Here is a 57,671-nt window from a genome sequence, read left to right on the forward strand (position 1 = left end):
GAGACAAATATTTTACTTGGTCTTACCTCTAAGCTTTGTAAAAATGACCATAAAACGCCTTGTGCAATTGGTGGCGTTTTAGGAAGAGAGAACAATTCGTGTTCAATAACCAAATTGCTTGCTCGTTCAACAAGCATGCCAGCAATAGGATAAACAGTGCGGTTCGTCTCTTCCATTTCTACGCCAAAAGGCATGTAAAATAAATCATATTCTAATTGTAATGCGCTTTTAGGCTTTTTCTTATATTTTGCTTTTTCAAACATCGAAATTTCCGTGTAGCACTCATACGTTGGCTTTGGTATATTTATTTGCAAAATATAGATTTCTTGTAACTCACCATCCATTTGCACTTTAAACGTTGGATATTGATGTGCAGCTAGCTGTGGATATTCCCAGCCATCCTTCCGAGCTTCTGTAATATTAATCATCCTACTTACGACATCAATTAATAGCTCTACCTCTAGACAATTTGGTCTTTCAGGATGCGTTCCCTCCAAATAGCTACGGAATTGAATCCAGTTCTTCTTCCCTCTATACGACAGCCCACAATCTTTAATGAGCAGATAATCTGCTGTATCTAACTCTTCTCTATCAACAAAATTTACAGTTAAAGCATTTAAATCATAGGAGAAATCACTCGGTATATTTTTCTCATAAAGTATCTTCGCTAAGCTATCATAGCCAAGTTCCATGTCAAAAATCATTAACCCAAATTCTTCACCACCAGCTCCCATAACAGAAACAAGTACTTTGTAATCTACATCTTCAAAGTGAATGGCAACGACTTCATCATCCCTAAAATATTGCCATGGCTTTAATTTTTTTAAGTCATTAGAAAGCTCCAATAAAGTAAGATAATCTGGCTCTAGGTCTTCGAGTAAACTATTTGCCTCTTCGTTCTCCCGCATCAGTTCATTAATTTCCTTCAAATTAATCTTGTCCATTTTACCTGTATGTATATTGCCTACTCCAGCAATACATAAAGGAGTTTCAGAGTTCATCGATAAATTCTCATTGTTCTCTAATCGAATAGTAAATGATTCACTAGCATCAATAACTTGTGCAATGGCTTCATCACCAGATTTTCGAAGCCATTCATCCACCAACTCTTCATCTGTATCTAACTCCGTATCATTTTTAGGTAAAAAACAAATCTTCTCTTTAGAAACTCGTCCATCTTTTTTAACAACTTCAAAATCAAAATAGTCTGCCCCATCCAAATCAAAACTAAGTAATATCATTTCATCTAGCACGGAAAAACTACTGTTCTTCGGTAACAATAACTTTCGATAAATTGCCGGTTTTTTCTTACTTTCAATATGCAACTGTATCATTGTTTACCCTCCTTCTTCTATTTTTTTATAGCGATGCTGAAAAAGCTATTGCTAATCTGCTTTCACATACAAGAGCAATAATCACTTGCTCTATCTCTTCATTAATCATTTCTACTTTATAGCTATTCTCAAAATGAACTACTCTCTATTAACTCTACTAACAACCTGTCCGTTCTGCAATACTTCAAGATCTATTCCTCAGCGATTGTCACACACCTCAATACTTGCCGTGTTAGAAAGCAAAAGATAGTTTTCCGACTTTTATCAATTTTTGTTCAGTTTATAACAAAAGTTGATTTTAAAAATTTTATTGCTAGTGGTATGTTAGTAACATACCCTCGATATGGACAGGAATGGTTAGGAGCACGAGACTATTATAGAAAAATTTAATTTTAAAAAGGGTATCGATTATTTGTTACCCTTTTTAAACGTTTAAAAGAAGGTGAAAACTCTGGGTTATATATTAATAAGTATATGTATTTTATTACTTATCGTTTCATCTGCTGAATCACTAATGTATTTATTTAAAATAAAAAACACAAAATTAAAAAGCATTTTATCTTACATATTAATGTCAGTAATAGCGTTTATCACCAGTCAATATATACCTAGTGATTATAAGGATTTGATAAAAACAATAGCTGCAGCATATTTAATTTTAGCATTCGTATCTTTATTTAAAAAAAATACCGATATTGATTAAACAATTTAAACTAGTTTAAAAGGAAGCGCTACAAGTTCTGATTTATACACGACTTATTTTCTTACTGGTAAAAGTCAATTTAAAATAGTTGTTTGATATCCTTTTTTAATCTTTTAAAAGAAGGTGAAAACTTTGGGTTATGCATTAATACACATATTTATTAATTTACTTATTCTTTTTCTTATTTTGTTACTTTCTATTTTATTTGCTGAATCATTAATATATTTATTTAAGATAAAAAATACAAAATTAAAAAGCATTTCAACTCATATAATAGCGGCACTATTAGCGTTTATCACCAGTAAATTTATACCTAATGATTATAAGGACTGGACAAAAATACTAGCTGCAGCATATTTAATTTTAGCATTCGTATCTTTATTTAAAAAAAATACCGATATTGATTAAACAATTTAAACTAGTTTAAATTAAATATATTTAAGTTTTTTAGTTTTTATTTAGAGTGGAGATATTAAATATGCATATAGGTGATGTTGTTAAAATGAATGAAGTAGATTTTTTCGGTTGGAAAATTCGTTTCAAAGACGGGTTAAGAGCTATAAAAGATAACGATGCAAAAGAGATCATTATTATTGAAGGTATTCTAGAACTAAATGCAATAATTCGTGTCGATGAACAAGGTGAACTTCAAATTAAACCTACATGGGATACTGTTGTTTTAATTAATCCAAATGATAATATTATTACTATTCGCCATGCTAATAAAGTTTTTTCCAATGAAGATTAATTTACAGTTTTATGGTGCCCCCATAGGGTGGTCAAGGATTTGCATATAAAAGAAAGGTTACTTATACAGTACCATTTTAGATAACGATTATATTTAAAGGAGGTATTAGCGATGAGCGTGAATTACTTTGATATTTTTTTTACAATAGGTTTTTTTGCTTTTTGGACAATTATCATCGTTTTGATTGTGAAATTCTTTAAAAATAAGAAGTCTAAGCTTACTAATCATTAAGTTGCAGCACGTTTTCGGTGATAGAAAACGTGCGAACGAGGAAACACGCTCTAAATAAATGGTTGCCTCAGTCCGATCAAACTCCACTTTAATAAAAGTGGAGTTTGTCATATTTAATAGCATCTTAAAGGCTTTTAAATGAAAAGAATTCAAGGAAACTGATAGCCCAATTATATACCAATTTAGTTAGTTTAGGAGCTGAATTTATGAGTGAAAGAAAAAAAGGTTACTTAGAAATGCTTATTGGAATAATAATTTAATTAACAGTAATCTTCATTCTAGATATTGCTACACAGAGCGTATTTATCATTTTAGGAGTAATTGTCCTTTTTAATATATTTGTATTTGAATTACTTCTATTAATAAAAAAATTGTAGGCTATTAATAACCTATTCAAATCCTGATTTTAGGTTCTACATGTGGTACAAAACCAACACTCATATTTAAAGGAGGTTTAGCAAGTACATCTTCTGAAAAATCCCCTATTGGTATCAATAACCAAGTCACATGGAGCTAAAATATTTAAAAAGGACAACCTGAATATATTCTAATAGATCAAGATGGTCATAATGGAGGAGTATGGAAAGGCGCCAGCTCTATAAAAAATTTAGGTTCAAAGAAAACACGTTCAGGAACCTATGATGCCGAATTAAATAGAATAGGAGATTGATACATTTTGGTAAAGTTAAAAGACTTTAAAATTGAATTTGACTGTACTCAAGTGACACCTTTTTTCCAAGTCCATGAAGACAATCGGATACGATTTGATATTGAGAAGCTAAGTAGAGTTAACCTACAATTAATTATTAATCAATTATTTAATAGAAAAAAAGATATTAATGCTATCTTTGTTTCTGAATATATTTTCAATAAAAAACGTAAGTCAGCTAAAACAAAGATTGGCCAAATTATTCACTTGAAAAATTGGAAAGAGGATGTATTACTAGAAGGCGATACAAATGATGGAGTAATTTATGCTTCTATAAAAAACTTAGATCCTTTAGATGTATATAATTACTGTTTTAGTGTTAAAAAAGGATTAACTGGAGCATATATTTCATTCTATTCCAATGAATATTTATTATATATAAGTAGTGATGTTATTGATATTATTTCAAATGATTCCACTAATATTAATAAGCTAAAAGATAACTATAAAAACCTTTATGATACGTATTATGAGATCTCTAATAAATAATTAAATCATTTGTTAATTTACTAATTAAGTAAAGTAGTATTGTATTAAGGGGCTTCCCTTGAAAAAAGGAAGTCCTTTTGTTATGTAGCTAAAGGAGTAGCATTCTTGTATTAATATAGCCTGCTCCAGCAATACATAAAGGAGTTTCAGAGTTCATCGGTAGTTCCTCAAAACCTCTAATCGAAACGTAAATGATTCACTTTTATCAATTTTTGTTCAATTATTTACAAAAGTTGATTTTGAATCTTTTATAGCTAATGTTATTGTACTACTAAGAGGATTGATTTTCGAATCTTCGGTTAATTTCAGCGCTGATTATTGTATGTATTTATATAACCTTGCCGAATCTATGGGGGCAATTTTTTAATTGCCTCAATAAAAACTTTTTATATTAGCTAAAAAAAGTTAATATCCATATTAAGGGGGTATCTATAGGTTTTGGAGAAATCTAATTTTCTTAAGAAAATAGTTGTAGTAATACTTACTATTATGGTAATCAGTCTTCTTTATGATTTTATTTGGCATAAAGAAAGTTTCGATAAACCTATTTGGAAACAAGTAATACTCGCTTTTTGTTTTTTGATGATAAGTATTCATAATTTTATTTTTAAAAAATATGCTTTAGGTTCGATTTATGCTGGCGTGGTAATAGCCTTTACTGTTAGTATTTTTTGGATTATAACTGTTTAATAAAGAACCAATCTTTCTACTTAAAAAGAAAATAAGATACATTCTTAGAAAAGAGTAATTGATTACAAAAAGCTCAATAATATATGGTCCCCCAATATAAGCCTCTTTTTGATTCTTTAAAAGATAAATGACTGGATAATTTAAATTAGCCAGCTAAGATTTGAATAAATCAAAAAAATATTTTGTACAACTTTTTTGCTGCATAACCCTCCCTATAAATAGTTATTTCAATACTAAATTGGACGTGAAGCTAAATGAATTCTTTTGTGATGAGAACCGATGCATCTACAAGTTTGAATTTTTTAATTTATATTCAAAATATATTCCTTAATCAAAATAGAAAAACTAATAAATTTAAATATCCAAATTTCACGGTGCCGCCTTTTTTATTTAAACCTAATTTTGAAAATTGCTTTAGAACATTATGGAATGATGTCTGCCAAGCTATTGACAAAGATGTTTCAAACGACTTTTTACTAGGGGATTTTTATTATCATGAACTCTTTAACGCTAATGAAGAAAACTTACAAAAATTTAACGAAATACGACAATCATTTCAAATATGGTGGGGTAGTTTAGCAGGTCAATTTTCAATTGAGAGCTCGATTGACGAACCAAGAGATTTGCTTTATCGAGATTTGAAAATTTTATTTGATAAATATAACTTCTCACCAAAACAACTTATATCAGTTTATGTAATTTATGACGATTACGTATTCGAAACCGGACCAGCTACTCCATATTTTATAGTTGCTTCAATTAGTACTTTCTATATTCATTATAAAAATTTATTAGGGGAAATCGAAATAATGTTATTTTGATTAGACTTTGCAACAGTAATATTTATTACATTTATTGATTTAATATTAAAACCGTATGATATCAATTTCCTTTCGAAGCTGTTTATATGGTCCTGGGATTATACCAATGACTGCCTAAATTTCAGAAACAAAAATCATTAACAACTAATATAAGAAGATACTGCAACATGAATCCGTTATTTAAAGTATCACTATTTGTTTTCAAACGAACAAAAGCAGTCTTGAAGCTACACGAAAACGAAGTCATCTAGGTGTAATTCAGCATTCCATTCAGATATAAACCGCCTCGTCATAAAGTTATTTAGAAATGATGAAAGTTTGCAAGGAGTATGGAATTGAAAGAAGAAGTTTGATATTTAATGTAACTATATGAGGCTGGGACAAAAGTGTTTCAGCCAACAAAAATACCGAACTATCCCAATAAAACGCTTATGAAGTGTTTCGGAATAGTTCGGTTTTTCTATTTATCGTGTTTTGTTAATTTAGAGATTATTCGCTTTATAAAGGAACCATTTAGTTATGTCCCAGCCATATTCTTAAAGATAATCAAAAATAACAAAGCAAAAATCTCTTTTCTTTAAAATCAAGATATTAAGATCCGGATGAAACTTTTAATTATTTAAAATTTGACTCTTAATATATTCTTCTGTAGTACTGAATAAATTCGTAAACTCTCCATTTACAAATTCAAAAACATTATCATTTTCATCCACTACAATTAATATGCCTTCAACACCTAAATTTTGAATAACAACATACTTATCTAAATCTCCATTAGCTAAAATACGTTCTTCTTTTGTAGTTTCGATGACATTTAAATAACCACTAACACCTAAACCAAAGATTTCATCTGTGCCTGCTGAAATGACACCATATTGTTTAACAATCTTCCTATAAGAGTTAGGAAAAACCATATCTAATTCTTTTTCAGCTTGTACAATGATATCATCATCTATTGCACCTACAGTTGTAATGTCTTCATTCTTTAAGATATTTAATACATCCATTATCCATTACCTCTTTCTTCTAAAACTTGTTTTGCTCGCTCTTTCCAATGTGCTTCACGTTCTTTTTTGAATTCTTGACGATCTATTTCGGATTCAACTGTTTTATCATGTAGTATACCATCATTTCCTGGACCTCTATGCTCTTGTACAGTTAATTCCGCTAAAGGAGAATCTGATTTTTGACCAATATGATGTAATTCTATCGGTTTACCATCAACTAATGGCGGCATACCTTTTTGCATTCTTTCTAAATTTGTTCTTCCTAGACTATCTACTGCATCATAATCAACATCTGTACGTTGAAGCACTTCACGACCGTTTACTTCACCTTTTTCTAAATGAGCACCCTCATATATAGCTCTTTCTTCTTCCGATACTTCTTTCAATGCATCTTCTAAAGTTTCATATGCTTTCACTTCTTCTGGTACTTCTCTAACTTGACCTTCTTGTAATTCATTAAAAGAGGAGTTTTCCATCGGTACTTTTTCTACATCTAGTACCCATTGATCCTTATCTATCGATTCGAACGATAGTTTTTCGGGAGTTTTAACAATTTCTATCATTTAATTTTTCCTCCTCGAACGGCCTCAATCCAAGTATCATAAAGTTCCCGTTTATGTGCTATTACACATTCAGTATGTAGTAAACATTGAATTGTCGCCATTTTATATTCATGAGATAATCCGGGTGCCTGTTTTTCGATAAATTCATATAAATAACGGTTTAGCTCTTTAATACAACTACTCTCGTTTGTGAATTTTCGTAAATTTGTTTTTCCATCTAATAGTTCATACACCACTTTAGATAGTTCATCAAACATATCTTTTGCAAATAATTCTTTTCGGTAACTTTCTTTTTTTATTGCTGTTTGAATCGTATGCTTTACCTTCGTCGATAGCGTGATTTGTTCAACAATTTGAAGAAGATGTTCTTCCTCATCAATTACCGCTTCACGTACACGTTGTTGCAATAAGAAATTAATTATTTTCTTTTTCTTCTCAGTAGTACTTACAATATATTCAAGACCTACTTCTTCATATAATTTTGGATCTCGTTTAAAATGATTGATTTTACATAGCACAGGTTCAACCCAATCATTTTGGAACACTACAGCTACCCCTTGTGGTAATTTAATAATTTCATCAACTTGTTCATCCTTCATACCTGCAGATTTTCCAATTAAACGACGATCCATTTCATCAGGTAAGCGCATAATAATTTTTGTATTTGTATTTCGAACTGCCGACATATCTAACATATTTGGTGACTGATCTGCGATGATAAATCCTTCCCCAAATGTTCGCATTTCAGCAATCGCATTTGAAAGCATCTCAACAGATTTACCTAATACATTTGAACTTTCACTTTGTTGTTCTGTGCTTGTACGTTTCAAAATATTATGTGCTTCTTCTAAGACTGTAACATGCTGTAATGTTTCATTCATCCCTATTGCATTTGCCATTCGGTGTTCGCTTAAACGCATCACTAGAATACCCATAATTAATGCTTTTGTTTCTGATGAGCCAACACGACTCAAATCTACAATAACATTTTGATTGAATAAAACTTGATTATCCAATTCTTGCGAACAGAAAATCTGACCGTTGATACCGTTTGTCAATGATTTTACACGAGTTACTAACGAACCTGTATAATTCCCTTTAGTTTCAGCGTCATAAGCAGATAGTTGTATCACTTCTTCTAGGCTATTTAAAAGGTCTTTGAAGGTAGGATAACCCTTTCCACTTTCATTTGCTGAGTATTCCAAATCCCATCCACATTGTTCATATGCATGAATAATGGCTTCCTTTAAAATAGCTGGCATTGCCGCATACATTGGCCAACACACATTAAAAATTTCAACAAGACGATCAATATGTTCTAAAACGTGAATATCTTCAGGAAATATAAATGGATTGATTTTTAATATTTTTGATTTTTTAGGATTTGTCCCCAAAACTGTCACATCTGAATCATGACCAAAAACATGCTTATATTCACCTTTTGCAGGTTCAATGACCATAAATTTCACACCATGATTCTTTAATTGAGACAGAATCTCATATACCGTATTTGACTTACCTGAGCCTGTAGAACCAGTTACAAGCGTATGCATTGTAAGGCTTTGTAAATCGATTTTGACACGTGATTCCGAAGCTTGCCCCATATTATAAATGGCACCTAAGTTAATATTACGCCCCTCTGTTTCACGATAAGTGACCACTTCTGGTGCAAATTCTACATGTTCAATAACTGGGAATCCATTTATTGATTTACGAGGTAAACTCATATGAATTGCTAATTCTTTCCCACTTACTAAAGAAGTTGGCGTAATTGGCCATTGCACTCCCTTATTGTTATATGTAAACATTGGGTGCATGAAGTTTCTTACATAGTTTTGAATTTCCTGAGTTTCATATTTATTTCCTGACCAGCTAGAAATATGAGATATTTCTACTCCTGTATTTTCTCCCTGCATTAGAGATTTATATGTAGCAGCAGCTATATCTGCAGCATAAGATTTTTCCTTTAAACTTCTTCGCCTCATCGCCTGAATTTAGCTTTTCTTCAACTTGGACGATTTGTTGACGAATTTGCTCATGTTTTTCCGTATTTTCAGCAATAACATTTTTTGTTTCTTCGAATGCTCTTGAACTTTCCAATTTCTTTTGGAACGTATCCACTACATTTTTGATTTTTGCTGTACGAGCATACTTTTCTACATATAATTTAATTGTTTCTTCGATAGCAGGGATACCTGTATGAATCAGTGCTGTTTCTAAATTTTCTTTATCTCCATCGCTAACTTGTTTTAAACGATCAACAATTTTCTTTTTAGTACTAGATGTTAAAGTTGCGTAGTTTTCTAAATGCAATTCATGATTACGATTTAGTTTACGAGCAGTCATTAATATTTCATCTTCTAAATCTTCATCAATTGTATCTGAATTTCCCATCAATTCTCGTATATCCAATGCAGGAAGTGCAGCGGCTGGGAATAAATTTGGATTATGAATATCACGGTCTGCTAGATATTTACGAACTTTCTCTAAAGACTGTTCTACATCATCGTCTCCTTTACGGAAATTATCAATTTTATTGACGACGAATAAATAACGATCTTTTGATTGTTTCCCTCCTACTTTCATGCTATTTGCTACAGCATCGAGCAGTGTGGAATCATCGTTAACACCTAATTGTGTAGCGTTTAAAATATATAAAACTAAGGCTTTAGAAGAGTCATTTAAATTCTTATATGTCGTTTTTAAGTGATTTTCGTCTCGTGAATTGTTAGGTCCCGGTGTATCAATCAATACTAATGACATTTCTTCAGTAGATGTAAATGGTATATCACCTTCTATCACGATTGTAGATACCATTTCATTTGCATTTAATTTTGCCATATCTTCAAGCTGTACATCACTTACGCTTGTAATCTTATTACCATCTTCATCATAAGCAACCGCAAAGAATTCTGGATCATCAGTATCTTTTATTCGCGCAATAGTTGCTGTACATGCTTCTTGACTCGACGGCATAATTTTACGTTGTAATAATGCGTTAATTAAAGTTGATTTTCCAGCACTCATTGTCGCAACAACTGTAATTTCAAACTCACTATTTAAAGCTTTTTTAAAAGCATCTTGTAAATCTTTTGTTTTTAATTCTTCAATCGGCCCATGGATAATTTCATCAAATACTTCTTCAATCGCTAATTCCATATGCGCAACTTCTTTTACCGGAATATGTGTTAGATTTATAGTCATTCCTTTTTCTTTTGCTTGTTCAGCAGACTCTTGTAAATCTTCAAAATCCATTGAAGTTCCTTGGAATGTTAAATCAAAGTAGTCTTCGTTACACTCTTCTTGTAACAAGATTGGTAGCTCTTCTACCCATTCTTGCAAACGTTTTTCGCCGACATTTAATTCACTATTATTTGCTACGTGTTCTCCATCAATACAAATTATCGTTTCTAGTTTATACGGATTATATTTAATAAAAATCTCAGCCATATTAAACTTCCTTTCCTACAAGTTCTGCTTCTAAATTTGCAATGCCACATTTTCTTAACAGTTCTTCTTTTTCAGTTAATCGAAGTTGCGAATTATAACCAAAAGTAGATAAATCAAATTCCTTACGATTAAACTTTCGTTTAAACATGATTAATTCATCTTCCTCATCCTCATCTAAAACTTGTCCTAATAATTCCAACTTAAATAAATAAGCTGCATAAGCTGAAAGAGGATAAACTTTAGGATTTCTAAACTTCAAATCTTTTAATTGTTCAATCGCTTTCTGACAACTTGTTTCAATGGAATCTTGCTCTTTTCTAAATTGGTCTACTTTATTAATAACAAAAATAATTTTTGAATGATCTACATGATTTCTTATGAATTCTAAGTGTTCTAAGTCATCATGACTTCCTAAATGATTTCCATTCATAACATAAATTAGAACATCAAAATCATTTATTTTAATCATTTCATGCGTAATGTATTTATGTTCAGGATCTGTAGAAGAATTGATTCCCGGTGTATCATTTAATTCCCAAAGATATTTGTCTCGTAAATGATACATCCTACTATAAATTCTGAGATTTGGATCAGTTACAGTATGTAGAACATCAGGAATATCCTTTTTCACTTTAAATCGGTTGTTTTGAAAATCGCAGATGACATCCTCTGCTTTTGGACCCTCAATAATTTCATATGTTCTAGCAGTACAAGAATCATTTTTTGTCGCCATTATTTTCTTTCCAATAAGTGCATTGATTAATGTCGATTTCCCCGCACTCATGGTAGCTGTAACAAGGATTCTCTTTTTCTTATTAATTTTCCCCTCTGTTGATGTTACAGTAAAACCCATAACACCCAACAGTTGATTTATTTCATTTATTAATTTTTCAGGTTGTTTAGGATTAATGACAAATTTTTCAACCAATCTTGGCAGTTCATTCTCATATTCTTTATATTGATGGATATAAAATTTATTCTTTTTCAATCCCGTATATTTTTGATTAATAAACTTCAATTCATCGATTGGTTCAATAAAAATACTACCTGCATATTCTTGGATTAACACTCTAGATCGATTAAAATCTGTTGAATATTTTTTAGAAAAATAATGCAAAATAGATAACCAATTTTCCTTAAAACCGATACTTTCTTCCCTCATAATAATCACCCATTAAATTAGAATCTTTTCCCATTGTAAACCTTCTTTTATACTTTTTGAACTATGTATTATACATTTTATATTGTAGCAACTATATTGGACGCCATTTGTCCATCAAAAAAACATTTGCTAAAAATAAGCAAATGCTTAAAGAAAGTTTATGCTTTATGTTACAGATAAGATTGTGTTCTTTCACAAGAGATAGGTTTTCAATACTAAATATAAGGAAATCATATGATCACAGATAACTCAATAACAGACAAAGCAGTTTGCTTATAAGTTTTGTGCAGCGATAGATGAAAAGGGTTTGTAATAGGTTCCATGGTGATTTCAGGAAATGTGTACGATAGCCATGTATTGCTGCCACTTGTTTAAAAGGTAAAAAAGCGTTAAAAACCAATAGCGATTGCTGCTGAATATGGGCAGATTTGCGTGAAACAAAGGTTTTCAGTGTGAAAATAGTTTAATACTATTACAAATCAAAAATAGTTATTAAGCACTTTACACTAAATTAATATATACTTAATTAGGTATTTATGTGATTTTCAGTGCGATTGTATAGGAAAAAATAAGTGTGAATGAGGTTACATTTTATGAAAAAGAGTTTATTTGCCTTAATTATGGCAGCAGGACTAATATTAGCATCTTGTGGGAACAACACGGCGCAAAATGAAGATTCAACTGAATTACGTGTGGAAGATAGATTTAAAGTTGGGATTATGTTGCCAGACGTTGGACTCGGCGATCAGTCATTTGGAGATTTAGCAGTTGCAGGTCTAGTCAAGGCACGCGATGAGCTTGGGATTGTGTTTGATTACCGTGAGCTTGGCAGTGAGCCGAACTATGAAAAAGGAATTAAGGAGTTAGTGGAAGAGGGTAATGATTTAGTAATTGCAGTAGGTTACTCACTACAAGAGGATCTGGAAAAGGTTGCAAAGGCCAATCCAGAACAACAATTCGTTCTAGTTGATTCAGAATCAGACGTTGAAAATATTCACTCTATTACGTTTAAAGAAAATGAAGGAAGCTATTTGGCAGGTGCATTAGCAGCAATGACGTCAAAAACAGGAAAAGTAGCTTTTCTAGGCGGAATGGTGGACCCAGTAATCCAAAAGTTTGAGAAAGGTTTTGCTGAAGGAGCAAAGGCAATCAATCCCAAAATTGAAGTGATTGTGACCTATGCAGATACATTTTCAGATGATAAGGTTGGAAAGGCCATTGCTGCTGACATGATTACTCAAGGAGCAGATGTCCTTTACGCAGCTGCGGGATATACAGGCGTTGGCTTATTGCGACAAGCGCAAGAAAGTGGCGTTTTAGCAATCGGGGTTGATACAGATCAATATACATATGCAGAAAAAGCAGTCGTATCTTCTATGTTAAAAAATATTGATGTAGCCGTTTATGAATTTATAGAAAATTATACGAAAGAGAAACCAACCGGGCAGCAGCATATCGCTTTAGGTATGAAAGAAAAAGCGATGAAACTTGCACCTGTGCGCGTGATTGATCATGCAACCAAAATTGAAGATGAACTAAACAAACTATCGCAGAAACAATTTGGCCAATAAGAGGAGTTAAGAAAATGTCATTAACTAAAAAAATATTATTCAACTCGTTTACGCTCATTGCAGTTTCGATTGCTCTTATAGCCATTGTCATAATGGCGATGATACACATCCAATCATCGAACCAAGATATTTTACCAAAAATTATCAATATCCAAGTGATTGAATCCGAGTTGAAAAATACGCAAAATGAGCTAAGTAACTATGCAACAGCCATTGGTGTCGCACAACCACAGAGTGTGACAGATAAACAACTAGAATCATTGAAAAAATTAGAAAGTACGGTTAACGATAAATTAGCAATTATCGAACCTTTGCTACATAATAAAGAAAGTGTAGACATCTTCACTAAAATGCAAGGAAAATTTACAGACTTTTTTACTGCAGCCAATCAAGCAGTAACCAATAAAAACGTAACAGCTGTTCGTACACAAGGATTACGTATTGTAGGCATTTTAAATGATGTGCATTTACTAGGTTTGTATGCCAATGAACATTACCAAGATATACAAAAAGATGTAGCACAACAAATTAAATTTGTTATTACAACTTCATTAGTTGGCATTATTCTGCTCATTTTATTTGGAAGTGTCTTTACAGTGTTAATTATTAGAAATATTACGAAACCACTTCGTAATCTGGCCCATAATGCCAATGAAATTGCGTCTGGAAATCTTATGGTGGAGCCTATTCAATATAAAACAAATGATGAAATTGGCGTGTTAAATCGTTCATTTGATACGATGACGAACCAATTAAAACAGTTGCTAGATGCCATTCGTGACGTGAGTGGACACATAGATACATTTACAAATGATTTAGATCGTGAAAATAAACTATTCGCTGAAATCAGTGAACACGTCGCAGGTGCCACAGAAAAAATTTCAAGTGATTCCCTATCCGTTTCAAATTCACTCCATCATACTGTGCAGCTTGTCGAGACAATGGATACCGATTTCAATCAAAACGTACAGCGCTCAACGGTTTCTGTTGATCATGGTAAGCTGGCTGTCGGTGCGATTGATAAAGGAAAAGAAGTCATTTCCGCTCAACAAGAAATGATCGAAGAAAATATTAAAACGGTAAATGTCATTCACGATGTGGCAAATACCTTTATGGAACATACGGCACGAATCGAAGAAATGGCTGGGGTTGTTGCTGATATTTCAGCGCAGACGAATTTACTGGCGCTCAATGCCTCTATTGAAGCAGCTCGCGCTGGTGATCATGGCAAAGGCTTTGCAGTAGTAGCTGAAGAAGTACGTAATTTATCCGAAGCTACAAGCAAATCAACAGAGAAAATTTTCGGAATTGTTGGTGCCATCCAAACAGGCGTGCAAAATATGTCTGCTTCAGTACGCCAAGGTGTTGAAATAGCAGAAAAACAAAAATCCTCAATGTATGAAACAACGTCAGCATTCGAAAGCATTGAAACAGAAGTTCGAAGCATCATGAGTGAGCTTCAAGAAGTAGCCCAAGGTATGAAGCATTCGAAAGGATTAGGTGAACAAGTCCTTGAACATGTAGAAACTGTAAATCACATGCTAGAAGACAATGTGGCAGGTACAGAGGAAATAACCGCTTCAACAAATGAACAAACGCATGCTATTCAAATAGTTGTCGAGAAAATTACCGCATTACGTCAGCTCTCAGATGACTTAAATAACAGAGTGAAACAATTTAAAATTATCTAATGGAGATGACCTCAGCTATTGTCTGAGGTCATTTAAATTTAGATGGATTCTCAAAACTTTTGTTGTTTTGGTGTTAAGTTTGATTTTAATAAATGATACACACGTTGATTTTATATATAAAAATAGCATGTAACGTGATAAGTGGTTTTATTTTAACTCCTTTTTCATACACCCAATAATAAAAACAATATATTTTAATGTTATAAATAGAATATGGAGAAAGTAAGGACGTTCTCTTGTTGATAAATGCAAAGAAAAACGTTCATTCTTAAAATCACACATTTAACTGTGCTAAAGCCATGGAAAATGTTGGTCTGAAAAATCTTGACGTAGATCCAGAATTTAAAATATTAATAGCGAAAATTAGCGAAGTACTATTAATTAATATGATATAATACAAAAGACTTAAAATTAATCTAATTTTTAGGATGTGTTTAGGATGAACTACTATGAAAAGTTAATGAAATTACTAGAGGCTCGTGACAATGGTATACCGGTAACTCATGTACCAAATACATCAAATTTACCGATGGATTATGACATGACATTAGACTTATACAAAATTTTCCCAAATACGATTGAAAATGCAGATGACCGTGCAAAGGCGGAAATCGATGAAATGATGATGCACCATTTTCCAGGTGAATATGATGTGACGACACTATTAACAGTACAAGAAAAGTTTGCAGCAATCGTGAAAGCAATTAATCGCGGTCTGTATCTATATGATTGGGACGAACGAATGGTCGATAATGCATTTGTTGAAACGCATCGCCAAGTACCTGCACTATTAGATGATCTTGATATTTTTGATAAAATTCGTTTAGAACGTTTATATGATAATATTGAAAAAGAAGAACAACGACTAGTAGCAAAGCAAGCCCGACTACAAGAAATTGAACAATTAAAACAAGTAGATTATGATCGTCGGGAGGAAGTATATGTCGATGTCCCAGTTCTGATTTTAGATTGGGATTCGAAGGTGGATTTTGGCGCACTCAATTTATTTGAATTAGAGGACTATGTAAAACAAATTCATCGCGAAATTATATCAGAATATCGTCCTGCGATTAAAGACTATCTGAAACGTGTAGAAACACTACGTAAAGATGTATGGGGTCGCACGCATTACGACCGCAAAACAAAAGTATTTAGCTAATACCACTATGAAATACAGTCTAATGCCATCAGTATTTTTATTTGAAGAATAGGCAAAAACCGAATAAGCTACTACATAAATCAAATGCACAAGTGTCTTTTAGCCGACATTTGTGCATTTTAACTATTCGATTAACTTCGACTTTTTATGTTAATTCTTCTTTATTTAGATTTTCACATTCGATTAAAGGGCACATGGCAACCTAAAATGTATGCCTTTTTAACGTCCCTATTACCTAAAGAAAAAGGTGATGTACTAATCATTGCCGGCGATTTGTCGCACTATAACGTACAGTCCTTTTTATTACTAGAGTTTTTCAGCGATATTTACAAGCAAGTGTTTTTTGCGCTAGGCAATCACGATTACTACTTGGTTTCGGGTAGGCAGCAGCAAAAGCATTGAGCGAGAAATCGAATTGACACAAATGATTTCAGTTCTCCCAAATGTAAAGCTGCTTTCGCTTTTTGAAGCGTTTGTATATGAAGAGGTTACCTTTGCAGGGTCAACAAGCTGGTATGGACTTGAAACTACAAAGGAACAACGTGTTTTTCAAGAAAGGTCCAATGGTTCCGTGCCTATAAAAGGCATCGATATTTCCTTAACTCTTAAAAAAGAAATGGAAGCCTACCAGCAGTTACAACAGGCGGATGTACTGATTACACATGTGCCACCTATTATAATAGATTATCATTTCCTACATGGCTCTACGTCGTGCTATTTAAATGAATTGCCCAATATCTCCGCACAAATTTGCATTTTTGGTCATTGTCATACGCAAGAGTTATTGAAACAGGAGATACCACTTACTGTGCAAATGCATTAGGCTATCCAGATCAAAAACTACCGCAAGCAATCCAGTCGATTAGCCTTTCTTAACACAAGATTTAAAGAAAGTGATGGAAAATAATTATTGAAGAGGTGTATAAATGGAGAAGTGGTTTGAAAAGAAATTGCAAAGTACATATACAATAGAAGATTGGTTCGCTTCAAAAGCGATTATTCAACAATTTCCGCATGTAACTAATGATTTGTTAAAAGGAGTATATTTAAGAAAAGAAACAAAGACTACAAATGGAGAACTGTTAATATCAAAACTTGAGCCAATTACAATAAACTTAGCAGAAGCATTTTTAAAGCTATTCGAAGAAGTAGAGTCTGATGAACAACAATATATAAAATTTGAAAGAGCTATAAGTTCAAAAAGTATAAATACCATTTTTGCTGATATATATTATGTTCTTCAACAAAATGGCAAAGTAGAAATAGATAATAAAAAACTCCTTAACGGTATGAAAGCAATTATCCAACTAGGTGGGGGTGGCACAGATTTACCAATTGAGTTAAAGAAAGAAAATATTACGCAAGTAGAAAAAAACAGGATTTTAAACACACTTTATAATATAGGGGCGCTTGCTGGTGATGTGCAGCAATGTAAAATCTTGAATGACTCTTTAAATAGACTCTTTACTAATTGTGTGACGAATTTAAGTAGCTCACAATATACTCTATCGGAACCACTTACTATAGAACGCCAGCAAGTTTTAAAGAGAGGCTATGTACTTGCTTTTTTATATTTCCATGAAGTGAAAAATCATGATTTTGAATTTTTTTTGAGTTATGAAGATAAGATTGCTTTACGCTATTTATTCGAAACAGAAAATGATTATACGATAATGTTACATAATATTCCTGAAGATTATAGACTGTCAATCCCTTTAATAGCAGAATTTATCGAAAAGAATGCTGTGCCAATAATAATTATTTGTCAAAAATGCTGGGAGAAGTGGCTTCTATTCAAGTTATAGACGTCATGTAGCAGTGTCAATGGCGTTAGAGTTTATTTTGCTTGTAATATTTGAGAAAGACCCAAATATTAATTATTTTTATCAAAAGTTACACACAAACCTTACAGTACAAAATTCTAGATTGAGATTGGGCATTCAGTGTTAGACACGCAAACGATTATGACAATATATTACAATTTATAGAGATACATCGAATGAGTTGGAAAAAGAAAAAACGTTTCGTGGCTTTTCTTATGAACATTGTTTATACATCATTATATATTGGTGATGTACTATTCACACATGCTGGTTTCGAATCAAGTTTCGTAGATCTATCCGAAACGACGGACTACGATTTTTTATGGATACGAGACCACTATTTACACCCAAATAAAACACCCTTCGTTAACGTATTCCGTCATACACCTACAAAGCTAATTCATCAAAGTGATGATATTTGGCTAAGTGCCGATGAAAAATACATTGCAATCGATGGTGGCTGCGTGTTCGGTGGCCAGTTAAACGCCCTTTTACTACGTGACACTGGTGCAATACCGAACTCGTTTTACCCAAGCTGCTTAATGAAATAACCGTGTCTAACTTTTAGGGGTCACTTCAATACAAGGGTTTTGACGTTCATTGAAATCCAATGAAATCGTATTATGGAGCGGCGGGTGTTCAGTATATAAAAATAACAAACCTTATTATATCAACGTTTGAAGGGCCTTTTTGACCACTAAAAATAGCTCTCACAAAGGTTTTAATAAGGTTTACTAAATTTTCCTACGGAGACGATAAATTAAATGTAAGAAATCATGAGTTTTAACATCAATTCTGTACACAGTTATTAATCAATAGTGTATATATAAATTATCATATCAACAGTAGGCAAATGTTTAACCTTCTTTTTTCTCAAAACATGATATCTTGATGGGTTTAAATACTTCTCAAATATCTATGTATTCATGATAATTATTGATTAGATTCACGATACAAAAAATTCTTTACAGCTTTCCATTGAGCATTGAATTGAACGAAGAGTTGACCGTTAGAATCCATTTTCAAGTAATGATCTTCATTATCATAGTCTAGCGCTAATAAATATAAATCACTTTTCGTTTCCTTCGTTACCATTATCTGATCAAAGTTTTTATATCTTTTTTTGATTTTATTAATTCGATCTTCAATTTGTTCTTTAGAGTATGCCATTATATTTCTCCTATTTTATATATTTATTTTAGTACTTTAAGAATAACTTTCTTGAGATTAAGATTGTACCCGCATTATAAGGATGGTTGGCGGTATACAACAGTAAATGTACCATAACTGGCTATAGATGGATAACTTTCTTCTACTCTCCCCCTTAGTATAAAAATTTTTAATTCTTATTGCACAGGCAAAACAAGCTAATTATTAATGTGCTATATTATAGAAATTTACTATAGTAATTTGTTAATATAATGGGTCTACACATTTCTACACCATCTAAGTAAACAAATAAAGTTACTAATCCTTAAGAATAACAAACATCTAAGGCACCCCTATTTAATAAGTCATATAGATATTCATATTAAGCCAAGAAAATATTATTTATCATGCTTTTTTATCCGTAATTTTACCATAAGGAAAATTACTTTATGATATAATTTATACAAATTTGGTTAAAGGTGATAACAACATGAATCAAAAATCAAATAATCTAAATGATATCTTTGCTTATCAGTTTCGTTCCTTCTTGAATTCTATAGAAGGGAAAAGAATTAGTAGTGTTCAAAATCGAGAAAGAATAGGTTTAATACTTTTTCTACTTGATGAATTATCCCAAAACTCTGAAGGGTGGGAGAAAAACAAAAATACCAATGAAGAAACCGTTGCAGAATCATTACTTATTGCAGTTGAATTATCTGAGATGTTTTTATCAGTAAATTCTAAGAAAATAAAAAGTGAAAAACTTCAAAACAAGGTTAGTGGGATAACTGGACAATTAAAAAATATTTCAAGAACTGCAGTTGATTTAGAATTAGCACGTTTAAATGAGATTAACCAAGCAAAAAGAAAAATGTATTCTGAAAGTGATGATACATACAGACAGATGAACCATCCTGAACTTCGTTATGATGTTACTCAGCAAGGAACTGGAAGGAATGCTAATAGGGATTCCAAGAATTATACAAGCTCAGGGATATTCAAATATTCCAATAATATATAAAGTAATCAATTAAAAAGACAGTCTGTGCGAGACACACTCAACATGTGACGAGTGTTGAAGATAGGTAAAAAAACAAATGAGATGTAGTGGTGATTTTATTTTGAATTTTATTTTTGCCGGTGACGAGCTTGCCAAGCAAAAGTCATGAACTTTACAGGAAAGAGCACAGCAAGAATCTGAAGCATAATTGGCAGATGCAGATATGCACTGCCTTTTTTTAAAATGCATTAGATTGGTTTATGATTGAAGTGACCAATCACAGAAAAAAACATCCTAAAAAATGAGGAGCTCATCCCCTTTTTCTTCTAATAAAAAAATGCATTTCTCATAGAGAACACACCATTCTTTCTACTTTTATCCAAACAAAAAACCTCCTATTATTTGAATTAGAAGGTTTGTAAACAGTATTTGTAAAAAGCTTATTCACTATTGTCACTAACGTTAAAGTTCAACCTTTGTAAACTCCATTCCCTTCACCTTCAACTGATTAAATAAATTCGCTAATGCAGTCTCGCCGACATTGTGGTACTTGCCTAATAGCACTAACTCTTTCGGGAAATCCTTAACATGTAAGAAACCTTGCTCTTGTAACGAGTTAAGCAAGATTGTTTGGCCACGAAAGTTGTCCTTCGTTAACGCAACATTTCCTAATGCTTCTGTTAAAATAACAAATTCTGTTTTGTAAAATAACAAGACTTCCCCGCGATATTGCTCCATTAATATTTTGCGTTTTTGTTCTTCTTCAATGAATAATCGTAATTCTTCAAAGAAGCATTCATTTTTAGCTTCTTTAAAGCGCTTCACATACTGGTACATACCGTCTAATTGATATGGCAGTTCACTCATAATACGTGCTTGCTGTTCGCCATTCAAACGGATTAAAAACGTTGTCGATTTTGGGAAACGCTGTGGCAATAAAAATGCATCACGTATAAAATCCGGTATCTCAACAAATTGATCTTTATAGTAAATTCTGCTACTAACCTTTTGCTCGGTTACAACATTTTGTGGCATTGGCTGTTTTTGCACAAACGTCTGCATTAATGCTTCAATATATTCGATTAAATATTCACTTTCAGCCGCGCTTTTCTCAGGAACCGACTCAATGTACTCTGGCACCTCGCTTTCCTGGTGAGAGATGCTTATATTGCCGTTCTAGGCGATACAGTTGATCACAGTAATCCACGCCATTTTTCCCATTTTTTGCTATCGGCTTTCAGCCAATAACGTCGTATATGCGCCCAACAATTAGCGAATGAAATATTGGATAGCTTACCGTATGCTTATAAAATGCTATTTTTATCGCAATTTTTGTCGAAATAATGTCGAAGATTGTAAAAAAATAAATACAGTATTATAAATATCACTACTCATGATGATCTTATCTGTGTATAGTTGCATAAGATAAAATGAATAATATTCTACGATAGATGAAGGGGATTACTTTTAAATGGGAAAGAAAATTGCATGGGTTACAGATACAGCAGCATTGTTAGATGAAAAGTTCATACAGGACAATCAAATTCACGTATTACCACTTAATATAGTGTTCGCAGAAGGGGCTTTACGCGAAACTGTTGATATGACACATGATCAGTTTTACGAAAAGCTACGAAATGCTAAAAAAAATCCAAAGACATCACAACCTGCTATTGGTGAAGTTGTAGACTTATATAAATCATTAAAAGAACAAGGGTATACATCTGCAATTGCAATTCATACCTCTCAACATCTTTCGGGCACTTATCAAAGCGCTTTCACAGCAGCTGATCAAGCTGAATTTGAAGTATATCCAGTGGATTCAAAAATCGGATCATTTCCGATGATGAAAATGATTGAACTCGGTCAGCAGTTAGAGCGTGAAGGTTTTGAACCTGGCTATATTGTTGAAAGAATCAATGAGATGGCAGATAACAGTGAGCTTTCATTTATTCCGGCTAACTTATCACAATTACATAAAAGTGGTCGAGTTTCAGGGACTCAAGCATTTTTAAGTAACTTGTTGAATATTAAAGTTGTCATATCATTTGAAGATGGGAAGCCCGTTATGAAAGAAAAAGTACGCGCTACGACTAGAGCTAAAACATATGTACAAAATGTTTTAAATACAGATCTAGAAAAAAGTATTATCCCTGAAGTTGCAATTATTCACTGTAATGATGAAGAAGGTGCAACCGCTTGGAAAAAAGCTTTAGAGAACGAATATCCGCTCATAAACTTCTCCGTATTACCACTAAGTGCTTGTGTAGCGGTTCATGCAGGTGAAGGAACGCTTGGTTTAAGTTGGGTACGTCTACCAGAGCTTGCATCACTTAAGCAAAAGAAAGCTGAATTAGTTACTATATAAACATAATTGTAATCTAAATTATTGTAGGTACATGAAGTTGCGAAATTCCTATAAACCAACTATTATACAGTCAGAGAGCATTTTAGCTCAAGTAAACTGGCGGATGTAACGTTATTTTTTGAATGATAGCAGTGTTTTCATTCAGGTATGGGGGACTGGCTGTTTAATTTTGTTTGAATACGGATATTGTTATTATAGGTAATGTAGTCTTCGACGATTTGAATCATATGCGCATTTGTTGTGCGGTAGATTCCGTCGAGATAGAACGTTTCAATTGGGGAATTATCAGTGGGCATGCCTTTGCGGGACATGCTTATGGTAATTCCTTTTTCTTTGACTGATTTTTGATACGCATATGATGTGTACACAGAACCTTGATCGCTATGCAAGATACAGCCTTTCGGTAAATCAGGTAATTGATATAAAGTATCCAAAACGAATGACGTATCTTGTGTAGAATCAATTGTTTGCGCTACAATTTCTCCGATATAGACATCTAGAATACTTGAAAGATACATTCCTCCATTAACGACCCCAGCTTGCCATCCTCCGTATTCATGTCCTTAAACTTGCGACTATCAAACAGAGTTTCATTCTCCAGCACCACAATGTCTGCACCAACAGCACGCGTAATATCCTTCCACTCACGAATAATTTCATCATAATTACGCCCTAACTGATCCAACGCATCAATATAAATAAAATCCCCATTACGAATCACACTTTCTCATTGCCTGATATTGCGGACAATTAAAATCCTTCCCACTCGCATGGTCCACAAAAATATCTCACTCATCAATCCCCAGATCCTGCACCTTCGTCAGTTGCCGTTCAATATTTTAGTCCATCTCCGAAACGCACACGTAACAAAAAATGCTTTTGATCCCATACACACTTGCCATCATCCTGTTCAGGCCCAGGAAGGTTTCGGAAAGTGATGGAAACATGGAAGTTTTTCTATTTTTCTACTGTATTCTCTAACTTATATAGACAGCAATAAATATTTAGATTTCAAAGAGGAGACAAATATTGTAGAGAAAAGATATTACAGGCACCTTCTATTGTTCTAAAATTATTCGCCTACTATAAATAAATGACAGGAGGAAAGTATAATGAACAAACTATCATTAACCCAACAGAAAGAATTTCTTATTTTAAAGGTAATTATTGAAAACGCTTATAATGAGCGTCGTATTGTTCAAATCATCACATCATTGATAAAATCGCTGAAAATTTAAACCTATGGGAAAAAATAGGTAATAAAATTGCTAAAAACAAATTAGCTTGTGTCGATGGCCAGTTATCTAGCTTATACTTAAATGGCTACATTAAACGAGTAGGACGAAATAAATACAAATTACTACAAAAAGGGCTGGGACAAAACCCATCTCTAAACTAAAAAGCCGGTGAAATTTTTTTTATAAAAAAATAAGGACCACTTCTAATACACCCCAAAAGTATATTCGCTGTCTATTGATTATACTGTTTTCTTTTGTTGATTTTCATTATTCTAGGCATAACCATTTAAAAGCGGGCGTAAAACAATCAAACCCACAATCCAAAAACCATTCATTGTTGAATTTCAAAAATAAAAATACCACCAAATGCTATTAAACAATAAATTTGCAATATTACGTAATTTTTTTTATGGCATATTGAAGAACACAATCTTTGAGAAACAGCCTTTAAGTAAAATCTTGCACTGTTAGTGGAACAAAGACTTTTTAACAACTTTATGACTCGTAGTTTAAACAATTTTATTATTTCTGTACACCGACATCGAAATTACCCAAATTACAGAATATACTATATAATGATTTTCGGTGTAACTATCTTATAGCAATTACATACAACATGATAAGACATGGTGATTAAAATGAAGCAGGGTACAAAAACTCCAAATACGAAGAATCGAGGTACTATAAAGATACTATTAGCGTTGTGTCTGATAATATTTCTTATAGCATTACTTCTTTACACGATTCAGTGTATATTTTCTTCTTTCTGGAACATTATTCTAATTGTTATTATCCTAATAACCCTATGGTGGTTAAAAAAGAGAAAAGAAAATCAGCAGTCAGTTTGGAGAGGTATTTTAATTCTTATCCTTGCTGTACTTTTACTATGTTGGTCTTTAATCCCTTGTATAGTTGGGAAATTTACGGATTCTGGTGAGAAAAATATAACTGAAACGAAAACAGAATTAGTTGAAAAAGAAAACGAAGAAGAAACTAGAAAAGCAGAAGAAGCTAGAAAAGCAGAAGAAGCTAGAAAAGCAGAAGAAGCTAGAAAAGCAGAAGAAGCTAGAAAAGCAGAAGAAACTAGAAAAGCAGAAGAAACTAGAAAAGCACAACAAGCGTGTAGTAATATTAAAGGCAATATTTCTAGTTCGGGTGAGAAGATTTACCATGTACCTACTGGGGATTTCTATGATGTGACTGATGCAGAAGAAACATTCTGTACAGAAGCCGAGGCACGGGCGGCAGGATATAGACAATCGAAGCGGTAATACGACATCTAAAAACAGAGTTGTAGATTAACTCTGTTTTTTATATTTTTATATTTTACAAACCTAATTTTATAAAAAGTTACTTGCATATAAATCAAACCGAGTAAAAATAAAAAAGCAGAAAATACACATGGATTAACGCCCCTAAATCCCCCTCATAAAAAATTAAATTCCAAATAAATATAATTTTTCTAATTGAATCAATTTCATAAATCATATGTTCTAAGAGCTTAGACTGCTCCTTTGAAGAAAACTTACGTTTTTAAAAATTATGCTGCTTGAGTTTGTACTTGTAATAAAGCATTTAGACGATACACTGCCAACTTGCAGGCATTATAAATAAACGTCACCAGGTTGAAATGAAGTTTGGCTTTTCTTCCTGTTCTATGACGAATGTTGTTTAACTGAAAATATTGTTTTAAATAAGCATTCACACGTTCTACAGCGGTACGTTCCTTATAAAGTTGTTTCCAAAGTTCAGAGCCACGTGCTGGATAAGTGAATTTTCGTAAATCCGTGTCACATTTGATTTTGAAACCCTTCTGACAGAGGGAATCATCACGTAACGGACAGGTTGCACATTCCTTTGGTCTTGTGAATTTTAGTGTACGGTTCTTTTCATCGAAGCTGTCGTAACGGTAGCTATGTTCACGTACACATGTCGGTCTGAAATTCTCATCAAATCCAAGATATTCGCCTTCATTGCGGACATTATAGGGAATGACTGCACGCATTTGATACTTATGTAGTTGACGGTAAATTGGTTCATAATCATACCCTGCATCGAATATAGCGGTCGTGAAATGTTCAGGAAATTGGTTTTCTACTTTCTTTAAAAGAGGAATCGCGGCATGATATAGCGCAGATTTCGATGCCACTATAGAAAATGAAAAGAGGCTGGGACATAACTAGCCTCATTTTCTACTGATATCTTTGATACATATCAAAAAAGCTGAGGATTGGTTTCCCAGCTTTTTAAAACCACTACCTGTATTTCACTATTTTTAGAGTTTATCTAATTTAAAAATATCGGCTTTTTCTTCTGATTTAATATTAAATAAATTATATATCTCCTCTAATTGAATTTTACTCAATTCATATATGGATAATTTTTTCTTAAAATCATATATATTAGAATTCTTATCCTCATAAATAATTCTTAATAATTGAATACTTTTTGCTAATTCCACATTAGGAATAATTTTAGATAATGATACCAAAGTATCAAATTTAATATTCTCTTTATCAATCCTAACATTTATTTTTTCAATATTATTTTCTAAGGATTTCTGTTTAGTAGACTTAACATATATTGTTTGCCCCACACCTGTTTTAAGTTTATATGTTTCGACCTGGAATTTGTTAACTCTCATTCTATTTTGGTATTTATCTACTAACTCTAGACTTTGAAAAACATGAAACGAGAATTTCGAACCGATTTCTCTATTACTTAAATTTTCTAGCAATTTTTTTCTTTTAGCTTCTTTCCAAGAATCTGTAACTCTGATATCAATTTCAAGATCCATCAATGAAATATTTACCAGATGTTTTATATAATCATAATCTTGTACACGTAACCATTCATCTGGAATCCATTCTGTTCCATGTAATGTGCCAAATAATCCTCCTGCCACTGAGGCCAGTGTATCAGTATCAGCATTTTTTAAGTAGGCTAATTCCAATAATCCTGTTTTAGGATTAGTTGCATATTTTGAGAAAATATACAATGCAATTAGGACCGTTACATTTCCTGAACCGTTAATTTTTTTATCAAAGCATCCTAAATTTGTTAAAGTCTTTTCAGTATCATCTAATAATCCAGACTTCAAATTATTTCTTAAAGTGACTAACCCTTCTTTAAATTCTTCCACAGTAGAGTCCCATATTTTTTGGTATGGCAATCCAAGAACTAATTCAGCATTTCGATACCAGTCTTCCATTTTTTCTAATTCGGGAATAATAGACCATTCAAAATGTGATTCTAATAAATAATCAATTAATTCCGCATATCTTAATGTCTCTTCTTTTTCTATTAAATATAATAGTGCTTGAGCATAGGCTAAAGAGCTAACCAAAGCTCTTGGATGTCCATGTGTAGCTATACCATTTCTAAAGATATCATGCATAAGCTTCTTCTTATCTTTATAGGAATTGAAGATATGAGGTAAAATCCTCATAACTACACCATTACCTCCTGCGTTAAAGTAAGAAATCAATTCTTTTTCCTTTGAACTTTTCCAAGGGGGGACACCATTTGCCCAGCTTTTACAAGCCCGCTTAGTTGCGCCTCCGCCCCCTCTTTCATATAACAACCAAAAAGGTAATTCTACTTTTGCAAAATTTACATACCACTTTTCTTTTTTTAACAAGCTACGTGCCGTCGCTAACATCAATTGGGTATCGTCACTATACTCTCCCGCATGAATTACTTCTTCATGTAAATGAAATCTAGTTCCAGTAATCTTTTTCCAAGTTTGAAATTCAATTTGACGTTTCGAATTAGTAGATATATTTTTCGAGTTCTGTTCTTGTGGCCATCCAAGAACATCTCCTATAGTAGCAGTCAAAAAGCCACCTAAATATTTATCATTTAATATCTTCTTCTCTTTTATAGTCAAATTAGTTCCCCCTCAAATAAATTCTCTACGGGCCTCCGTCCATTTTTTACCATACTACTCCAACTATTCGAGAATAAATCGGGTGCTATATATATGGGAATCTGAGGGACATCTAATAGTCCAAATCTAATCAATTCTCTGTTAGCTTGTTCCTGATTAGGTACAGCAATTCCAGTAATATAACTTCTAGGAATATTCTTATAGATGAGAACTTCAGCTTGACCATCTGTAGTACAATTGGAAAGCATTGAATTAGTTCTTCTTATTGGATATTGCCCTTGAACTGTATCTTTGAACATTGCACTAAATCCCTCATAGCCATTTCTTAAATTACGTCCATAGTTGGAAGCTGCGTTTCTATGACAAAAAAATGTAGAGCTATTCAACATTAATTCAGGATTAATAAAAAGAACTACCCATTCTTTAAATAAGGAATCCTTATCTTTTATTTTATCCAAATACCAAGAATTGGTATATTGAACTGAACAACAAACATAGTCTTCTTTCCCATCATAACGCATTTTGTCATTTTTATTCAAAACTTCATCTAAATCTTTAAAAAATTCATTAGATAAGATCCCATCTTCTGAACTCAAAATATGCATCAATTTACTAGATTTCGTAAAATGGCACAATCTTTCAATATTTCTTTCTTGAATTTCTTTTAATATTAATTCACTCACTATATTTGTTCCTCCTGATAAACATTATCAATATTTGGTGGTAACAATTCAGTTAGTTCATGAGTATAAGTAATAAATAGACCACGTTTAGCCCTAGTTACACCTACATATAATAGTTTCACTTCATCTCTACATGCTATTTCATAACTATTTGTCAGCTTTAATTTTTCTTCATGAGGATAATTATACGATTCACAAAAAGCTAAATACACTAAATCAAATTCTAAACCTTTAGCTGAATGAATTGTACCAACATAAATACATGGATCTTCAACCCAGTGGTTCATTTCTCCACTTAATTCAATACAGAATAACCCCTTGTTTCTCAATTCCGTAATTACTAACTGAACTTGCTCTCTGTTTCTTACTAAAATACCTACAGTTTCATTTTTACTGAAATTATTTACAGAATTAGAAATAAAGTCCAATTCATCAGTATTTAAACATTTAATTAAAACAGGCTTAGGTCCTTCTGCTTTAGGAAACTTTGGCGTGACCATATCAGGGATATCTGAGTAATAAGTTGATTCAGAAATTTTAAGAGCCAATTCAGCTATTTCCTTAGTATTTCTATAATTTTGCTCAAACATCCATTTTCTGTAATTACGAAAACCAGCATCCCTCCATGAGAAGCTTCCGCTATATATCTGCTGCGCTACATCCCCAAAATAAGAAACACTTCCATAGTTAGGTACTGCATTAATTAAAGATTTTATCATAATTGGTGATAAATCTTGTCCTTCATCAATAATTACATGTGTATATCTTCTTGGTGTTGAATCTACTATTAATTCTTCTAAAACAAATTGTGCAATATCTTCAAAATCGTATTTATACCCTATTGATTGACGAAACCACAAATACTGTTGAAAAATATCAAAAATTAATTGTTTCTCAACATTTTCAGTAACATTTTTACTATAACTTTCCAAATATTCTTGTAAATTATAAAGACCTAATTTTTGTATTGAGTTTATTTCTTCTAAATAAAAACTTTCCTCTTCCCTAAAGAGATTACCATGATAACCTGAGCTGGCCTTAACGGCCTCGATAGCTTTAAAAACTATTTCTTCTTTAGTCCAGTTGCGAGGAGAATATGCTGGGACAATACAATTTCTACCCATTTTCCCTTTAGAATTTAAGTAACCCCTTGCAAATTTATGATAGTTTACTACATCAATATTATCAAAGTAACCTTTTCCAATAGTTTGAAGATAAGTAACTAATGCTTTGTTAAAAGTAACAAATAAAACTCTCCCATTTTTTAAACCCGCTAGAAATCTCGCTCTGTATATAGCCATTGTTGTTTTTCCACTTCCTGCTGTACCTAAAATAATGAAGTGTCCTTGATCTGGTAAAGCTAAAACTTCTTTTTGTAATCCAATAGGATTAGGCATAACCATATATATAACATCTCCTTTACTATTAATATACCAATAAATAGCAAAGAAAGTAATGCACAAAAGTAATTAATATCCTTTAAAAAAGGATATTTGTTCTATATTTGTAGAGTTTTTAAGTAATATTTGTTTTAATAAATTCTCATCTTTAATTACATCTCTCAATTCATTTCTCTTTAGTAAACTGACAAATAAAGCTAGAGATTTCGCTTGGCAATTAATGGACTTTTTATGATTAAATTCTATATCAGTAAACGCAGTATAGTTTTCTATACTTTTGTGAACTTCCTTATATAAATATAAAGTATTTATATATAACCAGTCATAAAAAAAGGTTTTGGGATATTTCTCAAATTCTCTCTTAAAATATTTAAACCCTAGAATTTCTCCACTATTTCGTATCCTTTGATCTTGCTTAGCTTCTTTTGAGGATTTAAAATATATATCTTGATAAGGGCCTCCAAGCTGAAAAACTTTACTCCCCTGAAAAGCTGACTCCACAGTAATACCTAGATTATTTTTTAAAAGTATTGTTAAGTTAAATGCGCTTAACTTACTCCCCAAAGGAATAGGTGATTTAGTCGAAACCTCTAATATATTCGCATTATTTTCTAATGGTTTATAATTTTCATGTAAAGACCTAATTGAATCATGTATTTGATCAATGTTATCCCGACCATGCCAATCAAAATCCACTAATATTTCCTTATAATAAATATCTCCTTCTAAACAAATCTGATAGACAGGTCTAATAGCCATTGCTATCCCCCCTTTTCATTTCAATATATTTAATCTAATTATATCCAGTTCCAAAAAATTCTATACAACGCAAAAAACGAACAAATGTTTCTTTCATTATATCATTATAAATACAAAAAAAAAAATTTAAAAATTAATATTTTTCGTATACTTATTTTCAAAATAACACTTAAAATATTCCTTTTTCATGACCTAATTCCTATTGCTAATTTGATAAAATCCCAATCATGTCTTTCGATTAAAATAAAATGATTATCAGCTTCATTAATAGCTTTGTTTACTATTATTGTTAAGTAGGTACACCTTCATATTCTAAATTTATCCCCTCGTGAAGAACACGATTGCCTTTTGTCTTAACTAATATCCTTAGTTCTTTAAATAATTCAGATGTAATATCTTCATGTGCTAAATTCCGTGTTGCTACTTCATCCTCTAAACTCTCTACAATTTTGTATACATCCATCGTGTGTTGACCTTTAAATAGTACTTTCATCGTTTATCTATCCCCCTAGTACGGAATGAGCTGCTTCGATTAACGGGAAGCTACAATGGCCAAAGGGGAATTGTCAAATCAGGAAAAATTTATAATCTATTAAAGAAATCTGGTAAAAGGATGAGATTAATTTATTAGAGGGCTTAGGAAAAGTTCAAAAATCCACCCTCCAATTGTTTAAAAGTCACGATAAAAAATGTGCCTTTTTAAGTAAAAAGGCACATTCAACAACATTTCAAGTGCGAGTACTATTACTACTCTGTACAACATTTTTATTGCTAAAAAGATAGCCAATAATCGCGCCTAACAGACCTGTAATTAGCCAACCTGCATCTGATGTGAATAATGGAATAAAGGCAAATGTAGAGTTAATTTGCTCTACCATAATATTAGCATCCTTTACTGCATCTAATATTGCTATAAGTACAGTACCAATCATTGTACCTACATATACACTTTGTGCACCTCCAAACCATTTTTCTGTAAAAATAAGGATGATTAAAGTAATAGCAATTGGATATAAAAGCATTAATACTGGTGAAGGCATCGATAAGATTTTTTTTAAACCAAAGTTTGTAAATACAACACCTAGTAATGAAAAAACTATTAACCACTTTTTATATGAAATACTTGGCATAATGCGGCCAAAATATTCAGCAGTTGCAGCTAAACAAGCGACGTTTGTTGTAATTCCTGTTAAAAAAATCACGATTCCAATTAAATAAATTCCGATTTGACCAAATAAAGTTTTCGCTGATAAAGCAATGAGCTCTCCGCCATTTGATACATAACCAACCGAATCCACACTCGATACACCCATCCAAGCCATAGATACCTGCAAAGCAACTAAACCAACAACCGTAATAATCCCTGCTTGAAAAAATACGCTGGAAACGTCTTTTTGTGTCTTCAAATTCAACGATTCAATTGATTTAATAAAAATTCCACCAAACACGAAAGCTGCAAGTACATCCATTGTGTAATAGCCCTGTGTAAAGCCCTTTAAAAAAGCAGCCATCGTTGTTTCATAGCCAGCCGACTCTACAGGTGCTTGTACAGAACCCATTGGTGTAATAATTGATTTTGTAACAATAATAATTATAAGCACTGTAAAGATAGGTGTAGCAATTTTCCCTAAACGGTTCAACTAGCTTAGATGTTTCCCAAGATAAATAGATTGTCATCGCGATAAAGGCAACTGAAAAAAGGAGTAAAAATAATGTATGGTTCGCATCACTTGGGAACAATTGTTTTAATGCAATTTCATATACAACCGATGTTGTACGTGGAATCACATAGAACGGTCCTAATGCAAGGAATAGTATAATGGAAAAAACAACTGCAAACTTTGGCGAAACACGATTCGTTAAACTTTCTACTGTCCCGCCACCTTTATTTAATACAACGATTGGAAAAGAGCTAAGCCTACCCCTGTAATTAAAAAGCCCGCCATTGCAATTGGTGTATGGTTTCCTGCCTGCTGTCCTACAATCGGTGCAAAGATAACATTTCCTGCACCTAAAAACATGGCAAACAACATGAATCCAATGACTAGAATTTGAACTAAGGATATCTTATTATTCATATAACCGCCCCTTTTCCTGTTATATTATTTAACTTCGGGATATGCCTCATAACCTCCCACATTCGTTTTCCCTAAAATTCTGCCTGTAAACTGTCAACCAATAATACTTTCTTGAATAATTACATCTCCTTCATTCAAGGAGAGCGGTCAATTTTTAACTACTCATATAGTTCCCTCTCCCAAAAATCTAAAAATAGTAATTTTACACAAAAATATATTCAAACCACCAAACATACATTTCTGAATTTTCCGATAAAAATACGCATCACAACATAAAGCATAATCACTCGTTTGAAAAGTTTTTTTCGTCAAAAATATTTTTACTTATTTATAAATCTAATCTTATTTAGTTTTTCTCCTTTATAGCTATAAACTTTCGCTCCGCTTCTTCATAAACCTCCCTTATCTTTCTTCTTTCCTCAATAATCCGTTCACGTTCAACTAACAATTCATTACGTTGCTCATTGAAATAAATATCTGCACATTCTTTTGAACAAAAGCGACGACCAATAGCGTTTGGATCTTTCCGTGTAATTGATGCAATAAAGTATTCATCTGCTACATTACTTTCTACTTTTTCGCCGCAATGACAATTAAAGCTCCATGCCCTTTTCGTATCTTTACGGAAATACTTTTTCTCATATCCAGCTTCCAACTCTTCTAGCTTCAACTCTATATCTGTTAAATCCGTCATTAAACTATAATCTAAACCCATCATTAAACTATAATTTAAATCCATTTCAACACACTCCTTTTAAATTAATTAATATCATTTTAATACCAAAAGATAATATAAATCAATTAAAATAAACTTATAAGTTATTTTTATTATATTTTAATAGTATTTAATGTTTGTTTTACCTCACATAGGCTTAAAGTGGGGTGATATAAATGGATTTAACAAAACGCGTAGGAATGAACATCAGATCAATTAGGAAGGCACAAAAATTAACAATCGACGAACTAGCAGAGAAGTGTGATTTTCAAGCCCCGTATTTATCAGATGTTGAACGTGGAGAGAGAAATATTACGTTACAAACTTTAACTAAAATATTAGATGCCCTAAAGGTCGGTCCAGGTAGCTTACTTATACCTGAAATTAGCGGAAATGAAGACCCAGAAAATAATAAAGATGAGCTTTTAAAACTCTTAATGAACACGCTTGAAGGTAAAAATGAAGACGATATTCGAATGATATTGAATATATCAATTGAAATATTCGCACGCTTGCAAAAAAATTAAAAAGGAAGCTTGTGTATTTTTTTCACAAGCTTCCTTTTTAACTAATAATACCTTCTTTATAACTCATTTTTTTAATCTTACTTCTAACACAAAAAACTATATCTGGCTTTTAAAAAAATAATTGAACCCAGTTTATTTCCATAATATATTATAAAGCTATTAAAATCCTAAGGGGGAATTGCTATGAAAAAATTCCGTACGTATAATCAAGCAAAAAAGGATCTAAAAGTTTTTCAAGACTACATCAGTTTAATTGAAAATTATCAACCCAAAAATTTTACTCAACGTGTCATACAAGAATATGCTTATCAGGGAAACATTAATCGTACTGCTGAAATTCTTAATCGTCGTGGCTATAAAACAGATGATCGTTGTATTGAACCGCAGGATATTTCAACGATAATTAAAAGTAAACCTGCCCCAGAGGACTTACTTCATAAGGAAATACGTAGATTGTACCTCAAAAAAACTAAAAGCAATCAAGGTTCTTTTTCAAAAATATATCGATAATTCTTCTACTGTCTATTACCTAAATGTAACTGTTCCTATTATTGTTATATCACTTTTGAAGCAAAGGTTAAGTCTTAATCTTTTAGGTTACCGCTACTTTTAGTAACACTTTAATTCATCAAAAAATTGAACCTTCTGCACAATTATTATTGTCAGTTTTATTTTCAGAATATATGTATATTTCCGTATCTCTGATCACTATTCAATACAACTCGCCTTTTGGTAAATTGGCAAGCTGCGAAAGTGTATCAGGTTGAACAATCAACCATATGGATGAACCCTATGCGCAAATAATCAAACGTTTAGACGGAAAATCTGGTCAATCGAACGCCTATAATTGGGTGTTCCGAAGCGTACCAAGTCAAGGATCGATCATCATTCTTTTTCAAAGTGCATTATCGAGAAGTCGTTCTGTACTAGAAGAATTTACAGAAGGCTTTAAAGGAACCGTGATTTGTGATGGTTATTCGGCATACGGTAGTCTACCTGATGTCACGTTCGCCAATTGTTGGGCGCATGTGCGACGTTATTGGCTGAAAGCCGATAGCAAAACGGGCAAATTGGCGTGGATTACTGTGATCAACTGTATCACCTAGAACGTCAATTCAAGCATCTTTCACCAGGTTAACGCCGAAAATCACGGCAAAAACATTCAAAACCGATTGTAGATAAATTCTTAAAATGGATGGATGAATCACCTTTCTTCGAAAAAAATGCCTTAGCCAAAGCTACCGAACATCTCTTCCTCCGTCTGTTATTATTATGTCAGTTATAACAAACATAAAGTACTCCTCATTTCTAAATTGCACAATTACTAATTCAATAAAAAACGAATCCCTCTTATAGATTCGTTTCCATTTATAGTTAAACCACACTATTAAATTCTAATTTACCGATTAAATGAGCCTCTTTACCTTCTTTTAAGGGATAATAAAATGACTGAAGTTCTAAATTTGGTTCTTGTAATGTATAACCCTTAACTTTCCTAATAACAAGCTCTTGTAAATTCGATAAAAAATACGAAAATGCTAATCCGTCACTTAAACTATATAAACTATAGTAAGGTGGAGTTATATAGTCATAATTCGGGTTCGCAGTCCATAATTTAATAAAGTATTCACTACCATAAGCAATATGATTTACACAAAATGAAAATGGATGTGGAATTATTTCATTAAAATGGAGTTTTTTTAATAAATACGAAAAGTCATGTTGCTTCATTCTTTCTAACAAAGTATTATGATCACCCATAGATTCATAAGAAAATATTCCGTTAAAGATATACCGATTAGAATCTCCAACAATAATTTCACCATTTCTATTAGCTTTTTCAATAACATTACATATATTAGTTGCATTGAGTTTTGATTTTACTTCAATTATTCCAACAACATTTTCTGGAGTCGTTACAACAAAATCTCCTTCCGAAAATAAGACCGGATATGAATTATCATAAATAATAATATCAATCTGACGTGTTATTTTTTCACCATTTCTAACAAACCCGGTCCCTACAGATAAATCTTTCGTTAATACTCGTCGTAAATAGTTCATTAAAATTATCTCTTTATATCTTCCTTCTTCACCCCAATGGGCAGAATCTATCAAATTTCTAACACGTTTCTCATAAGCTTTAAATTCAGCAGCAATTGATTTTTGATACTCTAGATAATTTGGCATTTCATTCCCACCTTATTTTATTAATTAATTTTCCACACAAAAAACTGAATCCCTTCATAGGGATTCGGTTTCGTATCTATTAAGCTAACTCCATCCACGCCACTGCTTCACAATGCATTGAGTGCTGATGGGTGGATGTAGTAAAGTAACCTTATTTATCCGCGTGATTATATATTTTCCTAGAGTCATTAAAATGATCTAAAAAACACACAAATATTCGCATAATTTTATACATATTAACCATTTAGATATGTATATTTTCGTTCAAAATGCATTTTGAAAATCATAAAAACATATAAAATTTATAAAGTTACAGCTACATCCAGTTAGTGTAAGAATCCAAACTGCTTGATGGTTAAACTGATTTAATGTTGCACACCCGGACTGGAATATTGTGCTTGGTTATAGTTACTGTTGAAATAAATACTTTGTATATCATTTACAAATTAAAATAAAACTCTTTTTAAAATTATTGTTTATAAAAATTAAAGGTATCTAACGGTTCAAATGTTACAATTGTATTACCTGTTTCTACGTAAATCTTGAATAATTTTCTAGACCCCTTCGCAAACGCAATGTAGTAATCCTCATGGTCGAGCTTTAAAATAGGGACCTTATATTTAGTAAACTTACTCCCTTTATATCTATAAAACAGATTGAACTGATTAGATACAGAATTATTATCATCAATTGATGGTATATAAAGTTCTGGTAAGCCTAAATAATTTCGCATTATATTGTCGTACAAATCTCTCATTTGTTTTTTTATATTCACTTCATTTTTCAACGTATTTTCAAATATATTTTCATACTCTTCATGATTATAATAATACTCAGGTATTGGTAAAATGGTCTTTTTATATTTTCCAATAAAAGTAGAAGTGATATAAGCATACGGTGTACACTTAATTTCAGACTCATTCCATTTCTTCATTACATCCCGACCTGTAATATTTTGACCAACAAAATCATTTAATATAGCCCATATTACAATATCTCTTGATCTATCCTCTTGGTACTTCTGTTCATACTTCTTTTCTTTTACTACTAACCCTTCAATAAATTTGGTTAAATAATAATTTCTAGAGCTATCGTTATAGTTTTCAATTCCAAAATAAGGGATACAATGAACAACTGTACCTTCATTATACAGTTCTCCTTCAAATTTTATTTGCTCAGAAAATTGCTTATTTTTCTTGTAATTAGAACGGAACGAGTTCATGATTTTACTTATTCTTATAAAATCCTCAAATTCTAAACAATCAATAAATTTTTCACAATCACCAAGTTCCTTTGCATTTTGACTCTTATTGAATCCTTTTAATTCTATAGGGTGTTTTTTTCTGCTTCCATCTTTAATATATTTCTCCCAATATATCATCCTGCAACAATATTCAATAAAACGCATTTCTACTAATTCATCTATAGCATCTTCATTATCAAGCTTGGTGCTATTTAATTCATAAAAAAAATCTAACCATTCATTATCAATCATACTAATCCAATTATCTTCTGGTTTTAGCTCTAAACCTGCCGGATAACATTTACTGAACCTATCATTAATTTTACATTTAAAAATTTCATACGGTACCAACTGAACACCATTATTTATATCAATAAAAAACTGTTCGGCTTCTGAAAGCGATGTATCAACAGTTATTACATCAACTCTAACTTTATCTAAAATATAGTTTTTGAATTCGTTATATTCAGTGCCTTTCAACTTATTTTTCAATTCTTTTTGGAGGTTGATAATCGAATTCTCGGCATATGATTTATCCTTTAAATTACTAGGATTCTCTTTAAAGAATTTTTCACAAAAACTATTCATTCTTGTCCTGTGTTCAAAATCAAAATGACATAATAATATTTTATTTTCAACTTCATCTACATCTAATGTTCTTATTATACAAGCTAAAGTGAATATCCGCTGCTGACCATCGTAAATAGATATTTTATTTTTTGCCGGCTGAAATATTGTTATAGCACTTAAAGTTATATCCTTTTCCCTAGTCTTTTTAAATTCACCAATCATGAAATCTAACAAATCGGATTCATTTGATAAACCAAAATGACTTCCCATACAATAATCTCTTTGAATTGCAGGTATAATGATTTCTCTATTAGTTTCACAAAGTAATTCTCTTGTGGTAACACTCTTTCCAATTGATATTATACTTTCATCGATTTTTTTTTTAGTTTCTTCTGTTAAATAATTTATCGGCATCAACATCAAAAATTTATCAGTTTCGTTTTGATGTTCATTAACGTATCGATTTAATATATATTTGCCAGAACCATGGATTATATCTTCAAAGTAAAATTTATCCATAGGAAAGTAATGATTAGACTTCGCATTTTCAAATTGTTTCTTTAAAAGCGAAGAATTCTGGATATCGGGATCATTATTAGAAAGTGCATCAAAATAACTATTAAAAAAATAGACATCTTTGCCATTAACATTATCTTTTACATAATCAAATATTATTTTGTCAATTGAACATTCTAAATGTAATATTTCTGAAAGTAGATTATTTGAATTTATTTTATCAATATGTTTATTTATCAATTCAAAAAATCTAACATTTGGATTGTACATATATAAAGTCTGATAAGCTTTTTGAGTAGCTTGATAGTTATTCTGTAAATTTTGATTAAGCTCATTTAGCACACTTTTATATACCATCATTTGCTTCAATAAATCTATTTGAAATTTATTCGTAGGAATTTCAAAATGAATGTATTCCTTACTATTGTCGATTAAATACGAAGAAAACATTGTGTTTATACGATTTTCTTTTGTTTTATCCGGATCATTATAACCAAGTTGAATCGTATTATATACTCCATCTGTATATACTAACTCCGTCAATTGCTCAAATAAATCTGATATCGCAAACTTATAATCTGAATGTTCCAAAGTTTCATCCAATACATTAATTTCCTCACTTGATAGTTTGTTGGAATTTAATGAATAAAAAATCATCAGCTCAGATCTTACCCTGTCACAAACAGAAAACCTTGTTTTATTGCAATTCAAATTAAGAAATTCTGAAACAGGTGCATCACTTGTCACATGGAGTAATAATTGAACATTATCTCGTAAAAAAGCTTTAAATCCCTCAATATCATTTCCTTCATTTTTAAATTTTTCTACTACTTCCTTTATACCTGAATAATTATACACTAGACGTCTCTTGTCTGATTTAGCCCTTTTTTTAGTAAGAGAGTGTTCCACAAAATTGCTGTTCTCTATATTTTTTATAAAGAAAGATCTTTTTGAACCTATTCTTAACGTAAAATCTCTTTCAAATTCTAATTGTACAAACTCGCTTGATATTTCAAGAGCTTGAAATACTAGCAATAAAGTAATCATTCTTTGTTGTCCATCAACAATTTGAATATTATTTTTTCTATCTATATACAGTGTAAAAAGAGCAATTGATTTTGTTGTTGAACTAGTAAATGAAGCGATTAACTCTTTAATAAGTTTAACTGCTATTTCTTTATTCCATTTGTAGTTTCGTTGATACATTGGAATAAAAACCTTTGAATCACTATTCTTTGATAATTCATTTTTTATTCCATCTATAAGCTGCCCTAAAGTAATAGTTTTCCCATTAAGAATCTTCAAATTATTCTCTGTTAATACATTCATTTTACCGCCTCCTTTGAACTTATTTTATAATCAGTTATTAATTTATTTAAATTGAGATTGATGAATCCTTTATACTTTGGGATAAAGGATTTTGTGAAATTATTGTATCCCTCATTATCATAATTAACCTCAAGCTCATCTCTAAAATCTATACACTCTAAAATTTCTATTATAGAATCACGTTTTTTTATAGTACTTAAACTCTCCGAACCTATAAAATTTATAATAGATTCATTTTCAAAGAATATTAAGTAGTCAATTAGATCACTAATCGTGATTGGTTCTTTTTCGAACTCTTTTAAGATAATTTGATATGCTATCATTAAGAGAGCGTATTCAGTTTTATTTAATTTATATTGCTTTCTTTCTGTATATTCACAAGGCTCATTATAAAAGATGACCTCCTGATCATATATACTGCCAATCTTATCTTTCCTTATTTTCTCAATATCTAAACCAACTTTTTTTAATAATTCAAATAAACTCCCTTCTTTATTACTATCTCCCCTTTCTCCACAAAAATCTGAGAAATCAATAGAAAAATTATTATAATCACACTTAAAATCTATATATTCTTGTAGTGAAATAAACGTTGTTTTATTATTACGATTAATAGAAACAAAATTAATAGGTGTTTTTACAACTATTTCAATATTATATTCATTAGAATATGGATTAAAATATTTCAACATATTTCGACCAAAACATTTACTGTACGATAAAAATTGCAGGTTCTCTCCTGTAATATGTTTTTTACAGGCCAATAAAATATCTTCAAATCCACCATTCAAAATTTTTTTCGGCAATACCTCATCGTTACATCTATAAAGATTAATGTCTCTTTTTATCCAAAAAATATTATAATAATAGCCGATACCATCAAATCTTATTTCCTCGTATCTATCATTAAAAATATAGTGTTTTAAAATGACGGAAATATCTCCTTTATACTTCTCTTTTAAATCTAAAGCTAAATTACAGTAACGCATATAATAAATATACGCTTGAACTTGAAATAGATTTATATTAATATCTTGCCTATCTCTAGTAATTCCAAATAATTTTTGCTCTAACTGAGAGGAATCAATAATATACCTTTTTAATTGATTTGCAATTCTATAAAATTTTTGTTTATTTGCTTGATAATCCTTTGCATAAATATAAAATAAATCTTCAAAAAAATTGTATAAATCTTTTTCCAAATAATCTTTTAATAAAATATGTAATTTGCTCCAATCCAGCATCATTTTATTAAAATTTACAGCCCCTATTTTAGAATCCTCACTACCATTAACCTCTAATGTAATTGGAACCGAACGTGCATTTTCTAAACAAATATTGCGAACTTCATCGACATCTTCTTGCTCTTCAAATTGCTCTCCATGAAGTCCGTTCTTATAATTAGAAAGATGAAAAAGCCTGATTAATTTCTTATCAGCTAATTCGATTCGATCAAAGTATTTCTTAATATAATCAATCTTAGTACCAGATAAACTAAGTAAGGAATGCGTTGCTATTAAATGACAAAAATCTATAACTACGCCAAATTGACTTTCTTCTTTACTCTTTTTATGCTCGCCTGCATTACATAACTTCGCTATATTAAAGTTTTCAAAATTGTAACCACAATTTTTTCCAATCTTATCACCATCGTAAAATGGCGTTATATTTTCAAATACAATCTGTACATTCCGGAATTTTTCGACAATATTTCTAAATTTATTAATGTTCTCATTTTGAGTGATAGCACTGCAAGTACCTTGTCCAATTTGCGATTGGCATGAACATTTGAAGTCCTGATAAATTGAATTTGTACCCGTACAACCATGAATGCATCCCGTATGGAGTATAATTAATATTTTGTAATTCTCATGTTTCTTATTGAATGAATCAGTATCTTTTCTCTCTAAGGAACTGGATTCATCACATTCCTTTTCAGTATCTATTTGCTTTGAAGGTTCACCATAATAAGTAGCAATTTCATTAGCAAAACTACACAGTTTCCGAAACATCTCTTGTTCTTCTAAATCAAAAATCACTTCAGAAAAAGACATGTAGTTAGTTGAAATATAACTATCTATTGATGTTTTAAAGCGAGATGGTGGACAGTGTATTGCTGTTATTATTGCCTTATTTTCATTAAATACTTTTCTAATCTCGTCAATATTTTCCTTAATTTTAAAATCCTCAAAATCAGAACGAGCAGTATATAATTCAATTTCTTTATAATCTCTTGTTATATTCTTAAGATTCTTTGTATCAGATTTTTTAATAAATCTCATGTTTTCCCCCCATATTTACTACATTAAAATAACTAAATAATCATTTTTTATATCAGTCAAAAGTTAGTGCTTATAATGTGTAAATTTTATCCATCCCATTTTATCATAGAGCAACTTTTTTATCGTCCTATTATTAAAATCTAATTTATCAACTGCTATCATATTTATATAACCAGTTCTCTTTTTATTTTATAACTCTCTTCTAACAATCTTATCCGCTCACTCCTGTGATAACTAATTCAAAAATCTCAATTTGACTATATGTGCAAATAAAGCCTCTTAATGAAACTCTATCAAACAACAAATAGACCACTAATTTCATATCAACTTTTCAGCTCTAACAATTCAAAATAACATTCCTATCTACTAATCTTTGAATTCCTTTTAACAATCTCATAAGTTTTTTAACTTATTTCACATATATCGAAAAATCCACTTGCATTTCGATTGGCTAGACTTGCAGCATTCATTGCTAGTGGCCGATAATCAAATAACGCATATAAATAACCAGGCACCTCCGGTACTGTATAAATGTATCAATTAGAGGAGGTACTTTTTATGTCAACTACCAAACTAACATTTGTCCCTGTGACACTAGATCCTATCACTGACATCAACAACTTCACCACAAAACTCTTCTGAACCAAGCTGCATCATTAAAACAATTAGTGCTGAAATTTCCTTCTTTAATGGCGTAGATGAACGCATCATACAAACGATCCTGAAGGAGTTGAACAAGCTATGAAGCATGATTTTACAAGCGTTCAGAATATCTACATTATTTGTGGCAAGACCGATATGCGTAAAGGTATTGATGGTCTCGCTACGCTCATTCAGGATTCTTTTGAATCAGATCCGTATAGCGATTCCATTTTCTTATTTTCTGGATTTAGCAAAGAACGTTATGAATGTTTGTATTTTGATAGAGATGGCTTCGCCATGCTTTATAAACGACTAGATAACGGGAAGCTACAATGGCCAAAGGATGAAAATGAAGTTCGAAATTTAACACAACAGGAACTTCGCTGGTTATTAGAAGGTTTATCCCTTCAGCAACCAAAAGCGATTGCGAAATCCGCAATAGGTGTCTACCTAATGTCACGTTCGCCAATTGTTGGGCGCATGTGCGACGTTTTTGGCTGAAAGCCGATAGAGAAAACGGGCAAATTGGCGTGGATTACTGTGATCAACTGTATCACCTAGAACGTCAATTCAAGCATCTTCCACCAGGTAAACGCCGAAAATCACGGCAAAATCATTAAAAGCCGATTGCAGAGAAATTCTTAAATTGGGAGTTCGGAAAAAATGCCTTAGCTAAATCTGCCGAATACACAATAAATCATGTACATGGATTAAAAGCTTTTCTGTTCGATGGTCGAATTGAAATTGATAATAAACCAGCTGAAAATGCGATTCGCCCAACTGTGCTTGGTCGCAAGAACTGGCTTTTTTCTATTAGTGAAGCCGGTGCTAAAGCAATGCGATCTGTTTAAGCTTGGCCGAAACAGCAAAAGCAAATGGTATCGACTTTTATCAATACCTAGTAACGTTAATGACAGAGCTGCCGAATTTACCGCTCCATCAGCAGTCAGAGATTTTAAGCGATTACATGCCTTGGTCGAAAAATGTCCAAATGACATGTGCAAAATAGCCGGTTATCTGAAAAAATTTCAGATATCCGGCTATTCGTTGTGCGTACCGAAAAGGTGCACTTTTTTATTGGGCTTACGATAATTGATACTTAATGAAATCGTAATATGGAGACGGCGGGAGTCGAACCAACCGACTCAGAATGTTATTATATCAAGGCTTGCGGGGGCATAGATTATATTTGACTACGGTTTTGACTACGAGATATAAAAAATTGCGAGGTAAAGATTAGTAAATGAATTATCATTGAAAACAGTAGTTGTCTCATATCCCTTTTAGAGTAAAATCACATGAAGTTGAAAAGTCAGAAACGTTGTTAAATCAGTGTTTTTACCTTTCACTTTTTTCATTTTTGGTTAACAAGGCTCTTTGGGGACAGCCCCTTTTTTAACTAATCTGTGCCATTTGATCGTCAATTTACGGCTGACGCACCAAATGAGAAGTGGGTTTCGGATATTACGGAATTTAAAACTGTTACGACAATTCCGTTTATGGAGAATTTCTTTGGCATTATGAAATCAGAATTTCTATACATTAAAGAGTTTGAAAGTGTAGGGCATATTAAAATTGAATTTAAAAAATACATACCTTATTACAATACATTACACATTAGGCAAAATTAAAAGGCATGATTCCAATATAATATCGAACTCATGCCCAAACCGCTGCATAATAAAACAACTATGTCTAACTTTTAGGGGTCACTTCATCTTTGAATGGTTTTTTCTTTCTAGATTAGAATAACAAAGTGTCTCCCCATTTTTTTAAAAAATAGTTATTATATTTGAGTATCTCTTTCAATCTGCTTATCATACTGAAAATAAGCAGCCTCAACACAAATCTTAAATATATTTTCATAGAATTCGTGTTCAACATCATCATATTCTTGAGGCCTAATATATTTCACCATATTATTTTCTAAAATAATCTTTAGATTATTATAACTTTCAGCTTCAGATTTAATCAGTTCATTAAACTTCGACTGCACAGTTTCAATAACTTCAGCTTTCAATATAGAAATATACTGTCTCTCTAAAATAGGATACTCATGATCAATTTCAAAATATAATCTAGAATTATTATGTTCCAAATCCCGTAAAATACTGTGAGACAAATATTTTTTTATGTCTTCTTCTTCAATAAACATTGAATACTCACTCTCAATATTTAACATGAAATTATATAAGTTATCCCAGATTTCCTCCGAATTATTAACTATTTTTAATACTTTTTGAAAGAACATATCACTTTGCTCTTCTGATAATTGCTCCAACCAAAATTCAATTTTTTTAGCCTCTCCAAATACTATATCATTTATTTCATTAGAAAATTTATTGTAAGTATAGTGTTTAGCTTTTTCGAGAATAGGATCTATAAATTCAGTATGTAATACTTCCTTAAAACTAGGAAATAGAGCTATATATAACTTTTTTATAAAAGTATTATAACTTTTTTCATTTTTACTTATCACTTTCTCAACAAGAGAAAATATTTTCCCTTCAAAATCTTTTTTATCACTAAAAATATACTCAGACATAATGTATTTTTACCTCCATATTATTCTATAATTATAATTTTTCAATGTTGTATGTATTCGCCAAATCAAAAACTCATTTCTACTGGATACTGAGAACCTTACCACAGAGTAAGTGAGGTACCCTGTGAAATTAGTTAAAACTCAACGTATGGTTTAATTATTAGTGTACAGACATCCATGAATTTATATCTACATTATACACATTTTTACTTTTAATTAATATTAAGTTATTAAAAACCGCTTTTTGAAAAAAACAGACTTTTAATTAATCTAGTAAAATTACATCTCCTCAAATTCCCAACCTTATAAAAACTATTCTTCTTCAACCCCAATATCTCCGCAAACTTCACGCCCATCAGCTCCTTACGCTTCCACGTCTCTTAATTATTTTCAACTACTTCACGTTGCCCTTTCGACAACGTAGACAAATCCAACCTCGGTTTCCCCAAATGCTTCCCAGCTTTACGTGCTTCAGCAATTCCTTCAGTGTGACATTTCAACTACTTTTGATGCTCCTGATCGGCAACATACGAAAGCAATGATAGAAATTGGTCTTTTAGCAATGACCCCAACTTACTATCCTCCGTATTCATCGCCTTAAACTCGCGACTATCAAACAAAGTTTCATTCTCCAACACCAACAGCTCGTGTAATGTCCTTCCACTCACGAATAATTTCATCATAATTACGCCCCAGCTGGTCCAGCTCATCAATGTAAATAAGATCCCCATTACGAATCACATTTTTTATTGCCTTATACTGTATCGTTAAAATCTTTCCCACTCGCATGATCCACAAAAATATTGCTCTCCTCAATCACATACTCCTGCATCTTCGTTAGCTGCCGTTCAATATTTTGATCCGTTGTCAAAACACGTACATAACCAAACGTTTTTGTCCCCATAACCTATAATAAAAATGATGACCCAAATTGTCCCAAGGGTCATCATTTTTATTAGTACTTCTAACTTAAATAAATTTAACATACACTCTTCTTTCAAATTTCTACCTTAAAATCATTTAGTTTTAGCAAAGAATCCTTAGGTACTAGACTAAATTGAACTAATCTCAATTTATCTTTTCTGGTTGGAACAGGTAAATAAAATGTATTTGCTTCTGAATGATGTGGTTTAACAAAATCATATCTATTATTGCTCAATATTCTAATCAAAGAATGAACCTTACTTCCTAACTTAATAAGTTCATCAATACTTACATCATATACTCCACTGTATCTAAGTAAATTGTTATTATTATTTAAGCTTGTAATTCCTGGTTGTAAATTCTCTGTAATTGAAGGAATAATAAAAGGCTGATTTGGATTTCTTTCAATAGCTTTTCCAATATCGGTATTATCATAACAGAATAAAGAACTGTCTAATGAGTTTTTCCGTCTATTTAACTCTTTTTTTGATAAATTGTTACCATACGGTCTTAACGCAACTGTTAAACCATGTTTATATTGATTGTAAATAAATCTATATTTTTTAAATGAAATTATAATATCATCTAAATATCTATATACATTACTTATCCCTTCACTATAAATATCTAAATGTTCTAAAGGCGAATTAGTTTCTTCTACAAGTTTATCTATATAGTCTTTTGAAGGAATTAAGAAAACCTTTAAAATAGCTTCTAAATCCATTTTCGATATTTTTTCAGGCAGTTTACCAATTTTATTCGCATAATAAACTACCACTTTTTTGATAAATTCCTCTTCTTCTCGAATATATTTCATTAATACAAATAAATCCTCCATGTACATCACTAATTCTGAAACAGCACTAAATAATAGGCCGTTAGTTGCCTGATTATATATATAATCATCACTATCAACACTAAAAGAGGGACCATAATATGACTTTAATTTTTTCTTCAAGGCTTCCCTTTCTTCAAGCGAATGTTTGATTGAAATTAACTTTGTAAGCCTCCATAGATCATCATACCCCGCTAGAAAAGTCTCTATCTGTGAGTCATTAGCCTTTTTAATATCGAAATTTAACTTTAGCATTCAAACACCTACCTTAACTTTTAAAATCAAAGCCCATTATATGTTATTATAAACTAGATTTTAAAGGTGGTTTAATGTATTAAATAATGGACTGCGTTTCCATCAAATTATACCACTTGCAAGTAGACGAATGATTTCAGGGAATAAGCGAACTTATGCATAAGATCCACTAATTTTCGCTGCTGTTCTAACTACCTTATTAGAATCAAAATTCACTGTTTTTTTCAAACACTTACAATCTTAAATTCACCGCCAGGACAAACAGTACTAACTCCACCCGTAAATGTTTCCAGAACACCTGCAGCATCATACGCACCATTAACACACCACTTGTTTTCGCGGATAAATGCAACTGCATCTGTATCTGTATCAATTGAATTAATGACATGTGTAGCTCCAAGTTCTAATGCCTCCCACCTAGAGGATGTCCTTAAGAAAGGCATAAATTCGTCCATCAAACATTACAGCAGCTAGCACCATTCTGCGACAAACAAATCATTTTGTCCAAGAATGTTTAACTAATGCCATACGTGAATTTAACCAAAAATTCCCTAAAAAAATAAAGCATAAATTTTTCAAACGGAAAATTTATGCTTTATGTCACATTGACACTCAGTGAAATCGTATGATTTAAAATGGAGATGGCAGGAGTCAACCCCGCGTCTCAACAAATACATTTAAACTTGCGTTTCGAAGGAGTTATGGCTATTAATAAAAATGCTTGTCTACGTTAGACAAAAGTATGTTTTGGGATAGCATTTCGCTCTTACTCTATATTAAATAAATAATTAGAAGTCATTTAATCAACTTTTAACTTTTCTAAATTAATTTCATCCCACCAACCTGAAGGATGTCTTGTTGTATAAACATTAGAGCTAATTCCATTTTTAATTAAAAATTTGTTTATAGGATCCTTTAAGTTACTAGTACAAGAATTTAAAACAATAATGGGATTTAATTTATTCAATAACTCTTGTAACTCCAGTTGAAAAACCCCTTCTTTCTCCCAAAGTTCTAACCATACCCTATCCCTAAGCATTTTATAATATGAACGAGTCAATGATCCATTATGTAAATAATGAAGTGACGTTTGAAAAGGGATTGGGTTTACCAAAATAATTCGATATTCTCCATCGTCTATATTTATTTCCCTTGACTTGATAATATTATTTATGATTGATTTTATTTCACTTTCAATATACTCACCTGTTTTTCCTTGTGCTGGTCCCTTAACTGTATATTCCAATGAATATTCCTCTGAATGAGGTGATTCTAATAAAATTACAATTGACGGCAATTCTGATTCATGTAATATGTCATAATCATTATAGATAGAATTATTATAATGATTATAACCTTCTTGAAAACAATAAAGTTCTCCTATTCCATCACTGATTTTAATACTATATCTATAAACATTATGAACTTTATAAGAATCACTAAAAAAACTACTTTTAATCTTTATCTGATTAGTTATATTTAAAACATCTATGAACTTTGTTTTATTTTTTTTTCTAATTTCATTTCCCACTATTTGATTTATTTTAATAGTGTACTGATTATTTCTATAACATACAACCATTTCCTCATATATTCGTCTGCTTTTTTCTGATAACCTTATCTTTTTCATAGAACCTCTCATCCCTAATGTTATTAATCATTTTTTTCTTTAATAAAATAACAATCAATTACTTGCGCTACTTCTCGTTCCATAATTTTATTAAATCCTTTGGTATCAATTTCTAATAAAAAATCCAAAACTTCATTTCTATTAAGATGTTCAGAATCGATTTGTTTGGCGATTTCCAGTGCAGTTGAACGATTGAAGCCTATTCCAATTAATGAAATAACAGTCTTGCTAGAAGCACCTAGCTCTAACCATAATTTTAAGTCTGTATCATCTAAAACGTCAGAGTTATTTTGTTCTCTTACCAAGTTCAAAATATCTTTATAACATGAAACATACTTTATAAATTTAAACCTAGCAAATTCTTCAATATCCTTAAAAGCCTCCCTAATTACTCTTTGTGGATTTCTACCACCATTTTTATCCCAGTATTGTTGACTTTTAGAGATTAGATAATTTAATGGCATACCCTTCATCCAATCTGTCACCAAAAATGCTAAGTACCTAGCTCTATTCTCATGATCAAAAGGAATTACTTTTTGAATAATACGAATAATCCGTTCATATCTATCAGGTGCATTAGGAAGTACAGGGTTAATAGGTTCCAATATATCCAATTTATCAAGATGTCTCTGGAAAAAAATTTTTAATTTTTGTTGTGCCAATGGACTAATTCCATTATTCTTAAAAAGTATTTCATCTGGAACATCTATATCTTTCATCATTATATCTAATGAGTTCTCTAAGAGTTTAATTTGTTCCTCATCAATCAATTCTAATAAACTTTTAGTAACCAATGATTGATTATTGCTATAAATTTTTAATAAATATGAAATAGTATGTTCAAAATCCAAATTGTACCTTTCTTCTTTGAAAGCATCTATTGACATATATTCAATTATTTCATCAAATTTTTCTTTAATAATTTTTTTTGTGTAAAATTCTATTTTATATTTTTTTCTTACCTCAGGAGGATTATTCCAAACAGAAGGATCATTAGTATCAATACACACTATATTCCCTTGAAATTCTAATCCTTGTCTCCCAGCTCGTCCTGCTAAGTTCCAAAATTCCACTTCTGATAGTGGGGTAGTATTACCTTTTTTAGGCGTCCTCACAAAAATAGTTTTAGCGGGTAAATTCACACCTTCTACAAGAGTTGAAGTACACATAAGATATTTAATTTTCCCAGCTTTAAATAATCTTTCAATTTCAGATTTCACAATCAAAGGCATATTCCCATAATGATATGCAATACCTTTAGTTATAAATTCACATAGACTATACCGAGCTGAAATCACCTCTTGTATTAATTTTTTTAATTCGATTATTTCTACATCTACGGACTGCTCTTCAGGTAACATTTCATATAATTTATAAGCAGCTTTCTCAGCATCAGAAGGTATCTTTGTATATACTAAATTACCACCAGACTGATCTCCTAAATGTTTCACTATATAAATTAATCTTTCAATTGTATTATTCGGCTTGACATCAAGGTTAATCTTACCAATATCATGGATGCCATTTTTAAAACAAAGTTTAATTTCCCACTCTCTAGGTTTTCGGAATATTGCATTAACCCATAATAAATTTTGGTTAACAGGTACAAATTCTTTTTGAACTGTACTCATAGATGAAATTTCAAAGTTTGGTTGTAAAAATACTTCTGGATTCTCAGTTAAAGGACTAGAAAAAATCACTTTTATATCTTTATTTTCATAAATTAAATCCTCCACTACATTTTGAAGTATTACCCCTCGCGACCCATCACTTACTTTTTGTGCTTCATCCACAATTAAGAAATCTATATGGAAACCTCTTTTTTCATTCATAAGCCATTGTAGACGTTCTTGTGTCAAAATAAAAATTCTTTTACTATATTCCTCCAAAAGTTCATCCATAATTGGCATTGATGTAATAAAAACATCATTAAATTCAGTGGTTCTTAATTTCTTTCTAATATCTGATTCAACTTGGCTAATAAGAGCTCTCGTAGGTACTACATATACAATTGTAGTTTGAGCTTTATTTAAAAGTGTTTCTTTAATAATATTTAATAATATATATGATTTTCCAGCAGAAGTTGGGGCTGAAATTGAAAGTAATTGACTATTATAGTTTTTTTCCAAAACATCATATTGAAATTTATTAATGTTTATAACTTTATTTTCTGTTTCATCCCATAAGGAATACTTTATATTCCTTCGCACAATATCTAATTTAGATAATAAAGGAAGTTGATCTATGTAATTTCCTCCTATATATCCCTTGCTAATTGCTAATTCAATACTAGGATGATTAGTCATTTTCTCTAAAATTAAAGCACTTTTAACATGTAATTCATCATCATCTTCTTGTTGAATCCCAAATTGTGCAATACGATATGCAACATCTAAATGCTCTGGCAAATTTGAATCTGCTAAAATACCTGCACAGTTTAATAAATATGGTAAATCGATAACTCCTTTTTGATTTTTAACCTTAGAAAATTGAGTTTGAATGGATAGTTTTAATAATGGCTCAAACATTCTTTGAAATCCATTTAAGTTATAGATTCTGCTTGCTAATTGTGTTATATCAATCACGATTCAACACCTCCAAAAATGCAGATCTAAATTCACTAACAGATGGAAAGGGCAAAATGAATACCTCAATAACCATTTTGTTTAAATCTTGATGTCCATCAATTGCTGCTTTTAATTTACTAACCCATCCATCAAGATCCTTTAAAATTTCTGATAAAACTTCTTGTTGTTTTTTTAATCTCTGCTCTTTAGGGTACTTCATGTAATCAAAACCTATTAAACACACTCCTTTGAATTCTAATGAATTATATGACGTATGATCAGGATCAAGATAATCTACTAATGCATTAGCAAATGCTTCTTCAAATGTAGATAGATTAGAAGTTAATAAATCTAGATCTCTAACTCTATGTGATCCATTAGATGCTAAAAAAGGAGCTAAGCTTTCAAAGCAATTTTTAATCGCTTCTCCATGATTTTGATATAACTTTGCTTCCCCCCAATAAATATTCAACTTCTGATTTTCAGAATCATATCCTAAGTGAACTCCGTCTGCACCATTGTAATGAAGTTGACTACTAGTTTTGAGGGACATTTTAGCAATTGCTTGAGGTAGCTTTAAAATGCTTTGTGTCATTAGATACAATAAAACTTCACCGGGTTCTCCTGTTTTGCTTACAGTAGTGAACAAAGTACGAGCTTTTTGATGAAGGGCAGCAATGTGTTTAGAAGTATTCATTTCTAAATCTTTAAATTGGGCTTTTCTAATCTCTTGTCTAGGTATTGAATAATCCAATAAATACTCTATCAATACTTTTCCTAAGTCCTCACTTCTAGGAAAATCCTGTCCATTAAAATTTATCATGTAGCATCTTGCTGTTGCATAAGTGTCCTCTACAATCTTTTCTTTTTCCACTGCACTTATATATGCATCTAGCTCAGTTCCATCACCTCTTAACATTTTATCTAGATATTCTTTCAAATAATCTTCTTGAATAGGAATTTCTGATACCATTCAATGACCTCCTTAAAAAGACATCGTGAAGTAAAGCCTTCAATTATGTCGTCTGTTATAAATTGAATATTACTTTTCAAAAATCCTTTTAAAATAAGTTTTCTCTTATAAAACAGCGTATACTTTAGTGAATAATATGGCACTGATACCTATCTTCATATTTAAAAAGCACTACAAAACAACACAAAATTTACCTACAAAGTAATCATATCCTATAATTAGAACATAAAAAAGCACTAGCGTAAATATCCACATAAAATTACAATATCCCTATATTATTAGAGGTTTTTCGAAAAATAGAAAAGGTTCGCCTTATTGAAAGTCAATAAGGCGAACCTTTTCATATTGTTGAATACACATCCTCTACACTGTAACAAAAACAATGATAACATTTTTTCTTATACTTCTTCAGTTTCATTATTTCTATTTTATTTAAGACTCAGATTTCACGTAATAATACAATTTTTTCGTTTTGAAGTTCATTAATTATTAAATTCCTTTATCCACTTGTTTCTCATAGCAAAAATACGTTACACACTTTGAGAGCTTTTTAATTTTCTCGTAAACTTTTTATTTAAAATAGAATTTTATTATAGGGTAGTACTACTATATTTCATAACAGTTCATAATTTTTCCGATTTTCTTGGCCATTTAGTTGAAATAGACTTATCCATAGATTCTCTCTTTATTTGCTCAATTCTAACTTTTTTATTCCGATTCCAACTTTTTTGTTCTGTATAAAAAGGATATTGACCAAGATTTTATCTTTGGACAATATCCTTTTTCATAAAAGTAATTAAATGACGCTTAAACTAAAATAATAGTTTTATAACTACCATGGAGAATATTTCTAATCTCCTATAATAATCTCTCTAAATTTAGACTTAAACCGTTCTCTTCGTTGTGGTTCTTTCGAAAAGAATTCTATTCCATATAGTTTTATGCTATTATTTTCAGCTAGATTTATAATAGGCGGAATATTATTTAATTCTATTAGCATATCTTCTTTCCAGTGATCATTAAAATATAAAAATTCTCCTTTAGGCTCAATTAAAATTTGATATACTTGATCCATTTCTTTTAAATAAAGAATAAAGTCTGGCATAAAACCTCTTACACCATTGAACTCAACAAGTTTTAATTGCTGTTCATTTCTTATTAGATAAACTTCACTATACTTAGAATAGATTTCATCTAATATACCTTCTATATACCCAATCAAATCCCACTCTAGACCATTTACAATAGCATTATCATATACAAACCAATCCTTTTTCTTCATAGGATATGAAGAAATTTTTTCACTAAATGGTAGGTTAATAATAGGATTAAAACTTATAGAGTAATCTTTAACTATATCTTTAATTGCTACTGCTTCAAATTCTTTTATACCAACATTCTTATTACAATTTAGTGTGATTTGGCGCTTTATTTGAGACATTATTCTTTCTAAATATTTTATAAGTCTATTAGGAGATAAGTAATTTTGTTCTTGGTCTTTAGGATATCTTAAAGTTAAATTAACGCTACCTAAATAATCCTTACTAACAATAAATTCTTCAATACCCTCTAAATTAGAAAAAATTGCTTTCAAGCTTTGAAAATCAAAGAATCTGTCTTTTAATAATGCTTTTCTCCAAAGATTTTTATTAATCCCAATTATCTTCTCTTGTAATACTATTATAGCTCGATGTTCTATGTCTGAATATACCTGCTGCTCAATAAGTTCAACTGCTTCAAATTCAAAATATGTCTGTATTGAAAAGTCTTTAAAGGTTCTATGTTTTTCATTTGATGGCACTTCAGTTTTATTAACATATAAAAAACCATTTTTGTATGCCGAACTCTTCTTAAAGCTTTCTTTGACTTTAGCATCAAATGTAACTTTAGAATCATCTATTACTACAATGTCCGCTTCATCAAGTGATTTATTCAGCTGTTTTATATAACTATTATCGTTAATTGTATGATAATGTAATTGCTCTAATATTCTCAGGTCACTATCTGTATTATCAAATCTTCTTTTAAAGCTCTTCTCTCCTTGATATATATATGGATAATATCGAGCACCTCTACCAATTAACTGTGCTTCGCTATCAGTTGTACTTTTAGATTTACCTGCTCCTTCGCTAATCCTTACGATGTCAAAAAGATTTAGTACATCCCAACCCTCATTTAATTTAGCTACAGCGAATATACCTCTAACGTTATTTTCCATAGATTCTAAACTGTTTAATATTCTAACGTTTTTAGGAGAAACAAATTCTTTATCGTTAGCATTCATTAAGTTTTCTTCACGAAAATCAAATTTTAAATCTTTCACCACTTTTTTTAAATCTGTAGATTGATAGAATTTATACATTTGTGAAAAAACACTATTCTCTGAAGCAACGATTGATTTTGTATCAATAAAATCTTTCAATTTATCAGGGTCTAGATTTTGTATTAATTCAATAAATTGATTATGCGTATCAAGAGATACTTTAATACTGTTTGATTTAAAAAGTATTATAGGTTTAATATATATGTTATTTTTTAATGCAATATATTTTCTATATTGATTCAATAGGACTGCAGATAAAATTTTATCATGATCATCATCATTACTTCTCAATAAACTTACATTTTTTGAATACTTGTCTAACATAAAGTTTCTTAAGTCATAATTATAGATAATCTTGTTCTGATATTTATTTAGCAACTCTGGATTAGTTAAATCTATTGTTGCAGTAAATTCTAATAAGCGATTTTCTGGACTTAGATTTAAAATTTTTAAGACGGTATTTTCCCAACCATCATCAAAAATATTTCCCATTTTAGCTTTTTTAGTTGATGCATTTAAATGATGAGCTTCATCTGAAAGCATAATTAGTTTACTCATTTTCAAATCATCATAAGTTAGACTGTTTTCACTTGGGTATTTTAAATCCATATGCAATTTTTGAACTGTTGTAAACTTTAAATAAATCGTGTTTTTAGCGGGAAATCTAGGAAAACTATTTACATAGCTTAACGTAACCCTTTCACCATCAATAAATAATTCTTTACTATTAAATAAATACTTATTCGACTTTACATTAAAAAAGTTTACATATGTTTTATTGATAATAGCATCACTATTCACATAAAAAAGAAATGTATTATAGCCCTTTTCTTTATATAAATACAGCATTGTGGCTGCCATTACATTCGTTTTCCCTGCACCCGTCGCCATTTTAAATAATAAGTGATTATGGTCAATGTTAGCTAATTTACCTTCTTGCGTTTGTATAAAATATAGCAACGCCATTTTTTGGTAATGTCGGAGAGGATGCTTTAAATTTCCATCTATATAATCCGGAATTTCTATAAATGAATGAAAAAGGGACTCCTCTTTTGCTATTTTTTCATATAATAGACTATTCATTTATATTACTCCTTTGATGAATTATAGAAACTCTTATTAAAATCAATTGTTGTAGGTTCAAATTTAAATCTAGCATCTTCAATCTCAAAATAGCTGATATAGAGTTGGTTTATATCCACTTCATTAAGAAGCATGTTTTTCACTTCACTCAAGGGCATTAATTCCCATTCTTCTTTATTAAATATAGATTCACATCTATACGAAAGTAGAAAATGTTCATCAAGTTCTTTGAAGAAACGTTCAATTTGATTTACATCAGGAGCATTTTTAATCATTTCAATATATCCCTCATAGTTTGCTATTTCAGCATATATAAACTCTCCGCCACCTTGCCATTCATATTTCTTAGAAATGCCACCGTCTTCACCGTTCACTACGCTTTGTAATCTTGGTAAAGTTATTGTTTGAATATATTCCATTTGCTCTACACCAATGAATTTTCTATTCATTTTTAATGCAGTAGCTAAGGTTGTTCCTGATCCAGCGAAGAAATCCAATACTAAATCGCCTTCATTAGATCCTATATGAAGAATTCTTTCTATTAATCCTTCTGGTTTAGGTGTGTCAAATTTCTCTTCAAATTTAAAAGTGTTAATTTCCTTTTTTGCTTCTTGATTATCCGTTACTTCATCTCTAAACCAAATAGTCATTGGTGTCACACCTTGTTTAACTTCTGTTAGATATCTTTTAAGCTGTGGAGCCCCTGTGCCTTCTTTACCAAAATATAATCTGTTTTCTTTAAGTAAACGTTCAGCAGTTTCTTTACTAAACCTGTAGCAGCTTCCTTTAGGTGGATAAAACTCTTCACCCGTATTCGGATTTTTAATTGGGAAGACACCGCTTGGAGAAAATGATTTAACTAAAACATTGTCCGATCTCCATCTACCTCTCCCATCTCCATCGTCATATTTATAATATTTATTTTGTTTTTCTGTGCGTGGTAATAAATTAGGACGCCATATCTCTTTATTCTTTGCATAAACAAGAATAAAGTCGTGACTATCAGATAACCACTTTGAATCATTTGTTGGGGAATAACGCTTTTCCCAAATCACGTTATTAATAAAATTATTTCTACCAAATATTTCATCACATAATACTTTTAAATATGCTTGTTCATCATCATCTATAGAAATCCAAATCGTCCCATCTTCAGCTAATAAGTCTCTAGCAATTTCTAATCGATCTTTCATAAAAGATAACCAAGCCGAATGATTAAATTTATCATTATATTTAAAGCCATCTCCCCCTGTATTATAAGGAGGATCTATTACTATTTGTTTTATTAGACCATAAAATCTTTCTTTCAATGAATACAGTGCGATTAAATTATTTCCTTTAATAAGTAAGTTTTCACCGTTGTAATTGTTAACTGATGAAATGCCTTTATTATTAACCTTCACAGTTTTATCCAGTACTTTGGGAGAAAGTAAAATATCTATTTCTTCTTTAGCAATAATTTTATTAAAAAATGTTTCTTGTTTACTTACTGACTCCTTAGTCATACTCCCTTCAAGTAAACAGTCTTTAAAAGGATAGTTTAAAACTGTATCTGAATTATAAGCCAAGTATTTTCCTTCACTACTTAGCCCAATTTTATTTTGGTATTTTGTATAACTATTCATCCAATAATTTTTCAATTGTAAAACATCTATTAATTCATCAATTTTAAGAACCTGAATTCCTTGTATATTTTTTACAAATTTCTCTTTAATTAAGTTGTCTTCTAAAAGAAGTTTTATCAATTTTTCATTATAATTTCTTAAATCTTCTATTATTCTTGTTTTATTAATTTGATTATCAATTA

46 protein-coding genes and 9 pseudogenes (2 of these 55 cut by a window edge) are annotated in these 57,671 nt (G+C 31.2%); 23 read left to right on the forward strand and 32 right to left on the reverse strand.

Going from position 1 to position 57,671, the window contains the following annotated elements; genetic code table 11:
* A protein-coding gene (locus ACQKMV_RS07655; RefSeq protein WP_427503220.1) for a DUF7309 domain-containing protein crosses the window boundary here: on the reverse strand, window positions 1-1,334 show its 5' portion. It extends 133 nt beyond the left edge of the window; 1,334 of the gene's 1,467 nt are visible here — the first part of the coding sequence; the start codon lies at window positions 1,332-1,334; the stop codon falls past the left edge of the window.
* An 835-nt stretch (window positions 1,335-2,169) separates the two neighbouring features.
* Here ACQKMV_RS07655 and ACQKMV_RS07660 point away from each other — a divergent pair.
* From ACQKMV_RS07660 to ACQKMV_RS07685, 6 genes and pseudogenes are all read left to right on the forward strand, one after another.
* Entirely contained in the window at window positions 2,170-2,445 is a 276-nt protein-coding gene (locus ACQKMV_RS07660) for a hypothetical protein (protein ID WP_427503221.1), read from the forward strand.
* A gap of 70 nt (window positions 2,446-2,515) precedes the next feature.
* Entirely contained in the window at window positions 2,516-2,785 is a 270-nt protein-coding gene (locus ACQKMV_RS07665; protein ID WP_427503222.1) for a hypothetical protein, read from the forward strand.
* Between the two features lie 757 nt (window positions 2,786-3,542).
* Window positions 3,543-3,686: pseudogene (locus ACQKMV_RS07670) on the forward strand (toxin C-terminal domain-containing protein); the annotation flags it as partial.
* Window positions 3,687-3,692: 6 nt separating this feature from the next.
* Complete coding sequence (locus ACQKMV_RS07675; protein ID WP_427503223.1) at window positions 3,693-4,214, forward strand: hypothetical protein; 522 nt, start codon at window positions 3,693-3,695, stop codon at window positions 4,212-4,214.
* Between the two features lie 438 nt (window positions 4,215-4,652).
* On the forward strand, window positions 4,653-4,904 hold the full coding sequence (locus tag ACQKMV_RS07680) for a hypothetical protein (RefSeq protein ID WP_427503224.1): 252 nt from the start codon (window positions 4,653-4,655) through the stop codon (window positions 4,902-4,904).
* A 254-nt stretch (window positions 4,905-5,158) separates the two neighbouring features.
* Window positions 5,159-5,725, forward strand: a complete 567-nt coding sequence (locus tag ACQKMV_RS07685) for a hypothetical protein (protein WP_427503225.1) — start codon at window positions 5,159-5,161, stop codon at window positions 5,723-5,725.
* A gap of 611 nt (window positions 5,726-6,336) precedes the next feature.
* On the opposite strand, the gene ACQKMV_RS07690 is transcribed toward ACQKMV_RS07685, so the two are convergent.
* The 5 genes from ACQKMV_RS07690 to ACQKMV_RS07710 are packed head-to-tail and all read right to left on the reverse strand — an operon-like array spanning window position 6,337 to window position 11,907.
* A complete protein-coding gene (locus ACQKMV_RS07690) occupies window positions 6,337-6,732 on the reverse strand; it encodes an SMI1/KNR4 family protein (RefSeq protein WP_427503226.1) in 396 nt (131 codons plus the stop codon).
* Window positions 6,732-7,295 (reverse strand): HNH/ENDO VII family nuclease, encoded by a 564-nt coding sequence (locus tag ACQKMV_RS07695; protein ID WP_427503227.1) that lies wholly within the window; start codon window positions 7,293-7,295, stop codon window positions 6,732-6,734. Before ACQKMV_RS07695 ends, ACQKMV_RS07690 begins: the two co-directional genes overlap by 1 nt.
* Complete coding sequence (locus ACQKMV_RS07700; RefSeq protein ID WP_427503228.1) at window positions 7,292-9,280, reverse strand: ATP-binding protein; 1,989 nt, start codon at window positions 9,278-9,280, stop codon at window positions 7,292-7,294. The genes ACQKMV_RS07695 and ACQKMV_RS07700 overlap by 4 nt, the downstream gene beginning before the upstream one ends.
* Window positions 9,219-10,745, reverse strand: a complete 1,527-nt coding sequence (locus ACQKMV_RS07705; protein WP_427503230.1) for a dynamin family protein — start codon at window positions 10,743-10,745, stop codon at window positions 9,219-9,221. The genes ACQKMV_RS07700 and ACQKMV_RS07705 overlap by 62 nt, the downstream gene beginning before the upstream one ends.
* 1 nt (window position 10,746) lies before the next feature.
* Window positions 10,747-11,907 carry a dynamin family protein gene (locus ACQKMV_RS07710; protein ID WP_427503231.1) on the reverse strand — a complete coding sequence of 387 codons (1,161 nt, stop codon included), beginning with the start codon at window positions 11,905-11,907 and terminating at the stop codon, window positions 10,747-10,749.
* A 593-nt stretch (window positions 11,908-12,500) separates the two neighbouring features.
* On the opposite strand from ACQKMV_RS07710, the gene ACQKMV_RS07715 reads away from it, so the two are divergent.
* The 7 genes from ACQKMV_RS07715 (at window position 12,501) to ACQKMV_RS07745 (ending at window position 18,702) form a co-directional block, all read left to right on the forward strand.
* The gene (locus ACQKMV_RS07715) at window positions 12,501-13,478 is read left to right on the forward strand and encodes a BMP family lipoprotein (protein ID WP_427503233.1); all 978 of its coding nucleotides are present in this window, start codon (window positions 12,501-12,503) and stop codon (window positions 13,476-13,478) included.
* 14 nt (window positions 13,479-13,492) lie between these two features.
* Window positions 13,493-15,169, forward strand: a complete 1,677-nt coding sequence (locus ACQKMV_RS07720; RefSeq protein WP_427503234.1) for a methyl-accepting chemotaxis protein — start codon at window positions 13,493-13,495, stop codon at window positions 15,167-15,169.
* Between the two features lie 439 nt (window positions 15,170-15,608).
* Entirely contained in the window at window positions 15,609-16,328 is a 720-nt protein-coding gene (locus ACQKMV_RS07725) for a hypothetical protein (protein ID WP_427503235.1), read from the forward strand.
* A gap of 207 nt (window positions 16,329-16,535) precedes the next feature.
* Window positions 16,536-16,730: a metallophosphoesterase gene (locus tag ACQKMV_RS07730; protein ID WP_427503237.1), complete on the forward strand. Its 195-nt coding sequence runs from the start codon at window positions 16,536-16,538 to the stop codon at window positions 16,728-16,730.
* Between the two features lie 13 nt (window positions 16,731-16,743).
* Complete coding sequence (locus ACQKMV_RS07735) at window positions 16,744-17,151, forward strand: hypothetical protein (RefSeq protein ID WP_427503238.1); 408 nt, start codon at window positions 16,744-16,746, stop codon at window positions 17,149-17,151.
* A gap of 103 nt (window positions 17,152-17,254) precedes the next feature.
* On the forward strand, window positions 17,255-18,133 hold the full coding sequence (locus ACQKMV_RS07740) for a hypothetical protein (protein ID WP_427503239.1): 879 nt from the start codon (window positions 17,255-17,257) through the stop codon (window positions 18,131-18,133).
* Between the two features lie 194 nt (window positions 18,134-18,327).
* Window positions 18,328-18,702, forward strand: coding sequence for a hypothetical protein (locus ACQKMV_RS07745; protein WP_427503240.1), 375 nt, complete (start codon window positions 18,328-18,330; stop codon window positions 18,700-18,702).
* Between the two features lie 382 nt (window positions 18,703-19,084).
* Here the strand turns inward: ACQKMV_RS07745 and ACQKMV_RS07750 are convergent, their stop codons facing one another.
* Window positions 19,085-19,321, reverse strand: coding sequence for a hypothetical protein (locus tag ACQKMV_RS07750; protein WP_427503241.1), 237 nt, complete (start codon window positions 19,319-19,321; stop codon window positions 19,085-19,087).
* A 469-nt stretch (window positions 19,322-19,790) separates the two neighbouring features.
* On the opposite strand from ACQKMV_RS07750, the gene ACQKMV_RS07755 reads away from it, so the two are divergent.
* Window positions 19,791-20,321: a hypothetical protein gene (locus ACQKMV_RS07755; protein ID WP_427503242.1), complete on the forward strand. Its 531-nt coding sequence runs from the start codon at window positions 19,791-19,793 to the stop codon at window positions 20,319-20,321.
* Between the two features lie 441 nt (window positions 20,322-20,762).
* On the opposite strand, the gene ACQKMV_RS07760 is transcribed toward ACQKMV_RS07755, so the two are convergent.
* Together ACQKMV_RS07760 and ACQKMV_RS07765 are read right to left on the reverse strand one after the other, a co-directional pair.
* Window positions 20,763-21,440, reverse strand: a complete 678-nt coding sequence (locus ACQKMV_RS07760; protein ID WP_427503244.1) for a hypothetical protein — start codon at window positions 21,438-21,440, stop codon at window positions 20,763-20,765.
* 1 nt (window position 21,441) lies between these two features.
* Window positions 21,442-21,604, reverse strand: a pseudogene (locus tag ACQKMV_RS07765) (IS66 family transposase); the annotation flags it as partial.
* 167 nt (window positions 21,605-21,771) lie between these two features.
* On the opposite strand from ACQKMV_RS07765, the gene ACQKMV_RS07770 reads away from it, so the two are divergent.
* Window positions 21,772-22,668, forward strand: coding sequence for a DegV family protein (locus tag ACQKMV_RS07770; RefSeq protein WP_427503245.1), 897 nt, complete (start codon window positions 21,772-21,774; stop codon window positions 22,666-22,668).
* 137 nt (window positions 22,669-22,805) lie between these two features.
* Here ACQKMV_RS07770 and ACQKMV_RS07775 read toward each other — a convergent pair.
* Window positions 22,806-23,186, reverse strand: a pseudogene (locus tag ACQKMV_RS07775) (DDE-type integrase/transposase/recombinase); the annotation flags it as partial.
* A pseudogene (locus tag ACQKMV_RS07780) lies at window positions 23,186-23,504 on the reverse strand (recombinase family protein); the annotation flags it as partial. The pseudogenes ACQKMV_RS07780 and ACQKMV_RS07775, both read right to left, overlap by 1 nt.
* 276 nt (window positions 23,505-23,780) lie before the next feature.
* Between ACQKMV_RS07780 and ACQKMV_RS07785 the strand changes: the two are divergent.
* Both ACQKMV_RS07785 and ACQKMV_RS07790 read left to right on the forward strand, forming a co-directional pair.
* Entirely contained in the window at window positions 23,781-23,906 is a 126-nt protein-coding gene (locus ACQKMV_RS07785; RefSeq protein WP_427503246.1) for a hypothetical protein, read from the forward strand.
* Window positions 23,907-24,544: 638 nt separating this feature from the next.
* Window positions 24,545-25,177, forward strand: a complete 633-nt coding sequence (locus tag ACQKMV_RS07790; protein ID WP_427503247.1) for a hypothetical protein — start codon at window positions 24,545-24,547, stop codon at window positions 25,175-25,177.
* A 269-nt stretch (window positions 25,178-25,446) separates the two neighbouring features.
* Here the strand turns inward: ACQKMV_RS07790 and ACQKMV_RS07795 are convergent, their stop codons facing one another.
* From ACQKMV_RS07795 to ACQKMV_RS07835, 9 genes and pseudogenes are all read right to left on the reverse strand, one after another.
* On the reverse strand, window positions 25,447-26,058 hold the full coding sequence (locus ACQKMV_RS07795; RefSeq protein WP_427503386.1) for a transposase: 612 nt from the start codon (window positions 26,056-26,058) through the stop codon (window positions 25,447-25,449).
* 123 nt (window positions 26,059-26,181) lie between these two features.
* The gene (locus ACQKMV_RS07800) at window positions 26,182-27,795 is read right to left on the reverse strand and encodes an ADP-ribosylglycohydrolase family protein (RefSeq protein ID WP_427503248.1); all 1,614 of its coding nucleotides are present in this window, start codon (window positions 27,793-27,795) and stop codon (window positions 26,182-26,184) included.
* A complete protein-coding gene (locus ACQKMV_RS07805; protein ID WP_427503249.1) occupies window positions 27,792-28,478 on the reverse strand; it encodes a DarT ssDNA thymidine ADP-ribosyltransferase family protein in 687 nt (228 codons plus the stop codon). Before ACQKMV_RS07805 ends, ACQKMV_RS07800 begins: the two co-directional genes overlap by 4 nt.
* Window positions 28,478-29,881 carry a 3'-5' exonuclease gene (locus tag ACQKMV_RS07810; protein WP_427503250.1) on the reverse strand — a complete coding sequence of 468 codons (1,404 nt, stop codon included), beginning with the start codon at window positions 29,879-29,881 and terminating at the stop codon, window positions 28,478-28,480. Before ACQKMV_RS07810 ends, ACQKMV_RS07805 begins: the two co-directional genes overlap by 1 nt.
* Before the next feature lie 66 nt (window positions 29,882-29,947).
* A complete protein-coding gene (locus ACQKMV_RS07815) occupies window positions 29,948-30,637 on the reverse strand; it encodes a DarT1-associated NADAR antitoxin family protein (RefSeq protein WP_427503251.1) in 690 nt (229 codons plus the stop codon).
* A gap of 289 nt (window positions 30,638-30,926) precedes the next feature.
* Window positions 30,927-31,130 carry a hypothetical protein gene (locus ACQKMV_RS07820; RefSeq protein WP_427503252.1) on the reverse strand — a complete coding sequence of 68 codons (204 nt, stop codon included), beginning with the start codon at window positions 31,128-31,130 and terminating at the stop codon, window positions 30,927-30,929.
* Window positions 31,131-31,365: 235 nt separating this feature from the next.
* Window positions 31,366-32,277, reverse strand: a complete 912-nt coding sequence (locus tag ACQKMV_RS07825) for a branched-chain amino acid transport system II carrier protein (RefSeq protein ID WP_427503254.1) — start codon at window positions 32,275-32,277, stop codon at window positions 31,366-31,368.
* Window positions 32,278-32,332: 55 nt separating this feature from the next.
* A pseudogene (locus ACQKMV_RS07830) lies at window positions 32,333-32,715 on the reverse strand (branched-chain amino acid transport system II carrier protein); the annotation flags it as partial.
* A 346-nt stretch (window positions 32,716-33,061) separates the two neighbouring features.
* Entirely contained in the window at window positions 33,062-33,454 is a 393-nt protein-coding gene (locus ACQKMV_RS07835) for a hypothetical protein (RefSeq protein WP_427503255.1), read from the reverse strand.
* A gap of 152 nt (window positions 33,455-33,606) precedes the next feature.
* On the opposite strand from ACQKMV_RS07835, the gene ACQKMV_RS07840 reads away from it, so the two are divergent.
* The 3 genes and pseudogenes from ACQKMV_RS07840 to ACQKMV_RS07850 form a co-directional block, all read left to right on the forward strand.
* A complete protein-coding gene (locus ACQKMV_RS07840) occupies window positions 33,607-33,957 on the forward strand; it encodes a helix-turn-helix domain-containing protein (protein ID WP_427503256.1) in 351 nt (116 codons plus the stop codon).
* Between the two features lie 183 nt (window positions 33,958-34,140).
* A complete protein-coding gene (locus tag ACQKMV_RS07845; protein WP_427503257.1) occupies window positions 34,141-34,467 on the forward strand; it encodes a hypothetical protein in 327 nt (108 codons plus the stop codon).
* 257 nt (window positions 34,468-34,724) lie between these two features.
* A pseudogene (locus tag ACQKMV_RS07850) lies at window positions 34,725-35,218 on the forward strand (IS66 family transposase); the annotation flags it as partial.
* A 113-nt stretch (window positions 35,219-35,331) separates the two neighbouring features.
* Here the strand turns inward: ACQKMV_RS07850 and ACQKMV_RS07855 are convergent.
* The 3 genes from ACQKMV_RS07855 to ACQKMV_RS07865 all read right to left on the reverse strand — a co-directional run bounded on the left by ACQKMV_RS07855 (window position 35,332) and on the right by ACQKMV_RS07865 (window position 42,087).
* Window positions 35,332-36,147, reverse strand: a complete 816-nt coding sequence (locus tag ACQKMV_RS07855) for a DUF6602 domain-containing protein (RefSeq protein WP_427503258.1) — start codon at window positions 36,145-36,147, stop codon at window positions 35,332-35,334.
* Window positions 36,148-36,616: 469 nt separating this feature from the next.
* The gene (locus ACQKMV_RS07860; RefSeq protein WP_427503260.1) at window positions 36,617-39,805 is read right to left on the reverse strand and encodes a GmrSD restriction endonuclease domain-containing protein; all 3,189 of its coding nucleotides are present in this window, start codon (window positions 39,803-39,805) and stop codon (window positions 36,617-36,619) included.
* On the reverse strand, window positions 39,802-42,087 hold the full coding sequence (locus ACQKMV_RS07865) for a hypothetical protein (RefSeq protein ID WP_427503261.1): 2,286 nt from the start codon (window positions 42,085-42,087) through the stop codon (window positions 39,802-39,804). The genes ACQKMV_RS07860 and ACQKMV_RS07865 overlap by 4 nt, the downstream gene beginning before the upstream one ends.
* A gap of 741 nt (window positions 42,088-42,828) precedes the next feature.
* On the opposite strand from ACQKMV_RS07865, the gene tnpB reads away from it, so the two are divergent.
* The 3 genes and pseudogenes from tnpB to ACQKMV_RS07880 form a co-directional block, all read left to right on the forward strand.
* Window positions 42,829-43,230 carry an IS66 family insertion sequence element accessory protein TnpB gene (gene tnpB / locus ACQKMV_RS07870; RefSeq protein WP_427503262.1) on the forward strand — a complete coding sequence of 134 codons (402 nt, stop codon included), beginning with the start codon at window positions 42,829-42,831 and terminating at the stop codon, window positions 43,228-43,230.
* A pseudogene (locus ACQKMV_RS07875) lies at window positions 43,176-43,738 on the forward strand (IS66 family transposase); the annotation flags it as partial. The gene tnpB and the pseudogene ACQKMV_RS07875, both read left to right, overlap by 55 nt.
* 468 nt (window positions 43,739-44,206) lie before the next feature.
* A pseudogene (locus ACQKMV_RS07880) lies at window positions 44,207-44,380 on the forward strand (IS3 family transposase); the annotation flags it as partial.
* A 135-nt stretch (window positions 44,381-44,515) separates the two neighbouring features.
* Here ACQKMV_RS07880 and ACQKMV_RS07885 read toward each other — a convergent pair.
* The 9 genes and pseudogenes from ACQKMV_RS07885 to ACQKMV_RS07925 form a co-directional block, all read right to left on the reverse strand.
* Complete coding sequence (locus ACQKMV_RS07885) at window positions 44,516-45,274, reverse strand: hypothetical protein (protein ID WP_427503264.1); 759 nt, start codon at window positions 45,272-45,274, stop codon at window positions 44,516-44,518.
* Between the two features lie 230 nt (window positions 45,275-45,504).
* Window positions 45,505-46,178 (reverse strand): annotated as a pseudogene (locus ACQKMV_RS07890) (recombinase family protein).
* A gap of 93 nt (window positions 46,179-46,271) precedes the next feature.
* The gene (locus ACQKMV_RS07895) at window positions 46,272-47,288 is read right to left on the reverse strand and encodes a hypothetical protein (protein WP_427503265.1); all 1,017 of its coding nucleotides are present in this window, start codon (window positions 47,286-47,288) and stop codon (window positions 46,272-46,274) included.
* Window positions 47,289-47,512: 224 nt separating this feature from the next.
* Window positions 47,513-47,731: a hypothetical protein gene (locus ACQKMV_RS07900; RefSeq protein WP_427503266.1), complete on the reverse strand. Its 219-nt coding sequence runs from the start codon at window positions 47,729-47,731 to the stop codon at window positions 47,513-47,515.
* A gap of 356 nt (window positions 47,732-48,087) precedes the next feature.
* Entirely contained in the window at window positions 48,088-48,918 is an 831-nt protein-coding gene (locus ACQKMV_RS07905; protein WP_427503267.1) for a hypothetical protein, read from the reverse strand.
* A 23-nt stretch (window positions 48,919-48,941) separates the two neighbouring features.
* Complete coding sequence (locus tag ACQKMV_RS07910; RefSeq protein ID WP_427503268.1) at window positions 48,942-51,503, reverse strand: DEAD/DEAH box helicase; 2,562 nt, start codon at window positions 51,501-51,503, stop codon at window positions 48,942-48,944.
* A complete protein-coding gene (locus ACQKMV_RS07915; RefSeq protein WP_427503269.1) occupies window positions 51,496-52,458 on the reverse strand; it encodes a HamA C-terminal domain-containing protein in 963 nt (320 codons plus the stop codon). Before ACQKMV_RS07915 ends, ACQKMV_RS07910 begins: the two co-directional genes overlap by 8 nt.
* Window positions 52,459-53,308: 850 nt before the next feature.
* Window positions 53,309-55,864, reverse strand: a complete 2,556-nt coding sequence (locus tag ACQKMV_RS07920) for a DEAD/DEAH box helicase family protein (RefSeq protein ID WP_427503271.1) — start codon at window positions 55,862-55,864, stop codon at window positions 53,309-53,311.
* A 5-nt stretch (window positions 55,865-55,869) separates the two neighbouring features.
* A protein-coding gene (locus ACQKMV_RS07925; RefSeq protein ID WP_427503272.1) for a DNA methyltransferase crosses the window boundary here: on the reverse strand, window positions 55,870-57,671 show its 3' portion. It continues 55 nt past the right edge of the window; only the last 1,802 of its 1,857 coding nucleotides appear in the window; its start codon lies off the right edge, out of view — the gene reads right to left on this strand; it ends in the stop codon at window positions 55,870-55,872.

It is taken from the genome of Lysinibacillus sp. NPDC094403, from assembly GCF_050278745.1.
Lineage (GTDB): Bacteria > Bacillota > Bacilli > Bacillales_A > Planococcaceae > Lysinibacillus.

Bases quoted from the DNA above. Each gene is read 5' to 3' on its own strand.
- ACQKMV_RS07915 (WP_427503269.1), bottom strand. From the start codon at position 52,458: ATGGTATCAGAAATTCCTATTCAAGAAGATTATTTGAAAGAATATCTA.
- ACQKMV_RS07835 (WP_427503255.1), bottom strand. From the start codon at position 33,454: ATGGATTTAAATTATAGTTTAATGATGGGTTTAGATTATAGTTTAATG.
- ACQKMV_RS07790 (WP_427503247.1), top strand. From the start codon at position 24,545: ATGAAGCAGGGTACAAAAACTCCAAATACGAAGAATCGAGGTACTATA.
- ACQKMV_RS07845 (WP_427503257.1), top strand. From the start codon at position 34,141: ATGAAAAAATTCCGTACGTATAATCAAGCAAAAAAGGATCTAAAAGTT.
- tnpB (WP_427503262.1), top strand. From the start codon at position 42,829: ATGAAGCATGATTTTACAAGCGTTCAGAATATCTACATTATTTGTGGC.
- ACQKMV_RS07840 (WP_427503256.1), top strand. From the start codon at position 33,607: ATGGATTTAACAAAACGCGTAGGAATGAACATCAGATCAATTAGGAAG.
- ACQKMV_RS07895 (WP_427503265.1), bottom strand. From the start codon at position 47,288: ATGCTAAAGTTAAATTTCGATATTAAAAAGGCTAATGACTCACAGATA.
- ACQKMV_RS07755 (WP_427503242.1), top strand. From the start codon at position 19,791: ATGAATCAAAAATCAAATAATCTAAATGATATCTTTGCTTATCAGTTT.
- ACQKMV_RS07725 (WP_427503235.1), top strand. From the start codon at position 15,609: ATGAACTACTATGAAAAGTTAATGAAATTACTAGAGGCTCGTGACAAT.
- ACQKMV_RS07690 (WP_427503226.1), bottom strand. From the start codon at position 6,732: ATGGATGTATTAAATATCTTAAAGAATGAAGACATTACAACTGTAGGT.
- ACQKMV_RS07745 (WP_427503240.1), top strand. From the start codon at position 18,328: ATGAGTTGGAAAAAGAAAAAACGTTTCGTGGCTTTTCTTATGAACATT.
- ACQKMV_RS07905 (WP_427503267.1), bottom strand. From the start codon at position 48,918: ATGAAAAAGATAAGGTTATCAGAAAAAAGCAGACGAATATATGAGGAA.
- ACQKMV_RS07900 (WP_427503266.1), bottom strand. From the start codon at position 47,731: ATGCCTTTCTTAAGGACATCCTCTAGGTGGGAGGCATTAGAACTTGGA.
- ACQKMV_RS07865 (WP_427503261.1), bottom strand. From the start codon at position 42,087: ATGAGATTTATTAAAAAATCTGATACAAAGAATCTTAAGAATATAACA.
- ACQKMV_RS07705 (WP_427503230.1), bottom strand. From the start codon at position 10,745: ATGGCTGAGATTTTTATTAAATATAATCCGTATAAACTAGAAACGATA.
- ACQKMV_RS07750 (WP_427503241.1), bottom strand. From the start codon at position 19,321: ATGGCATACTCTAAAGAACAAATTGAAGATCGAATTAATAAAATCAAA.
- ACQKMV_RS07700 (WP_427503228.1), bottom strand. From the start codon at position 9,280: ATGAGGCGAAGAAGTTTAAAGGAAAAATCTTATGCTGCAGATATAGCT.
- ACQKMV_RS07740 (WP_427503239.1), top strand. From the start codon at position 17,255: ATGGAGAAGTGGTTTGAAAAGAAATTGCAAAGTACATATACAATAGAA.
- ACQKMV_RS07715 (WP_427503233.1), top strand. From the start codon at position 12,501: ATGAAAAAGAGTTTATTTGCCTTAATTATGGCAGCAGGACTAATATTA.
- ACQKMV_RS07720 (WP_427503234.1), top strand. From the start codon at position 13,493: ATGTCATTAACTAAAAAAATATTATTCAACTCGTTTACGCTCATTGCA.
- ACQKMV_RS07860 (WP_427503260.1), bottom strand. From the start codon at position 39,805: ATGAATGTATTAACAGAGAATAATTTGAAGATTCTTAATGGGAAAACT.
- ACQKMV_RS07820 (WP_427503252.1), bottom strand. From the start codon at position 31,130: ATGAAAGTACTATTTAAAGGTCAACACACGATGGATGTATACAAAATT.
- ACQKMV_RS07920 (WP_427503271.1), bottom strand. From the start codon at position 55,864: ATGAATAGTCTATTATATGAAAAAATAGCAAAAGAGGAGTCCCTTTTT.
- ACQKMV_RS07885 (WP_427503264.1), bottom strand. From the start codon at position 45,274: ATGTCTGAGTATATTTTTAGTGATAAAAAAGATTTTGAAGGGAAAATA.
- ACQKMV_RS07685 (WP_427503225.1), top strand. From the start codon at position 5,159: ATGAATTCTTTTGTGATGAGAACCGATGCATCTACAAGTTTGAATTTT.
- ACQKMV_RS07855 (WP_427503258.1), bottom strand. From the start codon at position 36,147: ATGCCAAATTATCTAGAGTATCAAAAATCAATTGCTGCTGAATTTAAA.
- ACQKMV_RS07770 (WP_427503245.1), top strand. From the start codon at position 21,772: ATGGGAAAGAAAATTGCATGGGTTACAGATACAGCAGCATTGTTAGAT.
- ACQKMV_RS07730 (WP_427503237.1), top strand. From the start codon at position 16,536: ATGTATGCCTTTTTAACGTCCCTATTACCTAAAGAAAAAGGTGATGTA.
- ACQKMV_RS07815 (WP_427503251.1), bottom strand. From the start codon at position 30,637: ATGGCTATTAGACCTGTCTATCAGATTTGTTTAGAAGGAGATATTTAT.
- ACQKMV_RS07710 (WP_427503231.1), bottom strand. From the start codon at position 11,907: ATGAGGGAAGAAAGTATCGGTTTTAAGGAAAATTGGTTATCTATTTTG.
- ACQKMV_RS07665 (WP_427503222.1), top strand. From the start codon at position 2,516: ATGCATATAGGTGATGTTGTTAAAATGAATGAAGTAGATTTTTTCGGT.
- ACQKMV_RS07785 (WP_427503246.1), top strand. From the start codon at position 23,781: ATGAACAAACTATCATTAACCCAACAGAAAGAATTTCTTATTTTAAAG.
- ACQKMV_RS07695 (WP_427503227.1), bottom strand. From the start codon at position 7,295: ATGATAGAAATTGTTAAAACTCCCGAAAAACTATCGTTCGAATCGATA.
- ACQKMV_RS07810 (WP_427503250.1), bottom strand. From the start codon at position 29,881: ATGGTTATGCCTAATCCTATTGGATTACAAAAAGAAGTTTTAGCTTTA.